The sequence below is a fragment of the Streptomyces roseolilacinus genome (assembly GCF_014649335.1).
GTDB classification, from domain to species: Bacteria; Actinomycetota; Actinomycetes; order Streptomycetales; family Streptomycetaceae; genus Streptomyces; species Streptomyces roseolilacinus.
This window is the reverse complement of sequence record NZ_BMSV01000008.1, coordinates 229,284-285,421: the sequence shown is the minus strand read 5'-3', so window position 1 is coordinate 285,421 and position 56,138 is coordinate 229,284. Positions and strand designations below refer to the sequence as shown.

General features: G+C 74.4%; 50 protein-coding genes, 1 tRNA gene and 1 riboswitch (1 of these 52 only partly in view). Of the genes, 18 read left to right on the top strand and 33 right to left on the bottom strand.

Annotated elements, in window-relative coordinates; translation table 11 throughout:
- Window positions 1-74 precede the first annotated feature (74 nt).
- Entirely contained in the window at window positions 75-1,091 is a 1,017-nt protein-coding gene (locus IE106_RS21065) for a LysR family transcriptional regulator (protein WP_189536362.1), read from the bottom strand.
- 1,226 nt (window positions 1,092-2,317) lie between these two features.
- On the opposite strand from IE106_RS21065, the gene IE106_RS21060 reads away from it, so the two are divergent.
- From IE106_RS21060 to ssuE, 3 genes are all read left to right on the top strand, one after another.
- Window positions 2,318-3,463, top strand: a complete 1,146-nt coding sequence (locus tag IE106_RS21060) for an LLM class flavin-dependent oxidoreductase (protein ID WP_189536360.1) — start codon at window positions 2,318-2,320, stop codon at window positions 3,461-3,463.
- Window positions 3,460-4,722, top strand: coding sequence for a styrene monooxygenase/indole monooxygenase family protein (locus IE106_RS21055; RefSeq protein ID WP_189536358.1), 1,263 nt, complete (start codon window positions 3,460-3,462; stop codon window positions 4,720-4,722). Before IE106_RS21060 ends, IE106_RS21055 begins: the two co-directional genes overlap by 4 nt.
- A gap of 137 nt (window positions 4,723-4,859) precedes the next feature.
- Entirely contained in the window at window positions 4,860-5,459 is a 600-nt protein-coding gene (gene ssuE, locus IE106_RS21050) for an NADPH-dependent FMN reductase (protein WP_189536356.1), read from the top strand.
- A gap of 168 nt (window positions 5,460-5,627) precedes the next feature.
- On the opposite strand, the gene IE106_RS21045 is transcribed toward ssuE, so the two are convergent.
- The 3 genes from IE106_RS21045 to IE106_RS21035 form a co-directional block, all read right to left on the bottom strand.
- Window positions 5,628-6,608, bottom strand: coding sequence for a polysaccharide deacetylase family protein (locus tag IE106_RS21045; RefSeq protein ID WP_189536355.1), 981 nt, complete (start codon window positions 6,606-6,608; stop codon window positions 5,628-5,630).
- A gap of 328 nt (window positions 6,609-6,936) precedes the next feature.
- Window positions 6,937-7,182 (bottom strand): hypothetical protein, encoded by a 246-nt coding sequence (locus IE106_RS21040; protein ID WP_189536353.1) that lies wholly within the window; start codon window positions 7,180-7,182, stop codon window positions 6,937-6,939.
- Window positions 7,179-8,258: a LacI family DNA-binding transcriptional regulator gene (locus IE106_RS21035; RefSeq protein WP_189536351.1), complete on the bottom strand. Its 1,080-nt coding sequence runs from the start codon at window positions 8,256-8,258 to the stop codon at window positions 7,179-7,181. Before IE106_RS21035 ends, IE106_RS21040 begins: the two co-directional genes overlap by 4 nt.
- 139 nt (window positions 8,259-8,397) lie before the next feature.
- On the opposite strand from IE106_RS21035, the gene IE106_RS21030 reads away from it, so the two are divergent.
- From IE106_RS21030 to IE106_RS21010, 5 genes are all read left to right on the top strand, one after another.
- The gene (locus tag IE106_RS21030) at window positions 8,398-9,705 is read left to right on the top strand and encodes an ABC transporter substrate-binding protein (RefSeq protein WP_189536349.1); all 1,308 of its coding nucleotides are present in this window, start codon (window positions 8,398-8,400) and stop codon (window positions 9,703-9,705) included.
- 20 nt (window positions 9,706-9,725) lie between these two features.
- Complete coding sequence (locus tag IE106_RS21025; RefSeq protein WP_189536347.1) at window positions 9,726-10,703, top strand: carbohydrate ABC transporter permease; 978 nt, start codon at window positions 9,726-9,728, stop codon at window positions 10,701-10,703.
- Complete coding sequence (locus tag IE106_RS21020; RefSeq protein ID WP_189536346.1) at window positions 10,703-11,521, top strand: carbohydrate ABC transporter permease; 819 nt, start codon at window positions 10,703-10,705, stop codon at window positions 11,519-11,521. The genes IE106_RS21025 and IE106_RS21020 overlap by 1 nt, the downstream gene beginning before the upstream one ends.
- Window positions 11,518-13,941 (top strand): beta-xylosidase/alpha-l-arabinosidase, encoded by a 2,424-nt coding sequence (locus IE106_RS21015; RefSeq protein ID WP_444545530.1) that lies wholly within the window; start codon window positions 11,518-11,520, stop codon window positions 13,939-13,941. The genes IE106_RS21020 and IE106_RS21015 overlap by 4 nt, the downstream gene beginning before the upstream one ends.
- 476 nt (window positions 13,942-14,417) lie before the next feature.
- The gene (locus tag IE106_RS21010; protein ID WP_189536344.1) at window positions 14,418-14,822 is read left to right on the top strand and encodes a hypothetical protein; all 405 of its coding nucleotides are present in this window, start codon (window positions 14,418-14,420) and stop codon (window positions 14,820-14,822) included.
- 356 nt (window positions 14,823-15,178) lie between these two features.
- Here the strand turns inward: IE106_RS21010 and IE106_RS21005 are convergent.
- Window positions 15,179-15,252: transfer RNA gene (locus IE106_RS21005), tRNA-Pro, on the bottom strand.
- A gap of 557 nt (window positions 15,253-15,809) precedes the next feature.
- On the opposite strand from IE106_RS21005, the gene IE106_RS21000 reads away from it, so the two are divergent.
- Window positions 15,810-17,006 carry an acyl-CoA dehydrogenase family protein gene (locus tag IE106_RS21000; protein WP_189536342.1) on the top strand — a complete coding sequence of 399 codons (1,197 nt, stop codon included), beginning with the start codon at window positions 15,810-15,812 and terminating at the stop codon, window positions 17,004-17,006.
- A gap of 91 nt (window positions 17,007-17,097) precedes the next feature.
- Here the strand turns inward: IE106_RS21000 and IE106_RS20995 are convergent, their stop codons facing one another.
- The 6 genes from IE106_RS20995 to IE106_RS20970 all read right to left on the bottom strand — a co-directional run bounded on the left by IE106_RS20995 (window position 17,098) and on the right by IE106_RS20970 (window position 22,559).
- Window positions 17,098-17,670: a GAF domain-containing protein gene (locus tag IE106_RS20995; RefSeq protein ID WP_189536340.1), complete on the bottom strand. Its 573-nt coding sequence runs from the start codon at window positions 17,668-17,670 to the stop codon at window positions 17,098-17,100.
- Window positions 17,667-18,293 (bottom strand): GTP-binding protein, encoded by a 627-nt coding sequence (locus IE106_RS20990; protein ID WP_189536338.1) that lies wholly within the window; start codon window positions 18,291-18,293, stop codon window positions 17,667-17,669. Before IE106_RS20990 ends, IE106_RS20995 begins: the two co-directional genes overlap by 4 nt.
- Window positions 18,271-18,642: a DUF742 domain-containing protein gene (locus tag IE106_RS20985; protein ID WP_189536336.1), complete on the bottom strand. Its 372-nt coding sequence runs from the start codon at window positions 18,640-18,642 to the stop codon at window positions 18,271-18,273. The genes IE106_RS20990 and IE106_RS20985 overlap by 23 nt, the downstream gene beginning before the upstream one ends.
- Window positions 18,643-18,645: 3 nt before the next feature.
- On the bottom strand, window positions 18,646-19,080 hold the full coding sequence (locus tag IE106_RS20980; protein ID WP_189536334.1) for a roadblock/LC7 domain-containing protein: 435 nt from the start codon (window positions 19,078-19,080) through the stop codon (window positions 18,646-18,648).
- Between the two features lie 7 nt (window positions 19,081-19,087).
- On the bottom strand, window positions 19,088-21,046 hold the full coding sequence (locus IE106_RS20975) for an ATP-binding protein (protein WP_189536333.1): 1,959 nt from the start codon (window positions 21,044-21,046) through the stop codon (window positions 19,088-19,090).
- Between the two features lie 319 nt (window positions 21,047-21,365).
- Window positions 21,366-22,559 (bottom strand): MBL fold metallo-hydrolase, encoded by a 1,194-nt coding sequence (locus IE106_RS20970; protein WP_229840643.1) that lies wholly within the window; start codon window positions 22,557-22,559, stop codon window positions 21,366-21,368.
- Window positions 22,560-22,680: 121 nt separating this feature from the next.
- Here IE106_RS20970 and IE106_RS20965 point away from each other — a divergent pair, with 121 nt between their 5' ends.
- Window positions 22,681-23,289, top strand: a complete 609-nt coding sequence (locus IE106_RS20965; RefSeq protein WP_189536329.1) for a TetR family transcriptional regulator C-terminal domain-containing protein — start codon at window positions 22,681-22,683, stop codon at window positions 23,287-23,289.
- A 49-nt stretch (window positions 23,290-23,338) separates the two neighbouring features.
- Here the strand turns inward: IE106_RS20965 and IE106_RS20960 are convergent, their stop codons facing one another.
- Window positions 23,339-24,115 (bottom strand): SGNH/GDSL hydrolase family protein, encoded by a 777-nt coding sequence (locus tag IE106_RS20960; RefSeq protein WP_189536563.1) that lies wholly within the window; start codon window positions 24,113-24,115, stop codon window positions 23,339-23,341.
- Between the two features lie 153 nt (window positions 24,116-24,268).
- Window positions 24,269-25,204, bottom strand: a complete 936-nt coding sequence (locus IE106_RS20955) for a M23 family metallopeptidase (protein WP_189536327.1) — start codon at window positions 25,202-25,204, stop codon at window positions 24,269-24,271.
- Window positions 25,205-25,208: 4 nt separating this feature from the next.
- A riboswitch (cyclic di-AMP (ydaO/yuaA leader) is annotated at window positions 25,209-25,368 on the bottom strand.
- Window positions 25,369-26,249: 881 nt separating this feature from the next.
- Between IE106_RS20955 and IE106_RS20950 the strand changes: the two genes are divergently transcribed.
- Window positions 26,250-27,062, top strand: coding sequence for a tyrosine-protein phosphatase (locus IE106_RS20950; protein WP_189536325.1), 813 nt, complete (start codon window positions 26,250-26,252; stop codon window positions 27,060-27,062).
- A 72-nt stretch (window positions 27,063-27,134) separates the two neighbouring features.
- On the opposite strand, the gene IE106_RS20945 is transcribed toward IE106_RS20950, so the two are convergent.
- The 17 genes from IE106_RS20945 to IE106_RS20865 form a co-directional block, all read right to left on the bottom strand.
- Window positions 27,135-27,290, bottom strand: a complete 156-nt coding sequence (locus IE106_RS20945) for a DUF6126 family protein (RefSeq protein WP_023590928.1) — start codon at window positions 27,288-27,290, stop codon at window positions 27,135-27,137.
- A gap of 18 nt (window positions 27,291-27,308) precedes the next feature.
- Complete coding sequence (locus IE106_RS20940; protein ID WP_189536322.1) at window positions 27,309-27,920, bottom strand: XRE family transcriptional regulator; 612 nt, start codon at window positions 27,918-27,920, stop codon at window positions 27,309-27,311.
- A gap of 58 nt (window positions 27,921-27,978) precedes the next feature.
- A complete protein-coding gene (locus IE106_RS20935) occupies window positions 27,979-29,364 on the bottom strand; it encodes an aspartate aminotransferase family protein (protein ID WP_189536320.1) in 1,386 nt (461 codons plus the stop codon).
- Window positions 29,365-29,374: 10 nt separating this feature from the next.
- Window positions 29,375-30,397 carry an adenosyl-hopene transferase HpnH gene (gene hpnH, locus IE106_RS20930; RefSeq protein WP_189536318.1) on the bottom strand — a complete coding sequence of 341 codons (1,023 nt, stop codon included), beginning with the start codon at window positions 30,395-30,397 and terminating at the stop codon, window positions 29,375-29,377.
- A 5-nt stretch (window positions 30,398-30,402) separates the two neighbouring features.
- A complete protein-coding gene (locus tag IE106_RS20925) occupies window positions 30,403-31,086 on the bottom strand; it encodes a phosphorylase family protein (protein ID WP_189536316.1) in 684 nt (227 codons plus the stop codon).
- Complete coding sequence (gene shc / locus IE106_RS20920; protein WP_189536314.1) at window positions 31,087-33,081, bottom strand: squalene--hopene cyclase; 1,995 nt, start codon at window positions 33,079-33,081, stop codon at window positions 31,087-31,089.
- Window positions 33,082-33,245: 164 nt separating this feature from the next.
- A complete protein-coding gene (locus tag IE106_RS20915; protein ID WP_189536312.1) occupies window positions 33,246-34,346 on the bottom strand; it encodes a polyprenyl synthetase family protein in 1,101 nt (366 codons plus the stop codon).
- Window positions 34,343-35,716, bottom strand: a complete 1,374-nt coding sequence (hpnE, locus tag IE106_RS20910; RefSeq protein WP_189536310.1) for a hydroxysqualene dehydroxylase HpnE — start codon at window positions 35,714-35,716, stop codon at window positions 34,343-34,345. Before hpnE ends, IE106_RS20915 begins: the two co-directional genes overlap by 4 nt.
- Window positions 35,717-35,771: 55 nt before the next feature.
- The gene (gene hpnD / locus IE106_RS20905) at window positions 35,772-36,719 is read right to left on the bottom strand and encodes a presqualene diphosphate synthase HpnD (protein WP_189536308.1); all 948 of its coding nucleotides are present in this window, start codon (window positions 36,717-36,719) and stop codon (window positions 35,772-35,774) included.
- Window positions 36,716-37,630, bottom strand: a complete 915-nt coding sequence (gene hpnC / locus IE106_RS20900; protein WP_189536306.1) for a squalene synthase HpnC — start codon at window positions 37,628-37,630, stop codon at window positions 36,716-36,718. Before hpnC ends, hpnD begins: the two co-directional genes overlap by 4 nt.
- A 278-nt stretch (window positions 37,631-37,908) precedes the next feature.
- On the bottom strand, window positions 37,909-38,712 hold the full coding sequence (locus IE106_RS20895; protein WP_189536304.1) for an ABC transporter ATP-binding protein: 804 nt from the start codon (window positions 38,710-38,712) through the stop codon (window positions 37,909-37,911).
- On the bottom strand, window positions 38,705-39,634 hold the full coding sequence (locus IE106_RS20890) for an ABC transporter permease (RefSeq protein ID WP_189536302.1): 930 nt from the start codon (window positions 39,632-39,634) through the stop codon (window positions 38,705-38,707). The genes IE106_RS20895 and IE106_RS20890 overlap by 8 nt, the downstream gene beginning before the upstream one ends.
- Window positions 39,635-39,745: 111 nt before the next feature.
- Window positions 39,746-40,618, bottom strand: coding sequence for a glycosyltransferase family 2 protein (locus IE106_RS20885; protein WP_189536300.1), 873 nt, complete (start codon window positions 40,616-40,618; stop codon window positions 39,746-39,748).
- Between the two features lie 4 nt (window positions 40,619-40,622).
- Window positions 40,623-41,402, bottom strand: a complete 780-nt coding sequence (locus IE106_RS20880; protein WP_189536298.1) for a CDP-alcohol phosphatidyltransferase family protein — start codon at window positions 41,400-41,402, stop codon at window positions 40,623-40,625.
- Complete coding sequence (locus tag IE106_RS20875) at window positions 41,380-42,441, bottom strand: iron-containing alcohol dehydrogenase family protein (RefSeq protein ID WP_189536296.1); 1,062 nt, start codon at window positions 42,439-42,441, stop codon at window positions 41,380-41,382. The genes IE106_RS20880 and IE106_RS20875 overlap by 23 nt, the downstream gene beginning before the upstream one ends.
- A complete protein-coding gene (locus IE106_RS20870) occupies window positions 42,429-43,166 on the bottom strand; it encodes a phosphocholine cytidylyltransferase family protein (protein ID WP_189536294.1) in 738 nt (245 codons plus the stop codon). The genes IE106_RS20875 and IE106_RS20870 overlap by 13 nt, the downstream gene beginning before the upstream one ends.
- On the bottom strand, window positions 43,163-44,992 hold the full coding sequence (locus IE106_RS20865; protein WP_189536561.1) for a DUF5941 domain-containing protein: 1,830 nt from the start codon (window positions 44,990-44,992) through the stop codon (window positions 43,163-43,165). Before IE106_RS20865 ends, IE106_RS20870 begins: the two co-directional genes overlap by 4 nt.
- A 378-nt stretch (window positions 44,993-45,370) precedes the next feature.
- Between IE106_RS20865 and IE106_RS20860 the strand changes: the two genes are divergently transcribed.
- The 3 genes from IE106_RS20860 (at window position 45,371) to idi (ending at window position 47,754) form a co-directional block, all read left to right on the top strand.
- On the top strand, window positions 45,371-46,312 hold the full coding sequence (locus tag IE106_RS20860; protein ID WP_189536292.1) for a cation diffusion facilitator family transporter: 942 nt from the start codon (window positions 45,371-45,373) through the stop codon (window positions 46,310-46,312).
- Between the two features lie 180 nt (window positions 46,313-46,492).
- Window positions 46,493-47,044 (top strand): GNAT family N-acetyltransferase, encoded by a 552-nt coding sequence (locus IE106_RS20855; RefSeq protein ID WP_189536291.1) that lies wholly within the window; start codon window positions 46,493-46,495, stop codon window positions 47,042-47,044.
- A gap of 116 nt (window positions 47,045-47,160) precedes the next feature.
- A complete protein-coding gene (gene idi / locus IE106_RS20850) occupies window positions 47,161-47,754 on the top strand; it encodes an isopentenyl-diphosphate Delta-isomerase (RefSeq protein ID WP_189536289.1) in 594 nt (197 codons plus the stop codon).
- A 110-nt stretch (window positions 47,755-47,864) separates the two neighbouring features.
- On the opposite strand, the gene IE106_RS20845 is transcribed toward idi, so the two are convergent.
- Window positions 47,865-48,308, bottom strand: a complete 444-nt coding sequence (locus IE106_RS20845) for an ATP-binding protein (protein WP_189536559.1) — start codon at window positions 48,306-48,308, stop codon at window positions 47,865-47,867.
- 220 nt (window positions 48,309-48,528) lie between these two features.
- On the opposite strand from IE106_RS20845, the gene IE106_RS20840 reads away from it, so the two are divergent.
- From IE106_RS20840 to IE106_RS20825, 4 genes are all read left to right on the top strand, one after another.
- Complete coding sequence (locus tag IE106_RS20840) at window positions 48,529-49,272, top strand: enoyl-CoA hydratase/isomerase family protein (protein WP_189536287.1); 744 nt, start codon at window positions 48,529-48,531, stop codon at window positions 49,270-49,272.
- 51 nt (window positions 49,273-49,323) lie between these two features.
- A complete protein-coding gene (locus IE106_RS20835) occupies window positions 49,324-50,184 on the top strand; it encodes an SCO6745 family protein (protein ID WP_189536557.1) in 861 nt (286 codons plus the stop codon).
- 134 nt (window positions 50,185-50,318) lie between these two features.
- The gene (locus IE106_RS20830; protein WP_189536285.1) at window positions 50,319-52,703 is read left to right on the top strand and encodes a Tex family protein; all 2,385 of its coding nucleotides are present in this window, start codon (window positions 50,319-50,321) and stop codon (window positions 52,701-52,703) included.
- A gap of 143 nt (window positions 52,704-52,846) precedes the next feature.
- Window positions 52,847-53,047: a hypothetical protein gene (locus IE106_RS20825; protein ID WP_189536283.1), complete on the top strand. Its 201-nt coding sequence runs from the start codon at window positions 52,847-52,849 to the stop codon at window positions 53,045-53,047.
- Window positions 53,048-53,080: 33 nt separating this feature from the next.
- Here the strand turns inward: IE106_RS20825 and IE106_RS20820 are convergent, their stop codons facing one another.
- Both IE106_RS20820 and IE106_RS20815 read right to left on the bottom strand, forming a co-directional pair.
- Window positions 53,081-54,718, bottom strand: a complete 1,638-nt coding sequence (locus IE106_RS20820) for an ABC-F family ATP-binding cassette domain-containing protein (RefSeq protein ID WP_189536281.1) — start codon at window positions 54,716-54,718, stop codon at window positions 53,081-53,083.
- A 397-nt stretch (window positions 54,719-55,115) separates the two neighbouring features.
- Window positions 55,116-56,138, bottom strand: partial view of a M14 family metallopeptidase gene (locus IE106_RS20815; RefSeq protein WP_189536279.1) — the 3' portion only. 276 nt of this gene lie beyond the right edge of the window; the window shows 1,023 of its 1,299 coding nt (coding positions 277-1,299); its start codon lies beyond the right edge, outside the window; its stop codon occupies window positions 55,116-55,118.

The window sequence follows — 56,138 nt, the reverse complement described above, 5'->3', positions numbered from 1 at the left end:
CGCCGCCGCCCGGACGCGCGTCGCCGACCGAGCGGGCCTCGGGGCCCGGTGGCGCCGTCACACCAGCGGGATACTCACCGGGAGGGCAGGGCGACCGCGTGCGCGGCATGCTCCTCCCGTCCCGTCCCGAACGGCGCCGCCGGCTCGTCGGGCCCCCGGATCGTCCCCGGGGGGAGCTCCCCCCGCTCGCGCAGGCGGCGGCAGACGTCCGCCAGGACGGCGACGTTGGGGTTCTCCCGGCGTCGTTCGGGCCAGACCACGCTGAAGGTGCACGGCGCCAGGTCGGCGACGGGGCGGTAGCGGAGGTCGGGCCGGGGGAACAACTCGGCGGCGACGGCGGGCAGGAAGGCGATGGCCCCGTCCAACGAGACGGCGGACAGCAGGGACTCCACCCGGATGACGTGGTGGTCGGTGTAGCGCACCGGGGTGCCGTCGGGGCGGGGGTCCATCCCCCAGAACCGCCGTTCGGCGACGGACACCGCCGGCGCCAGGCCGACCATGGAGCGGTCGGCGAGGTCCGCCAGCCGCAGCGTCGGCCGCCGCGCGAGCGGGTCGGAGGCGGACAGGCACACCACGCGCGGCTCGACGGTGAGCGGCTCGGCGTGGAGACCGGCGGCCACCGGCCCGTACACGAAGGCCGCGTCGATCCTCCCCAGCGCCAGGGCCAGCGGCTGCTCGACGAGGTCGAGCACCTGGAAGTCGACCTCCAGGCCGGGGTGCAGGGTGGTGAGCGCGGCGACCACCGTGCGCGTGGCGGCCAGGGTGGCGGCGCAGTCGGTGAGCCCGATCCGCAGGACCAGCCCGTCGGCGCCGGCCGCCGAGTGCCGGGCGGCGTCACGGAGTTCGTCCGCCGCCCCCACCACGTTCCGGACGAGCGGCAGCAGGGACCGGCCCAGGGGGGTCAGTTGCACCCTGCGGCTGGTGCGGGTGAACAGCTGGACCCCCAGGCGCCGTTCCAGGGTGCGGATCTGCTGGCTGAGAGCGGGCTGGGTGAGGTACAACCGTGCGGCCGCGCGGCCGAAATGCAGTTCCTCGGACAACGCCAACAACGACCGCAGCTGATGAACGGCTGGGTCTTCCGCGCCGGCCATCCCCCGTGCCTCCTAAGGCTGTAGTTCCATCTTCATCCATCAAGCATGCTAATCGATGGATCATTGCGCAAGCCCTTCAGTTCGGGAGAAGCTGACGTCGCCTGAGCCCAGTTGTGGGGGCTTCGGCACAGGGCGGGGAAACTGGCCGAAAACCGGTCCGTCACTCTCGTTTCCTGTCTGGATTCGCCGTATAGGGCGAGGTGTTCCCCGGCACCTCATCCGAAGGACGGTCATCGGGTCGGCACGGAAAGGGCCGGCAAAGGGCCGCACGAGCCCGGCCGGCACCACGGCGGCAGGCGCGCACGACCACCGGGCGGCGGGACGGTTCGACAGGTCATCGGCGACCGTCGAGCACCCTCCGGCGAGCCGCCCGCCCGTACGGACCGACCCCCTGCCCCCGACCCCCTCGACCCCCGATCCCGGCCCGTGCCCGAGTGCTCCCAGGAGGTGTGGTGAACGGTGACGTGACGGGCGCTTCAGCCGGGACGGCGACGTCACGACGGGTTCCCGGCGCCTCCCGGCGGCACCGGTGGGCCGGCGGGGCACCGGCCGCGGACCCGGCGGCGCCCCGACCGGGACGGGCCCGCGGCGAGCGGTCTCCCGCGGACGGCGGGGCGAGGCCCCCGCTCCCCGTTGGGACGGCCCGGTCCCGGTCGTTCCGCCGCGCCGCGCCCCGCGACCGGTGCCCGGCCCCGTGAACCGGCCGGGCCGCACGAATCGCGACGCCTTCCCCACCGAAATCACCGCGTTCACGAGCCGCCGTTCCACGCACCGCGAAAGCCCGGAAAGACAGGTGCCCCACCATGACGAATTCCGAATCCGCCACCGGAAATCCCCGACGTTTCCCGCCACCCTCCCCCACCCGTGCCGTCGGGTTCTCGACCGGCACCACCCCGGACGGAATTCCATTCCGGTCACAGGTGGAGTGAGCCGATGAGCACCGGCTTATCCGGGCCACACCCGGCGCTCCGGCCGCGGCAGTCGGGTGCCGACGCCACCTCGTACTCGGCCCGGGAGCCGGAGGAGATCCGCGGCGGACCTCCGCCGGACCCCGTCACCGGCCGCGCCTCCACCCGGAAACGGGAAAGGACGCCCGGCCCGGCCGCGTGGGAGCCGGACGTCCGCGTGGCCCGGCTCGACCGTCCGGACGCCACGGGGCAGTGCGTACGCGGCCCGGACAGCGCGGCGGAGTCCATCGAGAAGGCACGATCAGTGAGGAGTGACGCATGGGCAACGTGAAGGTCGGTCTCGTCTGGGACGCGGTCGGGGACGTGGGGGCCGGGCGCGGGCTGCTGGAGGTCGCGCGCCACGCCCGGCTGGACGCCTTCATGGTGTTCGACCACCTGATCAACGTCTTCCCCCGGCAGGCCTGGGACACCGACTTCAGCTACCTGGCCGCGGACATGCCCACACCCGACCGGTGCCTCGACTTCGCCACCGTGCTCGGCAACTTCGCCCCGCTGGCCGGGCCGGTCCGGCTCGCCGTCGGGGTGACCGACCCCCACCGCCGGCACCCCGCCGTACTGGCGCAGACCGCGCTGACCCTCGCCCAGCTCACCGAGCGGGCGCCCGTCCTCGGCATCGGGGCGGGGGCGCTGGAGAACCTCGTGCCGTACGGCGTGCCGCACGACCGCCGGGTGGGCCGGGTCGAGGAGGCGCTGCGCGTGCTGCGGATGTTCTTCTCCGGCGAGGGCCCGCACGACTTCCGGGGCCGCCACTTCACCCTGGACCGCGCCCTGATGGGCCTGCCCGCGCCCGCGGGCCGGACCCCGCTGATCTGGCTGGGGGCGAACGGCGAGCGCATGCTGAACCTGGCCGGCCGCTACGCCGACGGGTGGATCCCCTCCGACCTGATGCCCCCGGAGGAGTACGCCCGGCGGCTGGCCGTGGTGCGCACGGCCGCCGAGCAGGCGGGCCGGGACCCCGACGCGGTCCTCCCCGCGGGCGGTGTGCCGATCGTGGTGGCGGAGTCCGACGCGGCCGCCCAGGACCTGCTGCGGGCCGCCCCCCTCCGCTTCCTGGCCCTGCACGCGGGAGCGCGGGCCTGGCGCAGGCACGGCGCCGAGCACCCCTTCGGCGAGGACTACAAGGGGCTGGTGGACCTGCTGCCGCACCTGCTGACCCGCGAGGAGGTGGCGCGGGCCCTGGCCGCGGTGCCCGACGAGGTGGTCGCCGACCAGGTCCTGGTCGGCAGCCGGGAGACGGTCCTGAAGAAGATCGGCGAGCTGATCGACGCGGGCATGCGGCACCCCATGCTGATACCCGCCTCCGCCATGGCGTCGCCGGAGGCGGCCCGGTTCACGGTGGAGGCCGTGGGCTGGCTCGCCGACCGGCTGCGCGACGGTTCCGACGACGAGGAGTCCAGAGCATGAACGGCGTGGGTGTCATAGGCTGCGGCATCTCCGGCCTCCAGCTGGCCCTGCGGCTGCAGCAGTTGGGGGTCCCGGCCACGGTGTACTCGGAGCACGACGTCGACCGCCTCAAGGCGGGGCGGCCCCGCAACTTCCCCGCCCGGTTCGCGCCCACCCAGCAGCGGGAACGCGAACTCGGCGTCTTCGACTGGGACTTCCCCGACGCCCAGGTCCACCACTGGGCGGTCACCCTGCACACGGGCGCGCCGCGGCCGCTGGAGTTCCTCGGTGCCCTGCGGCCCCCCTCCAGCGTGGTGGACTTCCGGATCTACCTGCCGCACCTGCTGTCCGCGTTCGTCGACCGCGGCGGTGAGCTCGTGATCGGGGACTTCGCGATCGAGGACCTCGCCGCGCGGCACGACCTGCTGGTCGTCGCCAACGGCAACCGGTCGATGCGGGAGCTGTTCCCCGCCGACCCCGGGCGCTCGCCCCACTCCACCCCCCAGCGCGTCCTGTGCAGCGGGATCTACTTCGGCATCGACGAGGAGGTGCCGCACTCCGTCGACATCCACTTCCTGCCCGGCGCGGGGGAGATCCTGAAGATGCCGTTCCTCTCGCCGGCGGGGCGGGCCGACGTCCTGTCGATCGAGGCGGTGCCCGGCGGTCCGCTGGAGGCCGCCCGGCACCTGGACGCCGACGCCGACCCGGCCGCGTTCCACCGGGACCTGCTGGACCTGATCGCCGCCCACGCCCCGCGGTTGCGCGAGCGCATCGACACCACCGGCTTCTCGCTGATCGCGCCCGGCGAACTGGCCCAGGGCGGGATCACGCCGGTGGTGCGCCGGGGCTGGGCCCGGCTGGACGACGGCACCTGCGCGCTGGCCGTCGGGGACGCCTGGATCACCAACGACCCGCTCACCGCGCAGGGCGCCAACCTCGGGTCGCACACGGCCTTCGCGCTGGCCGACCTCATCGCCGGCGACGAAGGGCCGTTCGACGAGGAGTTCTGCCGTACGGCCTCGGCCCGGCTGTGGGAGCACGCACGCCACGTCGTGGAGTGGAGCAACGCCTTCCTCGCCGAACCGCGGCCGCACGTGGCGGAGCTGTTCCTGCGGGCCGCGACCGACCCGCGGGTCGCCGACGCGTTCATCAGCAACTTCCACGACCCCGTCTCGATGTGGCGGGCCCTGGCGACCCCGGAGGGCACGGCCGCCTTCGTGGCCACCTGCGAACGGCAGGCGCCCCCGCCCGCCGCTCCCCCGAAGGCCCCCCGGGGCTGAGGCCGTACCGGGCCCCGCCCCCGAAACGACCCGGCACAGAGGAACACCATGGCCTTCCCGGACACGGCTCGTGACGAGGAGGGCGCCGCCGGACCGCCGGCAGCCGTACCCGCCCCGTCACTCGCGAAGGAGCCCCGATGACCTCCCTGCTCGCCGTGTCCGCAAGTCCCTCGGCGCGGTCGCGCACCGCCGCGGTCGCCGCCCACCTGCTGCGGCGCCTGTCCCGCGCCGACTTCCGCACCGCCCACCTGCGGGTCCGCGACCTGCCCGCGGCGGACCTGCTGGCCGGGCGGACCGACGGCCCGGCGATGCGCCGGGCGCTGGACGCGGTCGCCGCCGCCGACGGCGTCCTCGTGGCCACCCCCGTCTACCAGGCCGCCTACAGCGGTCTGCTGAAGACCTTCCTCGACGTGCTGCCGCAGTCCGGACTGGCCGGGAAGACGGTGCTGCCGGTGATGACCGGCGGCAGCCTGGCACACGCCCTCGCCCCCATCTACGCCCTGCAGCCGGTGCTGGCGGCCCTGGGCGCCCGGCACGTCGTCCGCGGCGTGTTCGTACTCGACCGCTCGGTCGGCCTCGACGACGACGGGTGCCCCCTGCTCTCCGGGGACGCCGTACCGCGCCTCGACCGTGCCCTGGAGGAGTTCGTCGCCGCCCTGCCGCCCAAGGAGCTCTCCACGTCCGGGGCCCTCTGCGCGGGCCTGTCCGGCGATCCGGCCGCGTCCCGGGCGTACTGACCCGCGGGGCCGTCCCTCACGGCCGGTCGGGGACCGAGCCGGCTCGCGGGGCCGCCCCCTCGGGAAGCGGTGGTACGGCGGGTGCCGGTGCCCGGACGCGCGAAGGTGCCGGACGTACGCGGGTGCCGGGGGCGGCCGCGGGCGGGGGCCGCCCGGGGCCTGCGGGTCTCAGCCCGTGCTGCAGGTGACGGTCGGCCAGGTCCAGTTGCCGTTGTGCTGGATGGTCAGCCCCCAACTGCCGCCACCGCCCCCGGGCCTGGCCACCAGCGTCTGCGCGTCCGGGTACTGCGCGCTGACGTTCCACGTCGACGACACCCTCGCCGGCGACGGGATCCTCATCGTCACCGTCCAGGCGCTGGAACCGCTGACCGCCACGTTCAGGTTGTACCGGTCACTCCACCGCTCCCCCGCGGACAGCGTCGCACTGCACCCCCCACCCGGCGGAGGAGTCGTACCCCCGCCGTCGGGGGCCACGGCGCGTCCGGTCTGCGGGGAGATCATGCCGGAGCACAGGCCGCGGCTGCCGAGCACCTGCGCGATCCGCGGGATCGCCGCGAGCGTGTCGGCCGACCAGTCGTGCATGAGGATGACCTGGCCGTCGCCGAGCCGGCCGGCGGCCTGCACGATCGCGTCCACGCCGGCGTTGTTCCAGTCCTGCGAGTCGACGTCCCACATGACCTGGGTCAGGCCGTACTTGGCCGCCACGGACCGCAGCGTCGCGTTGGTCTCCCCGTAGGGCGGGCGGAACAGTTTCGGGGTGCCGCCGCCCGCGGCGGCGATGGCCTGCTGGGTGCGGGAGATCTCCGACTCCATCTGCGACTGGCTCAGCTGGGTCATGTGCGGGTGGGTGTAGCTGTGGTTGGCGACCCACATGCCGGCGTCGACCTGGGCCCGCACCCGGGCGGGGTCGGCGGCGGCGTACTGGCCCTGGTTGAACATCGTGGCCCGCAGCCCGTTGCGCCGGAGCGCGTCGAGCAGGGCGGGAGTCCGGTCGGACGGGCCGTCGTCGAAGGTCAGTCCGACGTACCCGCTGCAGGCGGCGGCCCGCGCGGGGCCGGTGTCGAGGGTGAGGACGCTCGCGGCGGCCAGCACGGCGGTGGCCAGTCCCGCGATCATCGAGCGCGGCGACAGGCGTGGTGGGGTGCGCATGGGGGTGGATCCTCCTCGTGTACGCCGGTGCGGGGCGGGCGGTGCGGCACGGGCCGAACGGGCCGTCGGCGGCCATGGGGTGGCGTCGGTCGCGTGCCGACGCCATGTGACACGGCAGAGCGCGACCCGGCCGCCATGCGCTCGGCGGCCGCGGGGCCGGTTCGTCGGGCGCCCCGGAAGGGCGGTGACGCGGGCTCTGCCGCTGCGGAACAGTGTGTACCGCCCCCCACGCCTGTCAATGGTTTCGGTGAATCTTTCGAAAGGTCCGCAGCCGGGCGGACGGCTGGAGGGCGGGTCCCCAGGCGGGATTCACCTCCGTCCTCCCCGGTCAGACGGGAACCGCCGGCACGAGGAGGCGGTTTCCGGGAGCACGTGCCGGAAACCGCGCGGCGAAAGTTTCGAAGAGGTGGCGGCCCGACTCGGCGGCGTTCGGAGGCGGCAGGTCGGTGAGGACGAGGAGGGAGAGCGGTCTCCCGATCCGGGCGCCGCGCGGGCGGCACCCCGGCACGACGACCAGTACGACGGCCGGCGCGGGGAGGCGGCGGCCCGCGCCGCCGTCCGCGGTCCCGCTCACCCGGCGGGCGGCGGCTCCGCGAGGTCCCGGGGCGCGGCCGCGCCGCCGTCCGCGGGCGGCGGCGCGGTGCTCTTCCTGACGACCAGACTGGTCGCCAACTCCATCCGCGTCGCCGTCGACTCCCCGGCCCGCAGGCGGAACAGCAACTGCACCGCCTCCTCGGCCATCTGGCGCAGCGGCTGGTGCACCGTGGTCAGCGCGGGGCTGGACCAGCGGGCGACCATCACGTCGTCGTAGCCCACGACCGACAGGTCGTGGGGGACCCGCAGCCCGCAGACCCGTGCCGCCTCGAGCACGCCGAGCGCCTGGAGATCGCTCCCCGCGAAGATGGCGGTGGGACGCTCGGGGAGCCGCAGCAGCTCCATCGCTTGCTCGAACCCGCCGTCGACGTGGAAGTCGCCGAACCGGACGAGGGCGGGGTCGGCGCCCAGGCCGGCCATGCTCATCGCCGACCGGTAGCCGTCCAGCCGCGCCAGGGAGCACAGCATGTCCTCGGGGCCGGTGATGATGCCGATCCGCCGGTGCCCCAGCTCGACCAGGTGGCGCGTCGCGGCCACGCCGCCGTTCCAGTTCGCCGATCCCACGGACGGGACGTCGGGGTCGGGGTCGCCCGCCGGGTCGATGATGACGAACGGGATGGACCGGGCCCTGAGCCGCTGCTTGACCCCGTCGGGGAGGGCGGAGAAGACGAGCACCACCCCGATCGGCCGGCGCTGCAGCACGCCTTCGATCCACTCGGGGCTCGGCGAGTGCCGGGTGCCGCTCTCGGTCAGCACCACGCTGGCCTGGTGGGCCTTGGCGAGGTTCTCCACGCCCCGGATCAGCTCCATCGCCCACACGCTCTCCAACTCGTGGAAGACGATTTCGATGAGCGGCGCCTCCCGGCCCGACCGCGTGGTGCGCCGGTACGCGTGGGCCTCCAGGAGGCGCTCCACCTTGATCCGGGTGGGCGGCGACACGTCCTGCCGCCCGTTGAGGACTTTCGAAACTGTCGAAATGGAGACTCCGGCCTTCTGCGCCACCTGCGCCAAGGTGATGCGCCCGAGTTCCTGGTCATCTCCCATGGCGAGGAGCATAAAGCACGCACAACACGGCCACGGAGTCACGCTTTGATAACGCGGCTCCCGAGGGTTGACCGGCCCGCCGCGGCAACCTTAGCGTCCCGACACGCGATGTTTCGATAACTGGATCGAAACAGTTTCGAGAGGTGGGGCGATGAAGCGTCGGGCACAGCTCCTGAGGACCGCTGTCGTGGGTGGGGTGTCGTTGGCCATGACCCTGGCCCTGGCCGCCTGCGGCACGTCCGGGGACTCGGCCGAGGGCGGGTCGGGCACGATCCGCGTCCTGGTCTACGGTGACGCCGCCAACAAGGTGGAGAAGCAGCTCGTCGACACCTTCAACAAGACCTCCGAGGTGAAGGCGGTGCTGGAGACCGTCCCGGGGGCGGACTACCAGACGAAGCTGCAGACGATCATCAGCGGCAAGCAGGCACCGGACGTCTTCTTCAACTGGGGCGGCGGCAGCATCAAGCCGTACGTCGACGCGGGGCTGCTGCTGCCGCTCGACGACTTCATCGCCAAGGACCCGGGGCTGCGGAACAACTTCCTGCCGTCGGTCTTCGACACCGCGGTGGTGGACGGCAAGGCCTACGGCGTGCCCATGCGCGGCACCCAGCCGGTCCTGCTGTTCAGCAACAAGAAGGTGCTGGCGGACGCCGGCGTGGCCGCGCCGCGGACCTGGGACGATCTGCTCGCCGCCGTCAGGACCCTCAAGGGCAAGGGGATCACCCCCATCGCCCTCGGCGGCGGGGACCGGTGGCCCACGCAGATGTGGTTCCAGTACGTGTACGACCGGGTGGCCGGGCCCGAGCTCTTCCGGAAGGTCCTGGACGGCGACAAGAGCGCCTGGGAGAGCCCCGACAGCAAGAAGGCGCTCGGCATGCTCAGGGAGCTGGTCGACGCCGGGGCCTTCGGCACCAACTACGACTCGGTGAAGTTCACCGACGGCGGCTCGCCCGCCCTGCTGGCCACCGGCAAGGCCGCGTTCGAACTGATGGGCTCCTGGGAGTACTCCACGCTCCAGGACGCCTATCCGGACTTCGTGAAGAGCGACCTCGGCTACGGCGCCTTCCCGGCGGTCGAGGGCGGCAAGGGCGACCCGGGCAACCTCGCGGGCAACGCGAACAACTTCTACTCCGTCCTGAAGAAGACCAGGCACCCCGAGGCGGTGGCCGACTTCCTGAAGCTCATGTACTCGGACGAGTTCGTCAAGGCCCAGCTCGGCATCGGCAACCTGCCCACCACGACGAACACGTCCGGGTTCCTGGACGAGTCGGCCAGCCCGGACTACTCGAAGTACCAGTTCGGCCTGGTCAAGGAGGCGCCCTCGTTCCAGCTCTCCTGGGACCAGGCGTTCCCGCCCGCCGCCGCCACCAGCATCCACCAGGCCGTCCAGCGGTTCTTCAACGGACAGACCGACGCCGACGGCTTCATCTCCGCCATGCAGAGCCTTCCTTCGGCCTGAACCCTCGGGACCTATTCGCCATGACCCTCGCCAAAGCCCCTGCCGTGGACGTGGACGGCGCGAAGACCCGGCGCCGGGAGCGGCCCGGCCACCGGTCCGGCCCCCGGCCCGGTCACCGGGCCGCGACCGGTGTGGGACGCCCGGGCTTCGCCTGGGCGGCACCCGCCGCGGTGTTCTTCGGGCTGTTCGCCGTCGTACCGCTCCTCATGGTCGTCGTGCTGTCCTTCTCCCGCTGGAACGGCCTCGGCTCGCCCGAGTTCGCCGGCCTGGACAACTGGAGGAAGCTGCTCGACGACCCCGTCATGATCGAGAGCCTCTGGCTGAGCCTGCTGCTCACCGTTCTCGGCGTCGCCGTCCAGACACCGGTCAGCATCCTGCTCGGTGTCTGGGCCGCCGGCCACCAGCGCAACCGGGCGGTCCTGTCCGCCATCTACTTCGTCCCGCTCCTGCTGTCCATCACGGCCGTCTCCGTACTGTGGCGCGCCGTGCTCGACCCCAACTTCGGCGTGCCGTCCCAGGCGTCGTGGCTGTTCGGCGACGGCAACCTGCTGGGCACGCAGAGCAGCGCCCTCGGCGTCCTCGTCTTCGTCAGCACCTGGCAGTTCACCCCGCTGCACGCCCTCATCTACCAGGGCGCGGCGCGGGCCGTCCCGCAGGTCCTCTACCAGGCCGCCCAGATCGACGGCGCCGGCACGGTCCGCCAGTTCTTCCACATCACCCTGCCGCAGCTGCGCAACAGCATCGTCACCTCGACGATCCTGATGGTGGTGGGCGGGCTCACGACCTTCGACACCGTACTGATCCTCACCCAGGGCGGCCCGGGCACGGACACCACGATCAGCGCCTACTACATGTACCAGAAGGCCTTCAAGAGCTTCGACTTCGGAGCGGGCGCCGCCGTCGCGCTGCTCCTCGTCGCCGTGGCCGGCCTCGTGTCGCTGGTCATGGTGCGGCTGACCGGCTACGACAAGATGCGCAGCACCATGGAGGGCGTGTGATGCGGAACCGCCCCAACTACCTGGCGGGACTCGGCTCGCTCGTCTGGCTCTTCGTGGTCGGCCTCCCGCTGTACGTGATGCTCGTCGCCACCTTCCAGACCCGGGCCGACTACGCGGCGAACGGCCCCCTGGCCCTCCCCGAGCGCCTCACCCTCGACAACTACGTCAACGACCTGAGCGAGGGCTTCGGGCAGTACTTCCTCAACACGGTGATCGTCACCGTCTGCGTGGTGGGGATCGTCCTGCTCCTCGTACCGCCCCTGGCCTACGCCATCGTCAGGAGCCAGGGACGGGCCACGAGCACGGTATTCCGGCTGTTCCTGCTCGGCCTCGCCATCCCATCGCAGGCCGTGATCGTCCCCATGTTCTACCTGATCAACGAGGCCGGCCTCTACGACAACCTCATCGGCGTCATCCTGCCGACCGCGGCGTTCGCCATGCCGGTGTGCGCGCTGATCCTCTCCGGGGTCATGCGCGACATCACCCCCGAGCTCTACGAGGCCATGACGATCGACGGCGCCTCGTCCCGGCGGATCTTCTTCCAGCTGGTGGTGCCGCTCTCCCGGAGCGGCCTGTCGACGATCGTGGTGTTCTCCTCCCTCCAGGCGTGGAACGGCTTCCTGTTCCCGCTGGTGCTGACGCAGTCCACCGAGAACAAGGTCATCACCATGGGCCTGTACGACTTCCAGACCGAACACGGCGTCGACATCCCCGGCATGCTCGCCGCCGTGGTCCTGTCCGCGCTCCCCATCCTGCTCGTCTACCTGTTCGCCCGTCGCGCCCTGGTCCAGGGTCTGATGGGGGTCGGAGGAAAGTGACCGAGAACGCGGCCGCAGAGCCCCACACCGACGCCAAAGACCCCCTCCGGGCGGGAGCCCCGCTCCCCGCCTGGCGCGATCCGGCGCTGAGCCCGGAAGCCCGCGCCGACGCGCTGCTGCGCGAGATGACGCTGCGGGAGAAGATCGCCCAGCTCTTCGGCGTCTGGGTCGGCGCTTCCGACGAGGGCGCCGACGTCGCCCCGCACCAGCACGACATGGAGGAGCCGGTCACCCTCGACGAGCTCCTGCCCCACGGCCTCGGCCAACTCACCCGGCCCTTCGGCACCGTCCCCGTCGACCCCGCGGTCGGCGCGGTCTCCCTGATGCGCACCCAGCGGAGGATCGCCGCGGCGAACCGGTTCGGCATCCCGGCCGTGGCGCACGAGGAGTGCCTCGCGGGCTTCGCGGCCTGGGGAGCCACCGCCTACCCCGTGCCCCTGTCGTGGGGGGCCACCTTCGACCCCGCGCTGGTACGCGAGATGGCCGCCGCCATCGGCCGGGACATGCGCGCGGTCGGCGTGCACCAGGGACTCGCGCCGGTCCTCGACGTCGTGCGCGACGCCCGCTGGGGCCGCGTCGAGGAGACGATCGGCGAGGACCCCTACCTCGTCGGGACGATCGCCACCGCCTACGTCCAGGGACTGGAGTCCACGGGCGTCGTCGCCACCCTGAAGCACTTCGCCGGCTACTCCGCCTCCCGGGCGGGGCGCAACCTCGCCCCGGTCGGCATGGGCCCCAGGGAGCAGGCGGACGTGATCCTGCCGCCGTTCGAGATGGCCGTGCGGGAGAGCGGGGTGCGGTCGGTCATGCACGCCTACACCGACACCGACGGGATCCCCTCCGCGGCCGACGACCGCCTGCTGACCCGGCTGCTGCGCGACACCTGGGGGTTCTCCGGAACCGTGGTGGCCGACTACTTCGGGATCGCCTTCCTGAAGACGCTGCACGCGGTGGCCGGCACCTTCGGCGAGGCGGCGGGAGCCGCCCTCGCCGCGGGCGTCGACGTGGAGCTCCCCACCGTCAAGACGTTCGGCGAGCCCCTGCTGGAGTCGATCGCGCAGGGCCGCGTACCCGAGGCGCTGGTGGACCGCGCGGTACGGCGGGTCCTGACGCAGAAGGCCCAGCTCGGCCTCCTCGACCCCGACTGGAGCCCGGTGCCCGAGGCCCTCCGCGGCGCCGACCCCGCGGCGGCCGTGGACACCCTGCGCGGCACGGTCGACCTGGACCCGCCGCACAACCGGTCGCTGGCCCGCCGCATCGCCGAGCGGGCCGTCGTCCTGCTCCGCAACGACGGCACCCTGCCGCTCGACCGGGGCGCCCCGCCCCGCCGGATCGCCCTGATCGGCCCCAACGCCGAAACCCCGACGGCGGTCCTGGGCTGCTACGCCTTCCCGGTCCACGTCGGGGGGCAGCACCCCGGCGTCCCGCTCGGCATCGAGCTGCCCACCCTCCGCGAGGCCCTCGAAGCGGAGTTCCCCGGCGGGCGGCTCGACGTCGCACCGGGCTCCGGCATCGACGCCCCCGGAACCGAGGGGTTCGCCGAGGCGGTCGCCCTCGCCCGTGGCGCGGACGTCGTGGTGGCCGCGCTGGGCGACCGGGCGGGGCTCTTCGGCCGCGGGACCAGCGGCGAGGGGTGCGACGCCCCGTCGCTCTCCCTGCCGGGCGTGCAGCAGCAGCTGCTCGACGCGCTCCTCGACACGGGCACGCCGGTCGTGGTGGTCCTGCTGGCCGGGCGTCCCTACGCACTCGGCAGGGCGGCGACCGAGGCCGCCGCCATCGTCCAGTCCTTCTTCCCCGGCGAGGCGGGCACGGCGGCCGTCGCCTCCGTGCTCAGCGGGCGAACGGCTCCCAGCGGCCGCCTGCCGGTGAGCGTCCCCCGGCACCCCGGCGCCCAGCCGTCCACCTATCTGGCGGCGCGCCTCGGCCACGCCAGTGAGGTGTCCAGCATCGACCCGACGCCGGCGTTCGGCTTCGGGCACGGCCTGACCTACACCACGTTCGAGTGGGACGACCTCGTCGTGGAGGACGGCGAGGCGGCCACGGACGGCGAGTTCCGGCTCGCCTGCACCGTACGGAACACCGGTGGCCGCGCCGGCGGCGAACTGGTGCAGCTGTACCTGCACGACCCGGTGGCCTCGGTGGTCCAGCCCCTGCAACGGCTCATCGGCTACGTCCGGCTGGACCTCGCCGCGGGGCAGGCGGCCCGGGTCCGGGCGACCGTCCCCGCCGACCTGGCCTCCTTCACCGGCCGGCACGGAACGCGGATCGTGGAACCGGGGGAGCTGGAGCTCCGGTTCAGCGCGTCCAGCACCGATCCGCGGCTGACGGCACGCGTCGCCCTCACCGGTCCCGTACGGCAGGTGGACCACCGCCGGCGCCTCCACGCGGAGTTCACGGTGACCCCGCTTCCGCCCCGCTGACCGGCTCGGCCGGCCGGCCCCGCCGGGCCGAGGACCCCCGCGCCGTACCGGCCGTCCGCTCCCCGGCCCCGGCCGGGGCCGCGGCTCCCCACCGGGTCCCGCGGAGCACGGCCCGGTGATTCCGGTAGGTGACTCCGGTCGGGGATTCGGGTCGGTGCTTCGGGTCGGTGCTTCGGGTCGGGGAGGCGCCCGGGCCGTGGTCCGGGCGGCGTCCGGTCCCGCTCGCGCCGGGGTACCCGGGCCGGGGCCCGCGCCGTCCCCGGCTGCGGACCGGCGGCCCGCCGGTGCGCCGGAGCCGGGCGAGGCCGGCCTCCCCGCCCGGGCGGCGGCCGGTCGGGCGGCAGCCGGTCGGGGCGCGGCCGGGGCAGCGGGGCCGGTCGGGGCAGCGACCGGTCGGGGCGGTGGCCGAGCGCCACGACGGCCGGTCGGGGCGGCGGCCGTACGGGCCGCGGCTGCCTCCTGCCATCATGCTCGCCATGCCCGCGCGCAATCGAAGACTCCCCCGGCACCGTGCCTGGCCACTGACCACCACCGACATCGACGAAGGCCTCGGCCCCCTCCTGAGCCACGTCACGGACCTCCGGTTCCTCACCGGGAACGACAGCGGGACCATCGTCCTGGGCGCGGCGTGGGTCGCTCCGCACCCCCGCAATTACGGCCGCGGCGTCCACCCGGACACGGTCGGCTTCCGCCTCGACGTCCACCCGGTCGACGCCACCGAGCGCGCCGCCGTCCGCGCCGTCCTGCGCGCGCGTGCCCTTCCGCGACTCCACGCATGGATCACGCGGGCGATCGCCGCCGACGAGACCTGGCGCCTCGCCTCCCACCAGCGCCACTGGCGGCTCGCCGACGGCCACCTCACCCACCACGACGAGGCGTGACCGGGGCCGTACGGCACGCGCCGCCCCGGCGAGTTCGCCCCGGTCCCGGACGCCGCGGGTGCCGGCTGCGCGATCCGCCCGGGCCCGCCCACGGCTTCGCCCTGCCCGGCGCCGCCTTCGGCCTCTCCACGGCCCACCCACCGAGACAACGTTGTCACATCCCCCGGGAACGCGGCTCGCACCGTCGTGGTCCCCGTGTGCGGGACCGGCCCGGTTCGCCGGGACCGGGGGCACCGGCCCCCGCGCGCCCGCCCGCCAGCCCGATACGGCACGCTGGCGCCGGGGCGACTGCGGGACATGGCGAAAGGCCGTTCCGGATCACTCCGAAACGGCCTTTGACCTGCGACTTCGCAAAGTCGGGACGACAGGATTTGAACCTGCGACCCCTTGACCCCCAGTCAAGTGCGCTACCAAGCTGCGCCACGTCCCGATGCCCGTCTGACCTGGGGTTTCCCCCGGCCCGGCGTGCACGAGAACAATACCGCACTCCAGGTGGTGATCACTAACCGCTTCGGCGGGGGGCGTGTCAGGACCCGGAGGGCGTACGCCCTCGTATACAGCGCGCGCCTCCGCTCCCCTTGGGGCGCCCGCACGCCGCCCTCGTATTCGGCCATCACTTCCGGGGCGGTCGGCGTCGGGGCCGGACGGCGCGTGCCGGCCCGCGGTCGGCTCCGGTCACTGGTCGGGCGGCCGCCCGGCCGCGCGGAGACCCCGGTCGGGCCCCGCCGCCGAACCTTTGCCCTTGGCATGTGGCAGGGAGATGCGCGGGGGGAATGCCCTCCGGAGGGCTGGTCACACGGCGCACCGCCCTGCACAGTCCCCAGGGGGCCCAATGGACCCTGTTTCGGACAATGTTCACGACCGTGTTGAACCGCTCCCGAGAGATCAACACCATGAGGTGTCTGCCTGCTCGGGACGGGACCACTGCCGACGCACCACCTGCTCGAACAACCACGCGAGCAGGCGTTTCGCAGAGGAAGGGCTCGCATGGACGGCTATTTCGCCGGTCGGCCGCACCATCAACTCAGGCAGCAGGTGAGAGACTTCGCGGAGGCCGAGGTAAGGCCACGGATTCCCGCCATGGAGGCGGCCCGCTCCGTGCACCACGAGCTGTCCCGGCTCATCGCCCGGCAGGGCTGGCTGGGCGCGACGATCGGCGCGGACCTGGGAGGGATGGGGGTCGGCCACCTCGGCAAGACCATCATCATCGAGGAGCTGTCCCGCGTCAGCGCGGCGATGGGCGCCATGGTGCAGGCCTCCCAGCTGGGTGTCGCGAAGATCCTGCACTTCGGGAACGACGAGCAGAAGAAGACCTGGCTGCCGCTGATAGCCGCCGGCGAGTGCCTCCCCACGATCGCGGTGACCGAGCCGGAGTCCGGCGGCCACGTGCTGGGCATGGCGGCCACCGCCGTGCGCGACGGCGACGAGTACGTCCTGAACGGCCGGAAGGTGTTCGTCGGCAACAGCCACGTCGGCGACCTGCACGGCGTCGTCGTCCGCACCGGCCCCGGTTCCAAGGGGCTGACGGCGTTCCTGGTGGAGGCCGACCGGCCCGGTTTCCGGGTCGGCGACGAGAAGTCGACGATGGGCCTGCACGGCTTCGGCTTCGGCGAGCTGTTCTTCGACGGCTGCCGCGTCCCCGCCGCCAACCGGCTCGGCGAGGAGGGCGACGGACTGGCGGTCGCGTACTCCTCCAGCGTGCTGTACGGGCGGGCGAACCTGACCGCGGTCTCCCTCGGCCTGCACCAGGCGATCCTCGAGGAGACGACCCGGTTCTGCGAGGAACGGCGCCGGTACGGCGAGCCGCTGCACGCCCTGCCGTCGGTGCGGCTGAAGCTGGGCCAGTTGCAGTCGCGGCTGATGACGGCCCGGCTCACCGCGTACCACGCCGTGCACCTGCTGGACCAAGGGCTGCCCTGCGACGCGGAGTTGATGAACGCGAAGCTGGTCAACGTCGAGTGGGCCCTGGACTCGGCGCGCAACGCGATGGAGATCCACGCCGCGGCCGGGCTGTTCACCGACCGGCCGATCGAACGGTACCTGCGGGACGCCCACCACATCTTCGCCCCGGCCGGGACCTCGGACGTCCAGTTGCTGCGGCTCGCGGAGGTGGCGCTCGGCACGGCGAAGGGCCAGTGGTCGGAGCGGCTCGCGGACGTCGTGCGGATGGAGCCGGTCCCTTAGCCGGCCGGTCCGGTCCGGCGCGGTCCGGACCCGTGGACGCAATGTCCCCGAGGGGCCCGTGAGCACCCTCGGGGACACCACGCGGCACGTGTCAGGGGCGGCCGTCCTCGCGGCGGTGGATCTGTTCCACCAGCTCCGCCGCGAGCGACTTGATGGTCTCCAGGCCGGCCCGCCCCCACGGCCGGGGTTCGGTGTCCACGACGCAGATCGTGCCCAGGGTCGTGCCCGTGCGGTCGATGAGCGGCGCGCCCAGGTACGAGCGGATCCCGATCTCGTCGACGACCGGGTTCCCGGCGAACCGCGGGTAGTCGCAGACGTCCTCCAGGACCAGCGCCTTGCGGCGGACCACGACGTGCGGGCAGTAGCCGTGGTCGCGGGCCATGTAGCGGCTGACCGCGCCGGAGGCGGCGAGGTCGGCGCCGGAGTGGGTCCCGGAGTGGGAGCCCGTCGGGGTGTGCAGGCCGGCGAAGAACTGCCGGTTCTCGTCGATGAAGTTGACCATCGAGTACGGCGCGCCGGTGACCTCGGCGAGCCGGTCCGCGAACGCGTCGAACGCGGGGTCCGGGCGGTCCCCCAGGCCCAGTTGCCGGAGGCGCCGCACGCGGGCGGGCGCCTCCTGGTCGACGGGGGTGAGGAGGAGGTACCCGGTCGGGTCGTAGGTCATGCGGGTGCTCCGTAGCTCGGCGCCGGTGCCGGTGCCGGGTCGGTGGCCAGCAGGTGCTGGACCAGGGTGACGAGGGTCTGGATCCCGGAGCCGGCGATCCGGGCGTCGCACAGCACGACCGGCACCTCCGGCCGGAGGTCGATGGCGGCACGCACCTCTTCGGGGTCGTAGTGGTAGGCGCCGTCGAACTCGTTGACGGCGACGACGAAGCGGATGCCGCGCCGCTCGAAGAAGTCCACGGCCGAGAACGAGTCCTGCAGGCGGCGCGTGTCGGCGAGGACCACCGCGCCGAGGGCCCCCTCGGACAGCTCGTCCCACATGAACCAGAAGCGCTCCTGGCCGGGGGTGCCGAACAGGTACAGCACGTGCCGCGGGTCGAGGCTGATGCGGCCGAAGTCCATCGCGACGGTCGTGGTGGTCTTCGACTCGACGCCGTCCAGGCGGTCGGTGGCGGCGCTCACCTGGGTGAGCACCTCCTCCGTGCTGAGCGGTTCGATCTCGCTCACCGCGCCGACGAAGGTCGTCTTGCCCACCCCGAAGCCGCCCGCGACGAGGATCTTCAGGGCGGTCGGGAAGACGTCCTCGGTCGCGGCCCGGGTGTCAGAGCCGTCGTCGTAGGCCATCGAGCACTGCCTCCAGCAGGGAACGGTCGGTGGTGTCGTCGTGGCGGCGGGGTTGCCGCGCGGTCAGCGCGCCGCAGTCCACGAGGTCCGAGAGCAGCACCTTGGTGACGACCGCGGGCAGACGCAGGTGCGCGGCGATCTCCGCGACCGACGTCGGCCCGTCGCACAGGCCGAGGGCCGTGGTGTGCTCGGGGCCCAGCGGCGCCGGCGGCGCCGCCCCCGTGGCCATGACGAGCGACAGCAGGTCGAGTGCGGCCGTGGGCCGGGTGCGGCCGCCGCTCACCGTGTACGGGCGGATGAGGCGGCCGGCCGCGTCGTCGAGCCACGGCCCGTCCTGTCGGAACGGCATGGCTCAGCGCCCCGGGGCGCCGGGCGCGGCGGCCGTCCGCCGGGCCGGTGTGACGAGGTACGGCCGTACGCTCTTGACCAGCATCGTCATCTCGTACCCGAGGACCGCGGCGTCCGTCTCCCGGCCCGCGACGACGGCGAGGCAGGTGCCGGAGCCCGCGGTGGACACGAACAGCAGGGTGTTGTCGAGTTCGACGACGACCTGGCGGACCTCGTCGCCGTCGCCGAAACGGGCCCCGGCGCTGCGGCCGAGCGAATGGAGACCGGAGGCCAGGGCCGCCATGTGGTCGGCGCTGTCGGGGTCGAGGCCGTGCACCGATTTCACCAGGCCGTCCGAGGAGAGCAGAACCGCGCTGCGGGTGTGGGGCACCCGCTGGACCAGGCCGCCGAGCAGCCAGTCGAGATCGGGGGCGTGGCCGTTCGGCACATCGCTCACCATGGTGCATCTACTCCTTGTGGGCTTCGTCTTGTCGCTGCGGTTCGGCGGGGCTGACGGACGGGACGGGGGAAGCCGGCGGCATCGCCTCGGCGAGGCCGATACCGCGCTGGAACGCCGCCATCAGCCCCGGGTCGTGCAGGGCGTGGTCGTCGTGGTGGCGTCGGACGGGCTCGTCCCGCAGCTGCGGGACGAGGTGCTCCTGGGCGCGCCGCTTGGGCAGCCGGGGGCGTCCGTCCGGGCCGTCGCCGAGTTCGTCGGCGGGGGGCCGGGGGCCGGGTGGTGCGGGGAGGTGCGCCGGGGGCGGGGACGCGGCGGGGGCGGGGTGTCCGGTTGCGGGATGTCCGGGGGCGGGGTGTCCGGTTGCGGGGCGGGCCGGCCCGGGGGGCGCGTGGTCCGCGGGGGCCGGCTGGGGCCGTGCCGGTCCGGGGGCCGGTTCGGGGCGGGCCGGGGCGGACGGGTCGCGTCGGTCGGGGCCGTCCTGCGGGTACGGCCGGTCGGGGTGTCCGCCGCGTAGGGGGAGGGGCGCCTGTCCCTGCCCGGCCGGGGGCTCGGGGGCGGCGTGGCGGGGCCGGCGCGGCGGGCGGCCGCCGGTGCCGGCCGCGACGGGGGCCCGTGCGGGGTCGCGGGTCTCGTACGGGGCGGGGATCGCCGCCGGTGCGGCGCCGGCCGGCACGGCGCCGGCGGTCGTGGCCTGCGCGGCGCCGGACACGGCGGGCTGCGGCCGGCCGGGCCGGTGCGGGTTGGCGGGGTCGGCGCCGAGGAGTTCCTGCGGGATGACCAGGACGGCCTGCACGCCGCCGTAGATGTTGGACTGGAGGCGTACGGCGATGCCGTGTCTGCGGGCCAGGGCGGAGACGACGTACAGGCCGATCCGGCCGTCCTGGAGCAGGTGCGCCACGTTGACCTGGTCGGGGTCGCAGAGCAGGGCGTTCATCTTCTCCTGCTCGGCGAGCGGCATGCCCAGGCCCCGGTCCTCGACCTCGACGGCGAGCCCGGCCGTGACGTACTGGGCGCGGAGCAGGATCGTGGTGTGCGGGGCGGAGAACAGCGTGGCGTTCTCGACGAGTTCGGCGAGCAGGTGGATGACGTCGGCGACGGCGTGGCCGCGCAGGGTGCCGTCGATGGGCGGCACCAGCTTGACGCGGGGGTACTGCTCGACCTCGGCGATGGAGGAGCGCAGCACCTCGGTCATGGTGACCGGGTTCGACCACTGGCGGCGCGAGATGGCGCCGCCGAGGACGGCGAGGTTCTCGGCGTGGCGGCGGATGCGGGTGGCGAGGTGGTCGACGTGGAAGAGGCCCTTGAGCAGCTCGGGGTCCTCGACCGCGTTCTCCAGCTCGTCGAGGAGCTGGATCTCGCGGTGGACGAGGGACTGGAGGCGCCGGGCGAGGTTGACGAAGACCTCGACCTTCTGTTCGTTGCCGACGCTGCTGGAGAGGCGGGACGCCTGGACGACGGCCGCGACGGCGGCGTCGTGGGCGCGGCCGAGTTCGTGGGCGAGCAGGTCGAAGTCGTCGCCTCCGGGGGCGGGCGCGGGGGCCTGCCGGACCGGTGGCCGCTCGCCGCGGCGCAACTGCTCGACGACGCCGCGCAGTTCGTTCTGGTTGCGCGCGGTGGTGCGGCGCAGGGCGTTGCAGCGGTCCAGTACGGACCGGGCGGCGCGGTCGGCGCCGAGCGCGGCGGCGGTCACGGCCGCCACGGCGAGGGCGGCGGCGATGCCCAGGACCGTCCAGAGCGCGGGGGTCGGTCGGGCTCCGGTGGAGTGCAGGGTGAACACGACCGCGCCGGTGCCGCCGAGCGCTGCCACGACGGCCGGCGGCACGGCGGCGCGCAGGAGCCGCCGGCGTATGCGGGCTTTCGGAGGGGGCGTCGTGGGGTACGGCAGGGTGGGGGCGCCTGACCGGCCGTGCCGTCCGCCGCCCTCACGGCGGTCGGGCCGCGCGGTGGGTGCGCGAAGTGGAGACATCAGTGTCCTTGGTACGTGGGTCCCAGGGAATCGGCGTGTTTCGGCACCAAACGGATGTGTGACATCGGATGGAGGGAGACGGGCCACTCGTCCGACGAGCCCACCGTTGATCGCCGGGCACACACGGTAGTCGTCAACCGTTCGCGCGCGGTGGGCTGTCGTCAAACTTGCCCGTGGAGCGTCCCGCTCTGGTATGAGCGGTCGTACGGGCGCCCGATATCCCGGGGGCACATTCCGGGCGTCCTCCCCCGCCGGTCGCCCGGCGCACCGGAAGGCCCCGGCACGCGCTGGCGTGCCGGGGCCTTCGGGCGGGTCCTCCTCAGCCGGCGGTTGGGGCGCCGCTGCGGTCGGTGGTGTCGTCCGGGGCCGCCGCGGGGGCGGGGCGGGCGGCGGGGGCCGGGTGGGCCGACGCGCGCCACCACGGGGTGGCGGGCACGGTGGCCGCGGTGGGTTCGAAGGGCTCCCCCGGGCGGGGCAGGGCGATGCGGCAGCCGGTCTCGGCGGCGGCGGTCACGGTGCCCTCGCCGGGCTCCTCCCAGGGGTGCGGGGCGAGGTTGAACGTGGCCCAGTGGATGGGCAGCATCACGCCGGAGGGCCGGCCGCCCTGGAGGTCGAGGTGGGCGCGCACGCCCTCGGCCGGCGTCATGTGGATGTCGGGCCAGAAGTCCGCGTACGCGCCTGTCTGGATCATGGTGGCGTCGAACGGGCCGTGCTCCGTGCCGATGTCGCGGAAGCCGGGGAAGTAGCCCGTGTCGCCGCTGTGGTAGACGCGGTGCTCCGGTCCGGCGGCGACCCAGGACGCCCAGAGCGTGTGCTGCCGGTTGCGCAGGCCGCGGCCGCAGAAGTGGCGGGCCGGGGTGGCCGTGAGCCGTACGTCGCGGACCTGCGTCGACTCGTTCCAGTCCAGCTCGCGCAGCCGGGAGGGGGACACGCCCCAGCGCTCCAGGTGGGCGCCGACGCCCAGCGGGACGGCGAACAGAGTGTCCGACCCGGCCAGGGCGCGGATCGTGGGGAGGTCGAGGTGGTCGTAGTGGTCGTGGGAGATCACGACGACGTCGACCGGGCCCAGCGCGGCGAGCGGCAGCGGCACCGGGTGCAGCCGCCTGGGCCCGGCGAAGGCGAAGGGCGAACAGCGGTCGCCCCAGACCGGGTCGAACAGCACGCGCGCCCCGTCGATCTCGGCGAACACGCTGGAGTGCCCCGTCCAGGTCAGGCGCAGCCCGGAGGCCGGGGGCCGGGCCAGGTCGGCGGCCGCGGCCGTGTGGAGGGGCACGGGGCGGGCGGGGGCGCGGCGGACGCGCTCCTCCTTGCGGAAGTACGTCCTCGCGAACTCGACGGCCGATCCGGAGGGCCTGTGCCGGGTGGCCTGCGGGTTGCGGAAGGCGCCGTCCGCGAAGTTGGGCGAGCGGCGGATCCGCTCCAGCCGGTCCCCGGCGGCGTCCGCGCCGAAGGCGGCCGGTCGCAGGGAGCGGAGCCGGGCGCGCAGTCGTCCGAGAGCGTCGTCGCCGGTCACGGCACCTCCAGGGGGCTCGGGTCCTTCCATTATGGGTGGGCGGTGCGACGGGGGTGGGGGGGGCGGTGGGCGCGGTCCGGGATACTGTCGCGCCCAGGGAGCGGAGGACGGGCGGGGTGACGTGACGAGGGTGCGGCGGGCCGCGGCCGAGCGGCGCGAGGAGCTGCTGCGGGCGACCGTCGCCCAGATCGAGGCGCGCGGCATGGCGGCGGTGCGGGTCGCGGACGTGGCGGCGGCGCTCGGGGTGAGCGGGGCGCTGGTCCTGTACCACTTCTCGACGAAGGAGAAGCTGGTCGCGGCGGCGTTCGCCTACGCGGCGGAGGGGGACCTGGCGGAGCTGCGCCGCATCCTGGGCCGGCGGGCCCCGGCGGCGCGGCGGCTGCGGGCGGCCGTGCGCTGGTACCTGCCGAGCGGGCAGGCGCCGGGGTGGCGGCTGTGGATCGAGTGCTGGGCGGCCGCTCCGCGGGAGCGCCCGCTGCGGGAGGTCGTGGCGCGGCTCGACCGGCAGTGGAAGTCCTCGCTGGCGGAGGTGTTCACGCAGGGCGCGGAGGCGGGCGAGTTCCGGTGCCCGGACCCGTGGGGCGCGGCCGGGCGGCTGACGGCGTTCCTCGACGGGCTGGGTGTGCGGATGACGGTGTACCGGGGGTCGTTGAGCCGTACGAGGATGCTGCGCTGGGCAGACGAGGCCCTGGAGCGGGAGTTGGGCGGGGCCGGGGAGGGCGGGGCCTGAGCGTCCGGGGCCCGGGGGCGGGGCGGCCCGCCCCCGGTACCGGGGTCCGCTACAGCGGCAGCAGGTCCGGGCGCTTGGCGGAGATCCGGTCGCCGGAGCTCTCGCCGCGCAGGCGGCGGCCGATCCAGGGGACGAGGTGCTCGCGGGCCCAGTGGATGTCGTCGCGCCGCACCTCCAGCGTGCCGCGCGGCGGGAGCGGCGGCCACGGCTGGTCGGGGTCGGCCGGCACCTCGATGCCGAGGACCTGGGCGGCGCGCAGCGCGACCCGCGTGTGCCCCTCGGGCGACAGGTGGAGCCGGTCCCCGTCCCAGGCGCGGCGGTCCTGGACGGTCCGGAGCGACCACAGGTCCAGGACCGGGCAGCCGTACCGGTCGGCGATGGCCCGGACGTGGCCGTTGTACGTGGCGATCCTGCCGCGCAGGCGGCGCAGGACCGGGACGCCGCGCGTGTCGAAGCCGGTGGTCACCACGACGGTGCCGATGACGGAGGTCAGGTCCGCCACCGCGCGTTCGAAGCGCTCGGCCACCTCGTCGGGGTCGCTGCCGGGCCGGATGATGTCGTTGCCGCCGGCGCAGAACGTCACCAGGTCGGGGGCGAGTTCCTTGGCCCGGGGCACCTGCTCCGCCACGATCTGGTCCAGGAGCCTGCCGCGTACGGCGAGGTTGGCGTACCGGAACTCCTGGTCCTCCGGGAGCCGGTCGGCGAGCAGGACCGCGAGGCGGTCGGCCCAGCCGACGAACCGCCCGCCCGGGCCCGGGTCCCCGACGCCCTCGGTGAAGCTGTCGCCGATCGCCGTGTACGACCCGATCACGTCCTTCTCCCCCATCGTCGAATCGTCTGCCACGGCAGGACATCATCCACGTCGGGGTGTGACCTACGCGACCGTAAGGAGGGGTTGACGGGGCGTGATCTCCGCCACCGCGCCGCCGCCCGGCACCCTCGGGGGGTGCCGGGCGGCGGTGGTTCGCGGTGGGGTGCGTCAGATGCTGACGCCGTGGCCGCGGAGGTAGGCCAGCGGGTCGACGTCCGAGCCGTAGCTGGGGCTGGTCCGGATCTCGAAGTGCAGGTGCGGGCCGGTCGAGTTGCCCGTGGAGCCGGACAGGCCGATCTGCTGGCCGCCGCCGACGCTCTGGCCGGCGGAGACGGAGAGGGAGGACAGGTGGGCGTACTGCGAGTAGTTGCCGTCCTCGTGCTTGATGACGACCTCGTTGCCGTACGCGCCGCTCCAGCCGGCGGAGACGACGGTGCCCGGGCCGACGGCCTTGACGGTGCTGCCGGAGGAGGCGGAGAAGTCGACGCCGGTGTGGTAGCCGGAGGACCACATGGAGCCGGAGGCGCGGTACGGGGTGGTGACGCCGGCGGAGACCGGGGCGGTGAAGCCGGAGCCGCTCTGCGCGGGCGCCTGGGTCTCGGCCGGGGTCTCGGTCTGGGCCGGAGCCGGGGACTCGGCCTGGGCCTGGGCCGCGGGCTTCGCCTCGGCGGGGGCCTGGGTCCTGGCGGCGGACCGGGAGGCGCGCTCGTCGCGGGTGTCGTCGGCCTTCGCGGTGCCCTTGGCGCCGAGGGTGAGCTTCAGGCCCGGGTGGATGAGCGCCGGGTCGTCGCCGATGACCTCGCGGTTGTCGGCGTACAGCTTCTTCCAGCCGCCCTTGACGTTCTTGTTGTGGGCGATCTTCGCCAGGTAGTCGCCGGCGACGACGGTGTAGACGCGCGGCGCGGACTTGGCGGCCTCGGCGACGGACGCGACGGCGGCCGTCTGGGCGGGGGCGGCGGCCGGGGCCGCGGCGGGGGCGGCGGCGTGCGCGCCGGTCGCACCGAGGAGCGGGAGGGCGATGGCGGCGCCACCCGTTCCGGCGGCGACGAAACCGCGGGTGAGCGGGCTGGACTTGGTACGGCGGTGCTTACCCTTGGCGGGCATGGCGAATTCCTCTCCGGCGCCTGCGAGGTGAGCTGTCGGGTTCGGGCTGGAGCTGCCCGGCCGCGCGGGTGGCGCGACTTCACCCCAAGCCGTCCGGGAATTCCCGTACGGCGGCCTACCTGGTTCCCCCGCTCCTGCCACACGTGGATGGGTGCGAATTCCGGGGCGGCGGCAGGATTCGGCGATCCGCCCGGCTGGAACGGGACCGTAAACGAGTGAGGACGACCGGAACAAGCGGATGGTTGCCCCCGTGCATTCACGGCGGAGAATTCCCCACGGAATTCCGGTCACCCTCCGTGGATTACGGATCATGAATTCCCTTACGGCGCGGGGATTTTGGGAGGCGCCGCCGGATACGATCCGTCACCTTTATGACGCTGCTCACGCGGCGGTGCCCATCTCCCTTGTTTCCAGGGCGCGTTATGACGTAGTCCAGCAATACGGACAGAAGCACCGGAAAACCGCTTAGGTGATCAGTCGCCCGGAAGCGGCACAAGCGAGCGTCCGCCGCGCCGGGATCACCCGCGACCCAGGGGGCAAAACATGACCAACAGGGACAGAAGCGTGCAGGGGCGAGGGTGACCGGACCTACGTACCCCACCGGCGCCGGGCACCCCGGGCGGCGCTCCGGGCGTCGCACCGGCGGAGGGGAGGCGCGGGGGGCCGGCCCGTCCGCCGGGCCGGGTGCGGGAGCCGCTCCCGGCGGGGTCCTCCCTGGTGCCCGGCGGAGCCTTTCCTCACGTCCGCCGGGGCCCTCTCCGCCGCCCGCCGGGCCCCTCCCCCGCGCCCGGCGGGCGGCGGGCCCGGCGGGCCGGCCGCCGGGGCGCCGGACAGGGGCCCGCGCGCCGCCGGCGACCAGGTGGGGACCCCGGGGGAGGCGGTCCGGCCGGTCGCCGTCCGGCGGGCGCGGGACGCCGTCCACCGGGGGCGCGGGCGGCCGGTCCGCGCGACGCGTCGGGGCTCCGTACCCGGGGAGGCGATGTCGTATCGTCGGACCGCTACCTCGTCGGCGGCCGTCGCCGACACCGGACACGGAGGAGCCCCCGTGACGCAGCAGCTGCCGTCCTTCCCGTCGACCGCCGAGCCGGAGCTGACCGGCGTCCGCAACTTCCGCGACGTGGGTGGGCTGCCGACCGTGGACGGGCGCCGGGTGCGGCCCGGGGCACTGTTCCGCAGCGGGCACCTCGCGCACGCCACCGAGGAGGACGCCGCGTTCCTGGCGTCGCTCGGCCTGCACACCGTCTTCGACTTCCGCAACGCCGCCGACCAGGCACTGGAGGGCCCGGACGTGGAGCTGCCCGGCGTGCGGAACGTCAACATCCCGCTGACGGACCCGGCCGACGGCGCCGAGTTCTGGACGATGGTCCGCAACGGCGACCTGGACCAGCTGCGCGACCTGCTCGGGGACGGCAAGGCGGCGGCGCGGATGCGGTACGCGTACCACAGCATCATCACCGAGCGGACCGCGGAGCACGGCCGGGTCCTGCACGCCCTCGCCGAGGACAGCGTGCCCGCGCTGATGCACTGCGCGGCGGGCAAGGACCGCGCGGGGCTGTCCATAGTGGTGGCGCTGCTGGCGGTCGGCGTGGAGCGCGAGGCGATCGAGGCGGACTACCTGAAGTCGAACGACCCGCACCGCCGGTACAAGGTCCACCGCAGCGACTCGTCGCCCGCCGGGATGTCCCCGGAGGTGATGGAGCTGCTCGCCCCCCTGTTCGACGCGCGCGCCGAGTACCTGCACACGGCGTACGCGGCGATCGAGGAGACCTGGGGCTCCACCGAGCGGTACCTCGGCGACGGGCTCGGCCTGAGCGGCGAGACCCGCGACCGGCTGCGCGGGCGTCTGCTGGAGGGGTGAGGCCGGCGGGCGGACCGGGCGGCCGTCGGCTGAGGCCGCCGGGCGCGCCGAGGTCCGCGGCCGGACCGGCGGCTACTGGTTCTGGCCGCCGAGCATGAAGAGCAGGTAGAGGAAGGCCGCGAAGAGGTGGCCCGCGACCAGGTAGGCGAAGAGCCGTATGACGAGGTTGCGGTTGATCCACCGCTCCTGCGTGCTGGGGATGGGGTTCGGGTTCTCCGGCTCGGACATGTGTACCTCTCGGTCGTCTCAGTGACGCTGGACGGGGCCGTCGCCGAGGCACAGGTCGGCGGCGGGGCTCTGCATGAGGGTGTGGACGAACAGCAGCTCGGCCCCGCCGCGGGTGGCCGCGGCGATCCGGTGCGGGGTGAGCGAGTCGAAGTGGGCGCTGTCGCCCGGGTCGAGGACGTGCACGGCGTCGGCGAGCGCCAGCCTCACCCGCCCGGCGAGCACGTACAGCCACTCCTCGCCCGGGTGGACCCGGACCGCGTCGCGCAGCCCGGTGTACGGGAGCTCGACGCGCAGCGCCTGCATGGCCCTGTTCGCCGCGCCCGCCTGGTGGTACGTCCAGCCGCCGGCCTCCACCGGTTCGGCGCGACCGGCGCGGACCACCGGGTCCGTGGTGTGGGCCGTCTCGCCGAGCAGCTCCGAGACCGTCGTACCGTAGGTACGGGCGAGACCGAGCAGCATCGGCAGCGACGGCTGGCGGCGGCCGGTCTCCAGACGGGACAGGTGGGCCGGGGAGAGCCCGGCGCGCCGGGCGGCCGCCTCCAGGGTCAGGCCCCTGCGGCGGCGCAGGGCGCGCAGCTGGGGCGCGACGTCCGGCAGGGCGCCGGCCGACTCTCCTTCGACGGTCGTCATGGTCCCATTGCGCCAGGAAATTTCCCCAGGGGCAATTTTCTTGCCCCTGGGGCAAAATTCACCGGTTGGCGACGGCCTGCTTCACCAGGGTGCGCCCGAAGTCCCAGACCAGTCCGCCGCCGCTGTGCGCCTCGTCCATCACCGCGGTGAACGCGGTGACGAACCGGTCGACGTCGTCCTCCCCGATGATCAGCGGCGGGATCAGCTTGATGACCTCCAGGCGGTCGCCGGAGACCTGGGTGAGGATCCTGTGCCGCTGGAGCAGCGGGACGACGACCATCTGTGCGAAGAGCCCCCTGCGGGCCGTCTGGAGCATCGCCCAGCGGCCGCGCAGGGCCAGCGACGAGGGCCGGCCGAACTCGATGCCGATCATCAGGCCGCGCCCGCGCACCTCGTGGAGCATCTCGTACCGGTCGACGAGCTCGGTGAGCCGGGACTTCAGCAGGGCGCCGACGCGCCGGGCGTTCCCGACGACGTCCTCGGCGTCCAGGACGGCGAGGACGGCCAGGCCGGCGGCCATGGCCTGGGCGTTGGCGCCGAAGCTCGCCGAGTGGACGACGACGCGGTCCATCGAGGAGTAGACCTTCTTGAAGATCCAGTCCTTGCCGAGGGTGGCGCTGACCGGCACGTACCCGCCGGACAGGGCCTTGGCGACGCACACCAGGTCGGGTTCGACGCCCCCCTCGTGCTGGTAGGCGTAGAAGTCGCCGGTGCGGCCGAGGCCGGTCTGCACCTCGTCCGCGATGAGCAGGGCGCCCCGCTTGCGCAGCAGCTCCCGGGCGGCGCGCAGGAAGCCGGGCGGGGTCTCGTGGACGCCCTTGCCCTGGATCGGCTCCACGATCAGCGCGGCCACGTCGCCGCGCCGCAGCTCCCGGTCCAGGGCGTCGAGGTCGCCCAGCCCGATCGCGGTGTCGGGGAGCAGCGGGGCGAAGCCGTCGCGGAAGCAGTCCTCGCCGTTGACGGAGAGCGCCCCGGTGGTCAGCCCGTGGAAGGCGTGGGCGCAGTACAGGACGCGCGGCCGGCCGGTGGCGCGGCGGGCGAACTTCAGCGCGGTCTCCACCGCCTCCGCGCCGCTGTTGCCGAAGTAGACCCGGTCCAGGTGGGGCGAGTGGGCGAGCAGCCGCTCGGCGAGGAGGCCGGGCAGCGGCGCGCAGTCGAACCGGGTGAGGTCGGGCAGGGACAGGTCGAGGACGTCGTGCAGGGCGCGGCGCACCACGGGGTGGTGGCGGCCCAGGCCCATGACGCCGAAGCCGGCCAGCATGTCGAGGTAGTCGTGGCCCTCGGCGTCCCAGAAGTGGGCGCCCTCGGCGCGCTCGTACACCTTGTCGAAGCCGATGGTGTGCAGCATGCGCGGCAGCTGGTGGTTGAGGTGCCGCGCGTGCAGTTCGTACCGCTCGGAGGCGCGGTCCGCGAGCAGCTCGCCGAGGTCGAAGTCGGTGCTCATGCGTCGCCCCTCAGGCGTGCCGGCCGGGGACGGCCTCCCGGACGGCCCGCAGGGACTCGCGCAGGGAGCCCACGGTGGCGAGGACGGCGGTCGGCTCGTACCCGCAGTGCGCCATGCAGTTGGCGCAGCGCGGGTCCCTGCCGCGGCCGTACTTCTCCCAGTCGGTCTCCTCGACGAGTTCGCGGTACGTCGGGACGTAGCCGTCGCTCATCAGGTAGCAGGGGCGCTGCCAGCCGAAGAGGGAGTAGTTGGGGATGGCCCAGGCGGTGCAGGGGAAGTCGACCCTGCCCTCCAGGAAGTCGAGGAACAGCGGCGAGTGGTTGAGGCGCCAGCGGCTCCGGTTGCCGCCGGCGAAGGCCTTCCGGAAGAGCTCGCGGGTCTGCTCGACGCCGAGGAAGTGCTCCTGGTCGGGCGCCTTCTCGTAGGCGTACGCGGGCGAGATCATCATCTCGTCGACGCGGAGGTCGTCGTTGAGGAAGTCGAGGACCTCCACGACGGTCTGCGGGGTGTCGGTGTTGAAGAACGTGGAGTTGGTGGTGACGCGGAACCCGCGGCGCTTCGCCTCCCTGATGGCGGCGACGGCCTCGTCGAACACGCCCTCCTTGGCGACGGACTCGTCGTGGCGCTCCCGCAGCCCGTCGATGTGGACGGCGAAGGCGAAGTAGCGCGAGGGGGCGAAGTCGTCCATCTTCTTGCGGAGCAGCAGCGCGTTGGTGCAGAGGAACACGTAGACGCGGCGGGCGACGAGCTGGCGCACGATCTCGCCGATCTGCGGGTGCATCAGCGGTTCGCCGCCGGCGATGGAGACCATGGGCGCCCCGGACTCCAGGACCGCCCCGACCGCCTGGGCGACGGGCATGCGCTGCTTCAGGACTCCGGCCGGGTGCTGGATCTTCCCGCAGCCCTCGCACTTCAGGTTGCAGGCGTAGAGCGGTTCGAGTTCGACGATGAGCGGGAACTTCTCGCGCCCGCGGAGCTTCTGTCGGAGCAGATAGGTTCCGACCCGGACGGTCTGGCGGAGCGGCATGGCCATCTGGCTCACCTCCTGGGGAGCGGCAGGGAACGGTGCCATTCGTGGAACGCGGGAAGGACGGCACGAAGAACACGGAAGGCTGATATTCCACCGCGAAAAGTCCCGATTCGTACCAGTTCGTGCTCGGGGGCGTCCACGACCACCCGGACGGCGGCAACCGGCCGGGGACCGGCCGCCAGCGCGGCGTGCAGGGTGGCGGCGGACTCCATGTCCACCGCCAGCGCCCCCGTGGCGCGCAGGGCCGCCCGCTCCTGGCCCCGTACGACGTGGTCGGAGCCGGTCAGCGGTCCCGTGTGGACCGCCCGCCCCGGCAGCGCCCGCGCCAGGGCCGCGACGAGCGTCTCCGGGGCCGTGCAGGGGGTGGCGCCGTGCGGGCCGCGCGTCTCGTCGGCGACGACCAGGTCGCCCGGGTGCATGCCGGGGGCGAGCCCGGCGCAGAAGCCGGAGGCGACGACGGCGGCGCCGCGCAGCGGCCCCTCCCGCAGGGCGCCGGCCACCGCGCGGCGGGCGTGCCCGGGGCCCATGCCGGTGCGCAGCAGGACCGCCCGGTCCGCCCCGCCGCCCGCCGCCCGGCCGCTGCGCAGGGCGAGGTGCTCGATGCCGAGCGCGCAGGCGACCAGCAGCGGCGGGGCGTCCGGTCCCGCAGCGGGGCCGGCGGCCGGACCGGACGGCCCCGGCCCGGCGGTCATTCAGTGCCCCCTGCCCGCAGGCGGTTCCCCGTGGACGTACCGGCCGAGCGCGGTGAGTGGGAAGACCTGCCGGTACAGGTGGTAGTTGATGGAGAAGTCCCAGGGGAAGCCGGTGCCGGTGAAGTACGGCTCGTCCCAGGAGCCGTCCTCCCGCTGCGTACCGGCCAGCCAGGCCACGCCGCGCGCCGCGGCGGCGGAGTCCCGCTCCCCCGCCGCGAGCAGCGCCAGCAGCGCCCAGGCGGTCTGGGAGGCGGTGGAGGCGCCGCGGCCGACCCACTTCTCGTCGCGGTAGGAGCGCAGGTCCTCGCCCCAGCCGCCGTCGTCGTTCTGCACGGCCTCCAGCCAGGCGACGGCCCGCCGGATCGCCGGGTGCCCGGTGGGCAGCCCGGCGGCGGTGAGCGCGGGCACGACGGAGCCGGTCCCGTAGAGGTGGTTGACGCCCCAGCGTCCGAACCAGGAGCCGCGCGGGTCCTGCTCGGCCAGCAGCCAGGCGACGCCCCGGCGGGTGCGCGGGTCGTGGGCGCGGCCCTCGTGGGCGAGCATCTCCACCACGTGGGCGGTGACGTCGGCGGAGGGCGGGTCGATCACCTCGCCGAAGTCGCAGAACGGCAGCCGGTTGGGCAGGTGGCTGGTGTTGTCGGCGTCGAACGCGCCCCAGGCGCCGTCGCGGCACTGCATGCCGAGGGTCCAGCGGGCGCCGCGCGCGATCGCCGCGTCGACCCGGGCGGGGTCGGGGTGGCGCACCCGGCGCAGGGCGAGGATGACCTCGGCGGTGTCGTCGATGTCGGGGTACGTGTCGTTGTGGAACTCGAACGCCCAGCCCCCGGGCGGGAGGCCGGGCCGGCGCACGGCCCAGTCGCCGGGCCGTACGACCTGCTCGGCCAGCAGCCAGTCGGCGGCCCTGACCAGGGCGGGGTGGTCGGGCGGGAGCCCGGCGTCGGCGAGGGCGATGGTGGCGAGGCAGGTGTCCCAGACGGGCGACTGGCACGCCTCGACCATGCGGGCGCCGTCCTCGCGCCGGACCGCGAACCGGTCCAGGGAGTCGAGCCCGGCGCGCATCACGGGGTGCCCGAGGTCGTAGCCGAGGAGGTGCAGGGCGATCAGCGAGTAGACGGCGGGGGGCTGGATGCCGCCCCAGCAGCCGTCGTTCTCCTGCCGCTCGACGATCCAGCGGGCGGCGGCGTTCATCGCGGCCCGGCGCAGGGCGCGCGGCGCGACCCGGCGGTAGCCGTGGAGGGCCCGGTCCAGCCGCTGGAACAGCCCGTCCCAGGTGTTCGCGGGGGCGAGGGCGCGGGGCGGGAGGGGGCGGCGGGGGTCGGTGTGCAGTTCGTCCAGCGCGAAGGGCGTGGGGCGGACGGGCCGCTTGGCGGAGACGATGGTGAGCGGCACGATCGTCTGCCGGGCCCACTGCCCGAAGGAGTAGATGTTCAGCGGGAACCAGGACGGCAGGTAGATCATCTCGGGCGGGAGCTCGGGCAGGTCCTCCCACTTCCACCAGCCGAACAGGGCCAGCCAGATCCGGGTGAAGACCCGGCTCGCCGCGATGCCGCCGTTCTCGCGGACCCAGGCGGCGGCGCGGGCCATGTGCGGGGCGTCGGGCGCGTCCCCGGCCAGGCGCAGGGCGACGTACGCCTCGACGGTGGCCGACAGGTCGCCGGGCCCGCCGTGGAAGGTGGCCCACGTGCCGTCGTCGCGCTGCTCGCCGCGGACGAAGAGGGCGGTGGCCTCGGTGGTGGCGTCGTCGCGGATGCCGAGGAACTGGCGCAGGAGCAGGTCCTCGGCGTCCATGGTGACGTTGGTCTCCAGGTCGCCCTTCCACCACCCCTCGGCGTCCTGCCGGCCGAGGAGGTGCTCGACGGAGCGCCGCATCGCGGTCTCCGCCGCGGTGCGGAGGTCCGTCTCGACGGGGGCGGTGGTGGTGGTGCGGTGGAGCTCGGCGGTCGTGGCCGTCGCGGGGCCCGCGGCCCCGGCACTTCCGTCGGTCGTCGCTGTCATGGCTTCCCCTTCGTGCAGTGGACGTGCTGCTGCTACGGGTCTGCCGTCGGCCGGTGCCGTGCGCCACGCGCACCGCACCGGCCGGCGACCGCGACGTCATATGTGCCGGATCGGACTCCTCGGCCCGGGGGCGGGGAAGGCCCCGGGCGCGTTCCCGGCCGCGGTCATCGCTTCCGTACGACGACGAAGTCGGCGAGGGCGGTGAGCTGGTCCCGGACCCGGGCCGGCATGTCGACGCGGTCCAGGGCACCGACGGCGACGGTGTGCTGGCGGCGGGCCTCCTCGGCGGTCCAGTCGCGGCCGCCGGCCTCCTCGATGAGGGCGGCGCGGGTGGCGAACTCCTCCTCGGAGAACGAGTCGAAGTCCTGGCTCTTGGCGTCGGCGGTGAGCAGTTCGCCGAGCTGCTCGGAGGCCGGCCCGCCGGCGGCGAGCGCGGCGACGACGGGCAGCGACTTCTTGCGCTGGCGCAGGTCGCTCCAGGTCTGCTTGCCGGTCGACTCCGGGTCGCCCCAGATGCCGAGCAGGTCGTCGACGGCCTGGAAGGCGAGGCCGAGGTGGTGCCCGTACGCCTCCAGGGCGTCGGCGGTGCGGTCGTCGGCGCCGCCGAGGACGGCGCCGATGGAGGCGGAGCAGGCCAGCAGGGCGCCGGTCTTGTTGCCCTCCATCTCCAGGCACTCCTCGACGGTGACCCGCTCGCGGTGCTCGTACGAGATGTCCTGCGCCTGACCGTCGATCAGCTTGCGGGTGGCGACGGTCAGCCGGCGGGTGGCGCGGCCGGCCTCGACGGTGCCGAGCTCCAGCAGCAGCTCGTTGGCGAGGGCGAACAGCGCGTCGCCCACGAGGATCGCCTGGGCGGGCCCGTGCACCTTCCACACCGTGTCGCGGTGGCGGCGCTGCTCGTCGCCGTCCATCAGGTCGTCGTGCAGCAGCGAGAAGTTGTGGACGAGCTCCACGGCGACGGCACCGGGGACGCCGGTCTCCGGCGGGGCGCCGGCCACCTCGGCGGACAGCAGCGCGAGGGCCGGGCGGACGGCCTTGCCGCCGTCCCCGTCGGCGGGCCGTCCCAGGGCGTCGATCCAGCCGAAGTGGTAGGCGGCGACGGTGTCCATGGGCTTCGCGAGCCGGTCCACGGCCGCGCGCAGCACGGGGGTGGACAGGGTCCGCCCGCGGTCCAGCAGCGCGGCGACCTCCGCTGCGTCGACGGCGGGGTTCGCCGGGGGCACTGTCGGCACGGTCTCTCCTCTTGTTCCTGTACTCGGTCTCATGCCGCCTCCTCGAGCGGATGTACGTGGGGGCGGCCGAGGGCCGAGAGGGCGGCGCCCGCGGCGGTGAAACCGCTGCGTACCGCTCCTTCCATGGTGGCGGGCCAGCCGGTGGCGGTCCACGCGCCCGCAAGATACAGGCCGGGCACACGAGTTCGGGTGCCGGGGCGGAACCGTCCGACACCGGGCGCGGGGGCGAACGTCGCCGTCCGCTCCCGGGTCACGAAGAAGTCCTCCACCCGGGCGTGCCGGGCGGGCGGCAGCAGCCGCTCCAGCTCCGGCAGGTAGCGGGCGCGCAGGTCGGCCGCGGACGCGTCGATCTCGTCCCCGGCGGCCGACTGGGAGACGGCCAGGTACTGGCCGCCGCCGCGGAGGCCGGAGGGCCCGGTCCGGTCGAAGACCCACTGGACGGGGGAACCGATCGCGGCGAAGAACGGGCGGCGCAGGACCGGGCGGTCGTACACCACGTGGACGTTGAGGATCGGCGCGGTGCCGATCCTCAGGAGGTCGCCGGGGGCGTCGAGGGCACCGGGCGGGAGGAGTCCGTGGGCCTCGCGCTGCGGTACGGCGAGGACGACGGTGTCCGCCTCCAGGGAGTCGCCGGGCACGTCGACGACCCAGCGGCCGCCGTCGGCGGGGGTGACGGCCGTGACCTTGGTGCGGACGGCGATCCGCGCGCCGCGGGCTTCGAGGGCCCGGCGGGCGAGCGTGTCGTGGAGGTGGCCGAGGGGGGCGCGGGCCCAGCCGATGTCGGCGGCGCCCGGGTCGGAGAGGAGGCCCGTCTTGAACACCGTCGCGGCGAGGGCGAGGGAGGACCGGGCGGCGGTGGCGTTGAGGGTGGCGACGCCGACGAGGTCCCACAGGGCCTCCACGGCGCGGCGCGACTGGCCGTGGCGGGCGAGCCAGCCGGCGAAGTCGGTCGCGTCGAGCGCCGGGTCGGCGGGGTCGAGGGCCTTCAGGGCGAGGGCCGCGCGCCCGACGCCCAGCCGCTCGGCGGGCGACAGGTGCGGGTACGTGGCGAGGCTCGCCGCCAGGTGCAGGGGTACCGGCAGGGCGGTGCGGCGCAGCCGGCCCAGGCGGGCGCCGCGCGGGCCGGCGGCGTCCAGGACGGGCACGTCGAGGCGGTCCTGCACGGGCGCGAGGTCCGTGCCGCCGACGCGGTCGAGGAACCAGCGGTACGCGGTGCAGCAGCGCAGGTACACGTGCTGGCCGTTGTCGACGGTGAGGTCGCCGCGGCGGAACGAGAACGCCAGGCCGCCGAGGCGGGGCCGGCCCTCCAGCAGGGTGACCCGCAGCCCGGCGTCGGCGAGGCGCAGCGCGGCGGTGACCCCGGCGAGGCCGCCCCCCACGACGACGGCGTGGTGGCCGCTCATGCGCGGGCCCCCCGCGCGCGGGGCGACACCCGGCCGCGGTGCGTGGTCCGAAGGCTCACGGGCGGGTCCCCTCGGTGCGGCGGGCGACCGTGCGGGCGTCGAGGCCCGAGAGGCCGCGCACGGCGACGTACGCCTTCTCCCGGCCCGGCAGCGAGACGCGGCCGCGCAGCACGGCCCCGGGGTCGCGCTCGATGCGGTCGAGCAGGCGGCGGTAGATCCCGGCCATGGCGGCGACGCAGGCGCCGCTGCGCCGGTCCAGCAGGGGCAGCAGCCGGTACCCCTGCGCGAACAGGGCGCGGGCGCGGCGCACCTCGTGGTGGACGAGGCCGGCGAAGTCGGCGCCGGGGGGCGGCGTCGCGCCGCGGAAGCCGTCGGAGCAGCCGAACTTGGCGAGTTCCTCCGCGGGTAGGTAGCTGCGGCCGTTGGCCGCGTCCTCGCGCAGGTCCCGGAGGATGTTGGTGAGCTGGAGGGCCAGCCCGAGCGTGTCGGCGTACTCCGGGGCGCGCTCGGCGTCGCGCGCGCCCGGCGCCGTGCCGAACACGCCGAGCGAGAGGCGTCCGATGGCGCCGGCGACGCAGCGGCAGTAGACCTTCAGGTCGTCCCACGTCTCGTAGGTCCGGCCGCGCACGTCCATCAGGACGCCGTCGATCAGCTCGTCGAGGCCCTCCAGCGGGAGGGGGAAGCGGCGGGCCGCGTCGGCGAGGGCGACGGCCACCGGGTCGGTGTCGTCCTCGTCCACGGCGCCCCGCCGGATCCGGTCGAGGACGTCGCGGGTGGCTTCGAGGCGGCGCCGCTTGGCGTCGGGGGCGAGGGAGCCGTCGCCGATGTCGTCGACGCGCCGCGAGAAGGCGTACAGCGCCGACATGGCCTGCCGCTTCCCCGCCGGCAGGAGGCGGATGCCGTAGGCGAAGTTCCGGGCCTGCCGCGCGGTGACGGTCTCGCAGTACCCGTACGCGGCCTGGACGGGCGGGGGCGTCTGTGTCGTGTCCACGGTCCTGGTCACCCCTCTCCGCGCGCTGCTCGCCACACCGCTCCCGCGCGGCGGAGCAGGCGGTGCCTGGGGGCTCTGGGCGGTCCGGGGAGCACGTCGTACCGGGCGGCCCTGATCGCGTCGAGGGCGGCGTGGCCCCCGGCGACGAAACCGGCGAGGAGGAGCCGGAGCCTGCCGTGGACGCTGCCGACGAGCGGGGCGCCCTCGTCCAGCAGGGCGCGGGCGCGTTCGGCCTCGTACGCGACGAGGGCCCGCACCGAGGCGTTGGCCGTGGGGCCGGCCAGGTCGGCCTCGGTGACGCGGAAGCGGTCCATGTCCTCGGCGGGCAGGTAGATCCGGTCGCGGCGGAGGTCCTCGGCGACGTCCTGGAGGTGCTCGACGATCTGCAGGGCGGTGCAGACCGCGTCGGAGCGGCGGATCCGCTCGGGGGTGGCGGTGCCGCTGATCGCGAGGACGAGCCGGCCGACGGGGTCGGCGGACAGCGCGCAGTACCCGACGAGGTCGTCGTAGGTGGCGTAGCGGCGGACGCGCTGGTCCCGGCGGTTGGCCTCGACGAGCGCGAGGAACGGGCCGGGGTCGAGCGCGTGGCGGCGCACGGTGGGGCGCAGGGAGGCGAGCAGCGGGTGGGAGGGGCCCGGGGGCGTGTCGTCGAAGACGCGCAGCAGGTCGGTCTCGAAGGCGTCGAGGAGCGCCTCCGGGCCGTCGTCGGGGCGGGCGCCGAGGTGGCGGGCGTCGGCGCCGCCGGGGGCGAGGTCGCCGTCGCCGATGTCGTCGACGAGGCGGGCGAAGCCGTAGACGGCCATCAGGTCGGCGCGCCAGGCCCGGGGCAGGAAGAACGGGGCCACGGGGAAGTTCTCGTCCGCGGCCTTGTCGAGGGTCGTCCGCGCGGAGGCGTCGGGGCTCACCTGTCGGACACCCGTCACGGGCGGCGGCCCGGCGCGGGGACGGCGGGCCCCTCGGCCGGCTGGGGATTCTCCGTCATTGCCGTCACGTCTCCCGTTCTACACTGCAGACCCAATACATCTCATTTCGGACACGCCGCCGGTCCTCTGGAGCTACCACCGCACGTGGCGTGAAACGAACCGGTACAGCTTACGTCGTCCACCGTGCGGTACATGATCGGCTCACGGCGCGGGGCCCGGGCCGGATGGTCCGGCCGGGGCCCCGGCGGTGTGACGTGCGACCCTCCGGTCGGGTCCGGCTAGCGGCCGGTCTCCCTCTCGTACGCCCGGAGGACCTCGTCGGTCGGCCCGTCCATCAGGAGCTCGCCCTTTTCCAGCCACAGGACGCGGTCGCAGGTGTCGCGGATCGACTTGTTGCTGTGACTGACGAGGAAGACCGTGCCGGCCTCCTTGCGCAGCTCGCGGATGCGCTCCTCGGAGCGGATCTGGAACTTGCGGTCGCCGGTGGCCAGCGCCTCGTCGATCATGAGGACGTCGTGGTTCTTGGCGGCGGCGATGGCGAAGCGCAGCCGGGCGCCCATCCCGGAGGAGTAGGTCCGCATGGGCAGGGTGATGAAGTCGCCCTTCTCGTTGATGCCGGAGAAGTCGACGATGTCCTGGTAGCGCTCCTTGATCTCCTCGCGGGACATGCCCATGGCGAGGCCGCCGAGGATGACGTTGCGCTCGCCGGTCAGGTCGCCCATGAGCGCGGCGTTGACGCCGAGGAGCGAGGGCTGGCCGTCGGTGTAGACCTTGCCGTGCTCGGTGGGCAGCAGGCCGGCGATGGCGCGCAGCAGGGTGGACTTGCCGGAGCCGTTGGTGCCGATGAGGCCGATGGCCTCGCCCCGGTAGGCGGTGAAGGAGACGCCGCGCACGGCGTGGACCTTGCGGACGCCGCGGCTCTCGCCCTTGTCCCGGCGCAGGATGCGGCTGAGCGCCGCCGTGGCGCTGCCCCGGCCCGCGACCCCGCCGCCGTTGACGCGGTACACGATGTGCACGTCGTCGGCGATGACGGTGGGGATGCGGGACCCGGTCGGGCGGGCGCCGTCGATGTCGTCAGCCACGGCCGTACCGCTCCTCAGCCTTCCAGAAGAACACGAACCCGGCGACGCCGACGACGACCGCCCACAGCAGCGCGGCCAGCCAGACGTGGTCGGGCAGGTTGTCGGAGGTGTACCCCTCGATCAGCGCGAAGCGGATGAGGTCCATGTAGACCGCCGCGGGGTTGTACATCAGGACCTCGGCGATCCACGCCGGCTTGTCCTGGAGCATGATCGGGATGGAGAACATCACGCCCGACGCGTACATCCACGTCCGCATGACGAAGGGCATCAGCTGGGCGAGGTCGGGGGTCTTGCTGCCGAGCCTGGCCATGATCAGCGCGAGGCCGGTGTTGAACGTGAACTGCAGCGCCAGCGCGGGCAGGATCAGCAGCCAGGCGAGCGAGGGGTAGCTGCCGAACACCGCCACGATGACGAACAGCACGAGCATCGAGTACAGCAGCTGCTGGAGCTGCTGGAGGGCCAGCGAGATGGGCAGCGAGGCGCGCGGGAAGTGCAGCGCCCGCACCAGGCCCAGGTTGCCGGAGATCGACTTCACGCCGGACATGACGGACGTCTGCGTGAACATGAACACGAAGACGCCCGTCACCAGGAACGGGACGTAGACCTTCTTGTCCATGCCCCGGCCGGCCTCGAGGATCAGTCCGAAGATCGCGAAGTACACCGCGGCGTTCAGCAGGGGCGTGGCCACCTGCCACAGCTGGCCGAGCCGGGCCTGGCTGTACTGGGCCGTGAGCTTCGCCTGGGAGAACGTCAGGATGAAATGACGCCGTCCCCACAGCTGCCGGACGTACTCCGCCAGGCCCGGGCGGGCGCCGCTCACCGACAGGCCGTACTTGGCGGCCAGTTCGGCCGGCGTCAGGCCGTCGTCGGGCGAGGGCGGGACACTCACGGCGACCGCTCGGTCGTGGGTTGTCTCACTCACAGGTCGAAACTTTCGTGTTCACGAGGCGGGGGGCGGGAGGGGTGCGGCGCCGGGGTGTCCGGAGAGGGCGGCGGCCCTTCCCGGACACCGGTGCCGCCGGGTCCGAGCTTGTCAGATGACGGGCGGACGGCCCAGTCGCGTGAGGCGCCACACCGTGCGCCACCTCATGGGCCGCCGGGGCCCGCAGGGCGTCGTCCAGCCCTCCTTGAAGCCCCCGAACCACGCCTTCAGCGCGGCCCCCGACGGGCGCCTCAGGAGGGTGAGCAGCAGCCACACCCCGACGTACACCGGGACCAGCGGCGCGGGCAGGTTGCGGCGCGCCAGCCACACCCGGTTCCGCGCGACCATCCGGTGGTACACGGCGTGCCGGGACGGGGCGGTCGTGGGGTGGTGGAGCACCATGTCCGACCGGTAGTCGATCATCCAGCCGGCGTCCAGGGCCCGCCAGGCGAGGTCGGTCTCCTCGTGCGCGTAGAAGAACTCGCCGGGCAGCGGCCCCACCTCCTCGACGACCTTCGACCGGACGGCGCTGGCGCCGCCGAGGAACGTCGTGACGCGGGAGGACCGCATCGGGTCGGAGGCCCGCAGCCGGGGCACGTGCCGCCGCTGCGTGACGCCGGTCTCCGGGTCGGCGATGCGGAAGCTGAGGATGCCCAGCTCCGGGTCGGCGGCGAAGGCCTGCCGGATGAGCTCCGCGGTGTCCTTGCGGGGCAGCAGCCCGTCGTCGTCGAGGAAGAGCAGCACGTCGACGTCGGAGCCGTTCGGGCCGAACGCCTCGATGCCGACGTTGCGGCCGCCGGGGATGCCCAGGTTCTCGGGCAGGTCGACGGTGCGGACCCAGCCGGGGACGCCGCGGACGGGGGCGCCGTTGCCGACGACGACGACCTCGACCGGCTCGCCGTCCTGGCGGGCGACGGACTCGATGAGGGCGTTCAGGTCGTCGGGGCGGTCGCCCATGGTGATGATGACGGCACCGAGCTTCACGCGGTCACCTCAGCCTGCTCGACGCGAGGATCGACACCAGGTGCAGGAGGGTCTGCAGCAGGGCGATGCCGGCGAGGACGGCGACGCCCAGGCGGCTGAAGAACAGGTCGTCGCGGACCGTGTCGGCGACGGCGAGGACCAGGATGAGCAGGCTGGCCTCGATGCCCAGGACGAGCCGGTGGAACTTGATCGCCGCGGCGGCCCGGCGGGCCAGCGCGAGGCCGGACGAGCGCGGCTCGGACGCCGCCTCCTTGACCGGCGGCAGCCCGCCCTGGTGCCGGGCGACGCCGACGAGGTCGGTCTCCGCCTTGATCAGTACGGCTCCGAGCGCGGCGAGCGTGCCGAGGAAGGCCCACAGCCAGTCGACGCGGCCGCCGCCCCACAGGTCGGCGGCGCGCAGGCCGAAGCCGACGAGCACGGCCGCGTCGCACAGGTAGGCGCCGACGCGGTCCAGGTAGACGCCGCCCAGCGAGAACTGCTTCTTCCAGCGGGCGACCTCGCCGTCGACGCAGTCGAGCAGCAGGTACAGCTGGACCATGAGCACGCCGAGCAGCGCCCCGGGAATGCCGGGGACGAGGAGGGCCGGGGCGGCGAGGACGCCGGCGACCGTCATCACGTACGTCAGCTGGTTCGGCGTGACCCGCGTCGTGACCAGGTGGCGGGTCACGCGCAGCGAGACCTCGCGCATGTAGAGGCGGCCGCCCCAGTGCTCGCCGCTGCGCCGGTCCTTCACACCCGGCGGGTGGACGACGGGGCGGAGCTCAGCTACCGATGGTTTTTGCATAGTCGGCGTACGCGTCCCTGATCTGGTCGGTGGACAGGTCGAGGTGTTCCAGGATCGTGAAGCGCCCGGGGCGGGTCTGCGGCGCGTACGCCACGGTCGCGGCGAACTCGTCCGGGGTGAACCCGATCTCCTCGGGCAGCACCGGCAGCCCGTGCCGGCGGAGGACCTCGGCGAAGAGGCCGGCGTCGTCGCGGGCGCCGCGCAGGTGCATCGCGAAGGCGGCGCCGAGCCCGCACTGCTCGCCGTGGAGGGCGCGGCGCGCCGGGTACAGCAGGTCGAAGGCGTGGCTGATCTCGTGGCAGGCGCCGGACGAGGGCCGGCTGTCGCCGCTGATCGACATGGCGATCCCGCCGAGCACGAGCGCCTCGGCGAGGACGACGAGGAACTCGTCGTCGCCGAGGCCGCCGGGGTGGCGGAGCACGGACTCGCCGGCGGTGCGGGCCATGGCGGCGGCGAGGCCGTCGACGCTCTCGCCGGTGACCCGGTGGGAGAGCTGCCAGTCCGCGATGGCGGAGATGTTGGAGATCGCCTCGCCGATGCCGGAGCGGACGTACCGCGCGGGGGCCCGGCGGATCACGTCGAGGTCGATGACCATCGCGATCGGCGAGGGCACGCCGTACGAGCCGCGGCCGTTGTCGTTGTCGAGGGTGGCGACCGGGGAGCAGATGCCGTCGTGGGAGAGGTTCGTCGCGACGGCGACCATGGGCAGGCCGACGCGTGCCGCGGCGTACTTCGTCACGTCGATGATCTTGCCGCCGCCGACGCCGACGACCGCGTCGTACCGCTTGCCGCGGATGGCGTCGGCGAGGCGGACGGCGGAGTCGATGGTGCCGTCCTCGACCGTGTACCAGTGCGCGTCGGGCAGCAGCGGCTCCAGCTTCTCGCGCAGGGCGCGGCCGGAGCCGTTGCTGACGGCCATCGCGAGCGTGCCGGACGCGGAGATCCGCTGGTCGGCCAGGAGGCCGGCCAGCTTGTCCATGGCACCGTCGCTGATGTCGACGACGACCGGCGAGGGGATGAGCCGGGTCAGTACAGGCACGCGATCTCACGGCCCTTCGCGAGGTCGTCGTGGTTGTCGATCTCCACCCAGCGGACGTCTCCGATGGGGGCCACGTCGATCCGGAAGCCGCGGTGGACGAGCTCCTGGTAGCCGTCCTCGTAGTACAGGTCGGGGTCGCGCTCGAAGGTGGTCCGCAGGGCGTCGGCGAGGTCGTCGGCGGCCTGGGGCTCGATGAGGGTGACGCCGATGTACTCGCCGGTGGCCGCGGCCGGGTCCATGAGCTTGGTGATGCGGCGGACGCCGAGGCCGTCCTCGGCGACGACCTTCATCTCCTCGTCCGCGAGGGACTTCACCGTGTCGAGGGCGAGGATGATCCGCCGGTCGCCGCCGCGGGCCGCGAGGAGGGTCCGCTCGACGGAGACGGGGTGGACGGTGTCGCCGTTGGCGAGGATGACGCCCTCCCGCAGCACGTCACGGGCGCACCACAGGGAGTAGGCGTTGTTCCACTCCTCGGCCTTGTCGTTGTCGATCAGGGTGAGCTTCACCCCGTACGCGGCCTCCAGGGCCGCCTTCCGCTCGTACACGGCCTCCTTGCGGTAGCCGACGACGATCGCGGCCTCGGTGAGGCCGACCTCCGCGAAGTTGGCGAGGGTGAGGTCGAGGACGGCCTTGTCCCCGTCGACCGGCACGAGGGCCTTCGGAAGCGTGTCGGTGTAGGGACGCAGACGTCGTCCGGCACCGGCTGCGAGTACGAGGCCGATCATGCGGGTTCTCCTTCGTCGTGTACGGCGGGTGCTCCGGAGGACACCCAGAAGCGGATGGACTCCGCGAGCCCCACCAGCGCCACGGCGCCGGCGAGGGCGGCGAGCGCCAGGGTGAAGCCGTCTCCGCCGCCGGTCGCCAGGAGGGCGGCGAGGACCGCCACCAGCAGCGTGCGCCCCTCGTGGCCGCCGAGCGCCCGCACCAGCCGGGCGGGCGGCGCGCCGGTACCGCCGCGGATGCGGTACACCGTGTCGTAGTGATGGTAGGCGACGGCCGCGACCAGCCCGAACGCCGCCGGGAGGGCCCCGGGGGCGTCGGCGCGGGCGGCGAGGGCGAGGACCGCGCCGTACTCGGCGGCGCGCAGGACGGGCGGGACGAGCCAGTCGAGGGCGCCCGTGAGGGGCCGGGCCACGGCGGCGCCGGAGGCCACGGCGTACAGGAGCGCCGCCAGGACGACGAGGGGGCCGCCGAGCGGGGCGGCGCACGCGGCGGCCAGGAGCACGGCCGCGCCGGCCAGGGCGTACGGGGTGCGGCCGCCGACCGGGCGGGCCAGGCGGCGGGTCGCCTTGGCGGCGGCCTCCGCGAGGGGGCCGCTGTCGGCGAGGTCCGCGAGGGCCCGGGCGGCGCGGTCGGTGCGGCTCGCCCTGCGGGTGAGGGAGCGCAGGACGCGTCCGGCGGTGGTGTAGCAGGCGGCGAAGGCGCAGCCGGCGAGCAGGGCGTAGAAGACGACGCGCGGGGTGGTGACGGCGGTGAGGACCGCGATCATCGCCCAGCGCTCGCCGATCGGGAGGACGATCATGCGCCGCACCCAGACCGTCCAGCCGACGCCGTCGAGCCGGTCGGAGAGGGCGGCGGTGGGGCTGGTGTTGCCCACGGCGTCGTGGTTGGCCTCGTTGAAGGAGAAGTCGACGACGTGGCGGCAGGTCTGGAGGACCATCGCGCCGAGGGCGAGCGCCCACACGTCGTCGCCGCCGCGGGCGGCGCCGAGGGCGAGGCCCGCGTAGTACGCGTACTCCTTGGCCCGGTCGAAGGTGGCGTCGAGCCACGCGCCGAGCGTCGAGTACTGCAGGGAGTAGCGGGCGAGCTGCCCGTCCGTGCAGTCCAGGACGAAGGAGAGGAGGAGCAGCAGCCCGGCCGCGACGAAGCCGCCGCGGGTGCCGGTCGCCGCGCAGCCGGCCGCGATCAGCGCGGTGACCAGCGAGGCGGTGGTGACCTGGTTCGGGGTGAGGCCCCGGCGGGCGCACCAGCGGGCGAGGTAGCGCGAGTACGGGCTGATGCAGAAGGTGGTGAAGAAGCCGTCGCGGGACTTCACGGCGGAGCGGAGGCGCACGGCCTCGTCGTCCACGGCCGCGACGGCGTCGCGGGTCTCCTTGCGGGTCTGCGGGCCGGTGGGTACGGCGGCGACCAGCGACCCGAGCTCGGGCCGGTGGACGGTGACGCCGTCGGCCTCCAGGGCGGCGGCGAGCGCGTCGGGCAGCGTCGCGGGCCCACCGGCGGGCGCGGATCCGTCGGCGGGCAGGGGCTCACCGGCGGGCAGGGCCGCGAGGGCGCGGGTCAGGGACGGGCGGGCCTCCGGCTGCGCGGTGAGGACGCCCGGGGCCGCGCCCGCGGCGAACCGGGGGTCGGTCAGGGCCAGTCGCAGCGCGTGCCGGTGGCCGACGAAGCGCGGGTCGACGACGGCGACGCGCTCACCGGCCGGTACGGCGGCGAGCAGCGCGGCGGTCTCCCGCGGGTCTGCGGCGGTGCGGATCTCGAAGCCCAGCGACCGCAGATCGCCCTCGAGCGGCGATCCGGGTACCGGAGGACCGGTGAGGATGGCGGTCGACAGACGAACTCACTCCTTGGAGCTGACAGCTGCTGGGGCGCGGCGGCTCGGCCCGGTCGCGGGCGGCGGCACGTCGGCAGAGGCTATCGGATGAACGGAAGGCGCAGCTCACCGAGGTTTCCCCGGCCGGCGGCGCCCGGCCCGGCGGCGGGGTCATCATCGTCGATCATCGGCTCGGCCCACAAACCCCGGGGCCGCGCCCTCCCGGCCGGCGGTGGACCGGCCGGTTCGGCGCAGGAGGTGGCCGGATGTCGCGGGGGGCGGAGAAGCGCAGGTCAGAGGCAATGACAACGGTGTTCAGCCTCAGCTTGCCCATACCCCCCACCCGTAGTTGACTGACCGCTCGGAAGGCAGTCACTGATCTGATCGGGAGGCGTCCTCATGGGGGCTGGGCACGACCACGGGCACACGCACGGAGGGCCGCCGCCGACCGGCACGGCCGGCGCCGCACACCGCTGGCGGCTACGGGTCGCCCTCGCCATCACGCTCTCCGTGATGGTCGTGGAGATCGTCGGCGGCATCCTCGCCGACTCGCTCGCCCTGATCGCGGACGCGACGCACATGGCGACCGACGCGGTCGGCCTGGGCATGGCGCTGCTCGCCATCCACATGGCGAACCGCCCGGCCACCGTGAACCGCACGTACGGGTACGCCCGCGCCGAGATCCTGGCGGCGCTGGCGAACTGCCTGCTGCTCCTGGGCGCCGGCGGGTACGTCCTGTTCGAGGCGGTCCAGCGGTTCGTCACGCCGGCGGACACGAAGGGCGGGCTCACGGTCGTCTTCGCCCTGGTCGGCCTGGCCGCGAACATGGTGTCCCTGTCGCTGCTGGTGCGCGGGCAGAAGGACAGCCTCAACGTGCGCGGCGCCTATCTGGAGGTGCTGGCGGACGCGCTGGGGTCGGTGACGGTGCTGGTGGCCGCCGGGGTGATCCTGGCCACGGGGTGGCAGGCGGCGGACCCGATCGCGTCGCTGGTGATCGCCGTGATGATCGTCCCGCGTACGGTGAAGCTGCTCCGGGAGACGCTGGACGTGCTGCTGGAGGCGGCGCCGAAGGGCGTGGACATGACGGAGGTGCGGGCGCACCTGCTGGCGCTGCCGGGGGTGGAGGACGTCCACGACCTGCACGCCTGGACGATCACGTCGGGCATGCCGGTGCTGTCGGCGCACGTGGTCGTGGAGGCGAGCGTGCTCGACGGGGCCGGCCACGAGAAGATGCTGCACGAGCTCCAGGAGTGCCTGGTCGGCCATTTCGACGTGGAGCACTGCACGTTCCAGCTGGAGCCGAGCGGGCACGCGGAGCACGAGGCGGGCCTGTGCCACTGATCACCCGGCTGTTAGGCTGCGGACGGGAGACACCCGACCGGATCGTGGAGAGGAGCTGGGTTCGATGACCGCAGCGGTCAGCGCCGTCCTCGGCGGCGAAGAGTTCCGTTCCCACTCAGGCTCCCGGGTGTCCGGCTGACACGACAGGCCGGGGACCCGCTCATCCAAGGGGTTTCCACGTTGTCCCACGACGACTCCACCCACACCGTCCTCCCCTCTCCCCTCCCCCGCTGGCGGACCCGTCCCGAGACGGAAGCCGACCGCGCCTCCGTCCACGCGGTGAACGCGGCGGCCTTCGAGACCTCCGCGGAGGCGGACCTCGTCGACGCGCTACGCACCGACCCGGACGCCTGGCTGCCGGGCCTGTCGTACGTCGCCGAGGCGCCGGACGGCTCGATCGCCGCGTACGCGCTGATCACCCGCTGCCGCGTCGGGGACGCCCCGGCCGCGGCGCTGGCCCCGGTGGCGGTCGCCCCGGAGCACCAGCGGCGCGGCGCCGGCCAGGCCGTCGTACGGGCGGTCCTGGACGCGGCGCGGCTGGCCGGCGAGCCGCTGGTGCTGGTGCTCGGCCACCCGGAGTACTACCCGCGCTTCGGTTTCGTCCCGGCCTCGCGGTACGGGATCCGGGCGTCCTTCGACGTCCCGGACGAGGCGATGATGGCGCTCCGGCTGGACGCCCGGGGTGAGGTGCCCCCGGGCACGATCACCTATCCGCCCGCGTTCGGCGTCTGAACCACACGGGGGCCGCGTCCGGCCGGGGTACGCGAACGCGATGCGCCGGCGGGCGGCCCCCGTACGGCAGACTGAGGATGGCCCCACAGGGCCGAGAACAGATGCGAAGGATGGTTATGCCGACCACACCCGCCACCGCGGCGAGCAGCTCGCCGAACGGAGCCGCGCCGTCGATCATGCTCGAACTGGTCGACGAGGACGGCACCACCATCGGCACGGCCGAGAAGCTCTCCGCGCACCAGGCGCCCGGCCGGCTGCACCGGGCGTTCTCGGTGTTCCTCTTCGACGAGGAGGGGCGGCTGCTGCTCCAGCGCCGGGCGCTCGGCAAGTACCACTCGCCGGGCGTCTGGTCGAACACCTGCTGCGGGCACCCCTACCCGGGCGAGGCGCCGTTCACGGCGGCCGCGCGGCGGGTGTCCGAGGAGCTGGGGGTGTCGCCGTCGCTGATGGCCGAGGCGGGGACCGTCCGCTACAACCACCCGGACCCGGCGTCGGGCCTGGTGGAGCAGGAGTACAACCACCTCTTCGTGGGGATGGTGCAGGCCCCGCTGCGGCCGGACCCGGAGGAGGTGGAGGAGACCGCCTTCGTGACGGCGGCGGAGCTGGCCGAGCGGCACGCGTCGGCGCCGTTCTCCGCCTGGTTCATGACCGTCCTGGACGCGGCCCGTCCGGCCGTCAGGGAGCTGACGGGGGCGGCCGGCGGCTGGTGAGCCCCTGACGCCCGGACCGGCCCCGGTGGTGCGCCCCCGGCCGTACGCGGCCGGGGGCGTCCGCGTTCCGGGCGCCGGAGGGCGGCCGGGGCCGGGCCGGCGGCGCCGGGTCAGCGGGGCAGCGCGGCCCAGACGACCTTGCCGCCGCCCGGGGCGTGCTCGACGTCGCAGGAGCCGCCGGCCTCGCGGGTGATCTCGCGGACCAGGAGCAGGCCGCGGCCGCCGGTCCGGCCGTGGTCGGTCTCCAGCGCCTTCGGCCGGTACGGGTGGTCGTCCTCGACGGCGACCCGCACCCACTCGGCGCCGACCGCGACCTCCACCGCCATCTGCGGGGAGAGCGGCGCCGCGTGCCGCACGGCGTTGGTCACCAGCTCGGAGACGACCAGGAGCAGCCCCTGCACGACGTCGTCGGCGACCGGGACCTCCTGACCCTCCAGCAGGTCCCGGACGGCGTGCCGGGCCCGTGGTACGGAGGCGTCCACCGTGGGTGCGGTGAAGCGCCAGACTCTTTCGTACGACGGCGGCCGGGCCGGGACGCTTCCGCGGCTCTCCATGGTCCGGCTCCTGCCCTCGTGCTCGATTGTCGCCACGGACCGAGTGTTGGCCCCGGGGCACGGACCCCGGGCAGGTGGTCGGAACTGACCGCTTGTCAAGCTGCTTCGCTCGTTCTTGTAAGCGACCCTTATGGGTTCGGTCGTTCCTGATCGCCTTCTGACGCGCCCGCGGCGCCCCTCCCCGGTCGTACGGCCGGGGTCCCCGGATAGCATCCGGCGCATGGAGCCGCAGCTGGAGCACCGCGTCGCGGACGGGGTCGCCACCGTCGTCATCAGCAACCCGGCCAAGCGCAACGCCATGACCGCCGCCATGTGGCGGGCCCTGCCGGAGCTGCTGGAGGAGCTGGCCGCCGACCGGGACGTGCGGGCCCTGGTGCTGACCGGCGAGGGCGACACGTTCTGCGCCGGGGCCGACATCTCGACGCTGCACGAGCCGGACGACCGCCAGCAGTCGCTGGCCGTGCGCGCGGAGGAGGCCCTGGCCGCCTTCCCCCGGCCGACCCTCGCCGCCGTGCGCGGTTACTGCGTGGGCGGCGGCTGCCAGCTCGCCGCCGCCTGCGACCTGCGGTTCGCGGAGGCGGGCGCCCGGTTCGGGGTGACCCCGGCGAAGCTGGGCATCGTCTACCCCTCCTCGTCCACCCGGCGGCTGGTCTCCCTCGTCGGGCCGGCCACCGCGAAGTACCTGCTGTTCTCCGCCGAGCTGATCGACGACGAGCGGGCGCTGCGCACGGGGCTCGTCGACGAGGTGCTGCCGGCCGGGGAGCTGGAGGGGCGGGTCGACGCGTTCGTCCGGGTGCTGCTGTCGCGGTCGCCGCTGACGCAGGCCGCCGCCAAGGAGTTCGCCGCCGGGCTGACCGACCGGGACGCGCACTGGGCGCGGGAGGCGCGCGGGAGCGGGGACCGGGCGGAAGGCGTCGCCGCGTTCCTGGAGCGGCGGCCGCCGCGTTTCACGTACCGGGGCTGACCGGACCCCTGGGAACCGTACCGACCGGTCGGTAACGTATGGGGCATGACGATGACGACTCTCCCGCCGCGGGCCGTGCGCCGCTGCCACCACCCGGTCAACCTCCTCCACTCGAGCGTCTACTTCTCCCCCGAGTTCGGCGAGGAGCTGGCCGGCGCCGGCGTCGCCGACCCGCACGCCGCCTACTTCGCGGGACGCGCCGCCGCCATGGGCGCGGTGGGCGCCGGAGTGGTCGCCGCCACCTTCTACAACTTCAACCACGCCCTCATCGCCCGCCACCTGCCCGCCGTGTGGGACACCGCGTCCCCCGCGGACGTGCTCGCGGCGCGGCTGCGCGCGGCCGACCGGACCCTGCGGCGCCTGCTCGGCGACGCCGTCGACTCGGCCGACATGGCGGAGGCCGCCGAGCTGGCCCTGCACGCGACGGAGGCGTGCACCCGGCACGCCCGGCCGCTGTACGCCGCGCACGCCGACCTGCCCGTACCGGACGCCCCGCACCTCGCGTACTGGCACGCGGCGACGCTGCTGCGCGAGCACCGCGGGGACGCCCACCTGGTCGCCCTGCTGAACGCCGGCCTCGACCCGCTGGAGGCCGTCGTCAGCCACACCGCGACCGGCACGGGCATCGCGCCGCGCTGGGTGCTCGCCTCCCGCGGCTGGCAGCAGTCCGACTGGGACGCCGCCGTGGAGCGGCTGCGCGGACGCGGGCTGATGGACGCCGAGGGCGGGCTCACCGAGGCGGGCACCGCGCTGCGCGAGGAGGTGGAGGACCACACGGACCGGCTGGACACGGCGCCGTACGCCCACCTCGGCGCGGCCCGCGTCGAACGGCTCACCGGGCTGGCCAAGGGCTTCCTCGCGGCGGCGGCCGCGGCCGGCGCGTTCCCGCCCCACCTCACCGGGCGGAGCTGACCGCACGCGCGCGTGCCCGGCGCCGGCCGGGCACGCCCCGCGGACCGACGTGCCGGGAATGCGACACATCCGGCCCCGGGCAGGCAGAATGCGAGCGCAATCTGGAAGCACCGGAAGGCGGGTCGGGACACACCGTGACGACGTCCATCGAAGGCAGGATCGCCGAGGAACTCGGCGTACGGGAGCGGCAGGTCAAGGCGGCCGTGGAGCTGCTGGACGGCGGCTCGACCGTGCCGTTCATCGCGCGCTACCGCAAGGAAGCGACCGGGATGCTCGACGACGCGCAGCTGCGCACCCTGGAGGAGCGGCTGCGCTACCTGCGGGAACTGGAGGACCGGCGCGCCGCGATCCTCGGTTCCGTGCGTGAGCAGGGCAAGCTGACCGAGGAGCTCCAGGCGCGCATCCGGGAGGCCGACACCAAGGCCCGCCTGGAGGACATCTACCTGCCGTTCAAGCCGAAGCGGCGCACCAAGGCGCAGATCGCCCGGGAGGCCGGGCTCGAACCGCTGGCGGACGGGCTGCTCGCGGACCCGTCGGTGGACCCGGTGGCGGCCGCCGCCGCGTTCGTCGACGCGGACCGGGGCGTCGCCGACCCGGCGGCCGCGCTGGAGGGCGCGCGGGCGATCCTCACCGAGCGGTTCTCGGAGGACGCCGACCTGATCGGCGAGCTGCGCGAGCGGATGTGGACGCGCGGCCGGCTGGTGGCGAAGGTCCGCGCGGGCAAGGAGGAGGCGGGCGCCAAGTTCGCCGACTACTTCGACTTCGCGGAGCCGTTCACCCGGCTGCCCTCGCACCGCGTGCTGGCGATGCTGCGCGGCGAGAAGGAGGACGTGCTGGAGCTGGTCCTGGAGCCGGAGGAGCCGACCGAGGGCCCCTCCACGTACGAGGGGACGATCGCCCGGCGGTTCGGGATCGCCGACCGCGGCCGGCCGGCCGACCGGTGGCTCGCGGACACGGTCCGCTGGGCGTGGCGCACCCGCGTCCTGGTGCACCTCGGCATCGACCTGCGGCTGCGGCTGCGCACGGCCGCCGAGGACGAGGCCGTGCGGGTGTTCGCCGCGAACCTGCGGGACCTGCTGCTGGCCGCGCCCGCCGGGACCCGGGCGACCCTGGGCCTCGACCCCGGCTACCGCACGGGCGTCAAGGTCGCTGTCGTCGACGCGACCGGCAAGGTCGTCGCGACGGACACGATCCACCCGCACGTGCCGCAGAACAAGTGGGACGCGTCGCTGGCGACGCTGGCGCGGCTGGCGAAGGAGCACGCCGTGGAGCTCGTCGCCGTCGGCAACGGCACGGCGTCGCGCGAGACGGACAGGCTCGCCGCGGACCTCATCGCCCGCCACCCCGAGCTGGGGCTGACGAAGGTGATGGTGTCGGAGGCGGGCGCGTCGGTGTACTCGGCGTCGGCGTTCGCCTCGCAGGAGCTGCCCGGGCTCGACGTGTCGCTGCGCGGCGCGGTGTCGATCGCGCGGCGGCTGCAGGACCCGCTCGCGGAGCTGGTGAAGATCGACCCGAAGTCGATCGGGGTCGGCCAGTACCAGCACGACCTGTCCGAGGTGAAGCTGTCCCGGTCGCTGGACGCGGTCGTCGAGGACTGCGTGAACGGTGTCGGCGTCGACGTCAACACGGCCTCCGCGCCGCTCCTCTCCCGGGTGTCGGGCATCGGCGCCGGACTGGCCGAGAACATCGTGGCCCACCGGGACGCCAACGGGCCGTTCCGGTCGCGGAAGGCGCTGAAGGACGTGCCGCGCCTCGGCCCGAAGGCGTACGAGCAGTGCGCGGGCTTCCTGCGGATCCGCGGCGGCGACGACCCGCTCGACGCGTCGGCGGTGCACCCGGAGGCGTACCCGGTGGTGCGGCGGATGGTGAAGGCGACCGGCGGCGAGGTCGCGGCGCTGATCGGCGACACGGGCGTGCTGCGGTCGCTGCGCCCGGACGACTTCGTCGACGAGACCTTCGGCCTGCCGACCGTCACGGACATCCTGCGGGAGCTGGAGAAGCCGGGCCGCGACCCGCGTCCGGCGTTCCGCACGGCCACCTTCAAGGAGGGCGTCGAGAAGATCGGCGACCTGGCGGCGGGGATGGTGCTGGAGGGGGTCGTCACCAACGTGGCGGCGTTCGGCGCGTTCGTGGACGTCGGCGTTCACCAGGACGGCCTGGTGCACGTGTCCGCCCTGTCGCGGACCTTCGTGAAGGACCCGCGCGAGGTGGTGAAGCCGGGTGACGTGGTGAAGGTGAAGGTCCTCGACGTCGACGTGCCGCGCAAGCGGATCTCGCTGACGCTGCGCCTGGACGACGAGGCGGCGGCCGGCCGGCCCTCCGGCGGCGGACGGCCGCAGCGCGAGCGCGGGGCCGGCCGCCCGCCGCAGCAGCGCCAGGGCGGGGGCGGCCAGGAGCGGCGCGGTGGCCGCGGCGGCGACCGGCAGGCGCCGCCGCCCGCCAACGGCGCGATGGCGGACGCCCTGCGCAAGGCGGGGCTGCTGGACGGCGGCTCCGGCGGGGGGCGGGGCCGCCGCTGAGCCCGGCCGGCGGCCGCACCGGGGCGGGTGGGGGTCTCCCCGCCCGCCCCGGGCGCGTTCCGGGCGCCGACGTGCGGACGCGGGCGGGCCGTGTGAGTCTGACCGGGTCACCAGACCGTCCGGCGACGGAGACGGAGAGGGTCATGAACCAGATCGGCGACAAGCCCGAAGAGGTCCGCAGGCACCACGAGGAGACGCGGCGCACGGCCGGCGGGAAGAAGCGCGAGGACCGGGCCGAGCGGGCCGAGGGCGCCCCGGAGGAGGACCGCTCCCGCGGTGCCGCGCCCGACGACGAGGCGTACAGCACGTTCGACGCGTACGAGGAGCCGGAGGACCGCCCGTAGGTCCGGCGGGGCCGCCCGCGCGGGGCGGCCCAGTCAGCTCTCCGTGGCCTTGCCGTCGGCGACCTCGACGCGGCGGGTGACGTGGACGGCGTCGAGCATGCGCCGGTCGTGGGTGACGAGGAGCAGCGTCCCGGTGTACGCGTCGAGGGCGGACTCCAGCTGCTCGATCGCCGGCAGGTCCAGGTGGTTGGTCGGCTCGTCCAGGACGAGCAGGTTCACGCCGCGGCCCTGGAGGAGGGCGAGGGCGGCCCGGGTCCGCTCGCCCGGCGAGAGCGTCGTCGCGGGGCGCAGGACGTGGGCGGCCTTGAGGCCGAACTTGGCGAGGAGCGTCCGCACCTCCGCCGGCTCGGTGTCGGGGACGGCGGCGCAGAAGGCGTCCAGCAGCGTCTCCTCGCCGTGGAACAACCGCCGCGCCTGGTCGACCTCGCCGACGACGACGCCGGAGCCCAGCGCCGCGTGGCCGGCGTCCAGCGGGAGGCGGCCGAGGAGCGCGGCGAGGAGGGTGGACTTGCCCGCGCCGTTGGCGCCGGTGACGGCGATCCGGTCGGCCCAGTCGACCTGGAGGGTCACGGGGCCGAAGGTGAAGTCGCCGCGCCGGACCTCGGCGTCGCGCAGCGTCGCCACGACGGCGCCCGAGCGGGGCGCGGCGGCGATCTCCATGCGCAGCTCCCACTCCTTGCGGGGCTCCTCGACGGTGTCCAGCCGCTCGATCATCCGCTGGGTCTGGCGCGCCTTGGCGGCCTGCTTCTCACTGGCCTCGCTGCGGAACTTGCGGCCGATCTTGTCGTTGTCGCCGGCCTTGCGGCGGGCGTTCTTGACGCCCTTGTCCATCCAGGAGCGCTGCATCCGGGCGCGGCCCTCCAGGGCGGCCCTCTTGTCGGCGTACTCCTCGTAGTCCTCGCGGGCGTGCCGGCGGGCCGTCTCGCGTTCCTCCAGGTACGCGTCGTAACCGCCGCCGTAGAGGGCCGTCCGGTGCTGGGCGAGGTCGAGTTCGAGGACCTTGGTGGCGGTGCGGGCGAGGAACTCGCGGTCGTGGCTGATGACGACGGTCCCGGCGCGCAGGCCCCGGACGAAGGCCTCCAACCGCTCCAGCCCGTCCAGGTCGAGGTCGTTGGTCGGCTCGTCGAGGAGGAAGACGTCGTAGCGGGAGAGGAGCAGCGAGGCGAGTCCGGCGCGGGCGGCCTGGCCGCCGGAGAGGGCGGTCATCCGCTGGTCGAGGCCCACCGTGAGGCCGAGCGACGCGGCGGTCTCCTCGGCCCGGTCGTCGAGGTCGGCCCCGCCGAGCGCGAGCCAGCGCTCCAGGGCGGTGGCGTACGCGTCGTCGGCGCCGGGCGCCCCGTCGACGAGGTCCTGGGTCGCCGCGTCCATCGCCGCCTGCGCCCCGGTGACGCCCGTGCGGCGGGCGAGGAAGTCCCGCACGGTCTCCCCGGGCCGCCGCTCGGGCTCCTGCGGGAGGTGGCCGACGGTGGCGGTGCGCGGCGAGAGGTGGACCTCGCCGTCCTCGGCGGCGTCCAGGCCGGCGAGGACGCGGAGCAGCGTCGACTTGCCGGCGCCGTTGACCCCGACGAGGCCGATGACGTCGCCGGGGGCGACGACGAGGTCGAGACCGGAGAAGAGGGAGCGCTCGGCGTGTCCGGCGGCGAGGTTCTTGGCGACGAGGGTGGCAGTCATCAGGGGACCGATCCTAGGACAGCCCCGGCGCGGTCCGCGGCCCGCCGCCCGCACCGGGCCGCCGCGAGCGGGGCGGTGCGGGCGGCGGGCTCCTTCCGCGGGCGGTGGTGTGTGCGGCGGCGGGGCGTGCCGGGCGGTGGGGGTCTCCCGGCCCGGGGCGTACCGGGCGGCGGGGGCCCGATCGGGGTAGGGCCCCCGCCGGGGAGGGGGGCGGGTGGCGCCGTCGGGCCGTGCAGGCGCGCGACCGCCCGCCGCGCGCGTGCGGCCCCGGCCGGGACGGCGGGACCGGCTCAGGCCGGGCCGGCCGGGGCACGGCCGGTGCCGGTGGGTGCCGGGCCGGCCGGGCGCGGCGGTGGCCGTGTGTCGCGGCGGTGGCCGTGTGTCGCGGAGGTGCCGCTCAGCAGTGCCGTACGGGCTCCCCGGCCGTGAGGTGGTACGCGGCGCGGGCGTCGAGGAGGAGGGGGACCAGGGCGCGCAGGGACTGGCGCAGGGGGACGAAGGCGCCGGAGCCGTCGCGGAGGGCGCGGACGCCGTGCAGGGCCAGTTCGTCGCCCCACTCGGCGTACTGGGCGGGGTCCAGGCGGTAGCCGCAGGGCGGGTCCTGGAGGATCTCGGCGGGTTCGGCGGGGTCGTTGTCGGCGCCTCCCAGCAGGACCGGGCCCCGGTCGGCGTGTCCGGCGGCCCGGGCCTCCGCGGTGGCCGCCGTGATCCGCGCGCGCCGTTCGGCGACGTGGGCGAACGCGCCGTCGAGCGCGGCGAGCTGGGTGTCCACGCGGCGCCGGTTGTTGCGGGCGGGGTCGTCGCGGTCGGCGGCCGTGAGGGGTTCCTCGCGGGTCTCGACGAGGAGGCCGACCGCGTGCTTGACGCCGGTGGTGTTGCGCAGGATGCGCTCCTGCCCGTCGCCGGCGACCTGGCGGACCGGTTCGCCGGTGACGGGGTCGGTCCAGACGCCGTAGAGGCCGCTGGTGAAGCCCGCGCGCTCGGCGGCGGGGCGGACGTACGCCTCGGAGAGGGTGCGCGCCTCGTGGTGGACGCCGGGGCGGGTGTTGAGGTTGCGGGGCCACAGGGCGAGGAGGTCCTTCACGTAGTACGGCGGTGCGGCGCTGTACTCGTGCAGGTCGAGGACGACGTGCGGGCGGTGGTCGCGCAGGACGCGGGCCACGGCGCGGGCCTCCGCGGTGCGCAGGGCGACGTGGTCGCGGTTGACGTCGACGTCGTCGGCGTTGTGGCGGGTGTTCGCGGCCCGGCCGTCCGGGTTGGCGGTGGGGATGACGAGGACGGTGGTGCGGGAGAGGAAGCGGAGGGTGCGTGCGTCCCGTGCGTACGCCAGGTCCCGGAGGGTGGTGAGGCACGCCTCCCGGCCTGACGGCTCGTCACCGTGCTGGCCGCACACGAGGAGGACGGTGGTGGCCGCGGCGGG

Coding starts and splice junctions, on each gene's coding strand:
- IE106_RS21065 (WP_189536362.1), bottom strand. CDS start 1,091: ATGGCCGGCGCGGAAGACCCAGCCGTTCATCAGCTGCGGTCGTTGTTG.
- IE106_RS21060 (WP_189536360.1), top strand. CDS start 2,318: ATGGGCAACGTGAAGGTCGGTCTCGTCTGGGACGCGGTCGGGGACGTG.
- IE106_RS21055 (WP_189536358.1), top strand. CDS start 3,460: ATGAACGGCGTGGGTGTCATAGGCTGCGGCATCTCCGGCCTCCAGCTG.
- ssuE (WP_189536356.1), top strand. CDS start 4,860: ATGACCTCCCTGCTCGCCGTGTCCGCAAGTCCCTCGGCGCGGTCGCGC.
- IE106_RS21045 (WP_189536355.1), bottom strand. CDS start 6,608: ATGCGCACCCCACCACGCCTGTCGCCGCGCTCGATGATCGCGGGACTG.
- IE106_RS21035 (WP_189536351.1), bottom strand. CDS start 8,258: ATGCTCCTCGCCATGGGAGATGACCAGGAACTCGGGCGCATCACCTTG.
- IE106_RS21030 (WP_189536349.1), top strand. CDS start 8,398: ATGAAGCGTCGGGCACAGCTCCTGAGGACCGCTGTCGTGGGTGGGGTG.
- IE106_RS21025 (WP_189536347.1), top strand. CDS start 9,726: ATGACCCTCGCCAAAGCCCCTGCCGTGGACGTGGACGGCGCGAAGACC.
- IE106_RS21020 (WP_189536346.1), top strand. CDS start 10,703: ATGCGGAACCGCCCCAACTACCTGGCGGGACTCGGCTCGCTCGTCTGG.
- IE106_RS21010 (WP_189536344.1), top strand. CDS start 14,418: ATGCCCGCGCGCAATCGAAGACTCCCCCGGCACCGTGCCTGGCCACTG.
- IE106_RS21000 (WP_189536342.1), top strand. CDS start 15,810: ATGGACGGCTATTTCGCCGGTCGGCCGCACCATCAACTCAGGCAGCAG.
- IE106_RS20995 (WP_189536340.1), bottom strand. CDS start 17,670: ATGACCTACGACCCGACCGGGTACCTCCTCCTCACCCCCGTCGACCAG.
- IE106_RS20990 (WP_189536338.1), bottom strand. CDS start 18,293: ATGGCCTACGACGACGGCTCTGACACCCGGGCCGCGACCGAGGACGTC.
- IE106_RS20985 (WP_189536336.1), bottom strand. CDS start 18,642: ATGCCGTTCCGACAGGACGGGCCGTGGCTCGACGACGCGGCCGGCCGC.
- IE106_RS20980 (WP_189536334.1), bottom strand. CDS start 19,080: ATGGTGAGCGATGTGCCGAACGGCCACGCCCCCGATCTCGACTGGCTG.
- IE106_RS20975 (WP_189536333.1), bottom strand. CDS start 21,046: ATGTCTCCACTTCGCGCACCCACCGCGCGGCCCGACCGCCGTGAGGGC.
- IE106_RS20960 (WP_189536563.1), bottom strand. CDS start 24,115: ATGGGGGAGAAGGACGTGATCGGGTCGTACACGGCGATCGGCGACAGC.
- IE106_RS20955 (WP_189536327.1), bottom strand. CDS start 25,204: ATGCCCGCCAAGGGTAAGCACCGCCGTACCAAGTCCAGCCCGCTCACC.
- IE106_RS20945 (WP_023590928.1), bottom strand. CDS start 27,290: ATGTCCGAGCCGGAGAACCCGAACCCCATCCCCAGCACGCAGGAGCGG.
- IE106_RS20940 (WP_189536322.1), bottom strand. CDS start 27,920: ATGACGACCGTCGAAGGAGAGTCGGCCGGCGCCCTGCCGGACGTCGCG.
- IE106_RS20935 (WP_189536320.1), bottom strand. CDS start 29,364: ATGAGCACCGACTTCGACCTCGGCGAGCTGCTCGCGGACCGCGCCTCC.
- hpnH (WP_189536318.1), bottom strand. CDS start 30,397: ATGGCCATGCCGCTCCGCCAGACCGTCCGGGTCGGAACCTATCTGCTC.
- IE106_RS20925 (WP_189536316.1), bottom strand. CDS start 31,086: ATGACCGCCGGGCCGGGGCCGTCCGGTCCGGCCGCCGGCCCCGCTGCG.
- shc (WP_189536314.1), bottom strand. CDS start 33,081: ATGACAGCGACGACCGACGGAAGTGCCGGGGCCGCGGGCCCCGCGACG.
- IE106_RS20915 (WP_189536312.1), bottom strand. CDS start 34,346: ATGAGACCGAGTACAGGAACAAGAGGAGAGACCGTGCCGACAGTGCCC.
- hpnE (WP_189536310.1), bottom strand. CDS start 35,716: ATGAGCGGCCACCACGCCGTCGTCGTGGGGGGCGGCCTCGCCGGGGTC.
- IE106_RS20880 (WP_189536298.1), bottom strand. CDS start 41,402: ATGCAAAAACCATCGGTAGCTGAGCTCCGCCCCGTCGTCCACCCGCCG.
- IE106_RS20870 (WP_189536294.1), bottom strand. CDS start 43,166: ATGATCGGCCTCGTACTCGCAGCCGGTGCCGGACGACGTCTGCGTCCC.
- IE106_RS20860 (WP_189536292.1), top strand. CDS start 45,371: ATGGGGGCTGGGCACGACCACGGGCACACGCACGGAGGGCCGCCGCCG.
- idi (WP_189536289.1), top strand. CDS start 47,161: ATGCCGACCACACCCGCCACCGCGGCGAGCAGCTCGCCGAACGGAGCC.
- IE106_RS20845 (WP_189536559.1), bottom strand. CDS start 48,308: ATGGAGAGCCGCGGAAGCGTCCCGGCCCGGCCGCCGTCGTACGAAAGA.
- IE106_RS20840 (WP_189536287.1), top strand. CDS start 48,529: ATGGAGCCGCAGCTGGAGCACCGCGTCGCGGACGGGGTCGCCACCGTC.
- IE106_RS20835 (WP_189536557.1), top strand. CDS start 49,324: ATGACGACTCTCCCGCCGCGGGCCGTGCGCCGCTGCCACCACCCGGTC.
- IE106_RS20825 (WP_189536283.1), top strand. CDS start 52,847: ATGAACCAGATCGGCGACAAGCCCGAAGAGGTCCGCAGGCACCACGAG.
- IE106_RS20820 (WP_189536281.1), bottom strand. CDS start 54,718: ATGACTGCCACCCTCGTCGCCAAGAACCTCGCCGCCGGACACGCCGAG.